The sequence below is a fragment of the Neisseria perflava genome, assembly GCF_019334725.1.
GTDB classification, from domain to species: Bacteria; Pseudomonadota; Gammaproteobacteria; order Burkholderiales; family Neisseriaceae; genus Neisseria; species Neisseria subflava_A.
Map to the genome: position 1 here is coordinate 2013275 of NZ_CP079818.1, position 57236 is coordinate 2070510.

Annotated in this window: 59 protein-coding genes (2 of these 59 running past the window's edge); 25 read left to right on the forward strand and 34 right to left on the reverse strand. The window is 47.7% G+C overall.

Annotated features, from left to right (window positions below):
- From LPB400_RS09625 to LPB400_RS09670, 10 genes are all read right to left on the reverse strand, one after another.
- On the reverse strand, positions 1–53 hold the beginning of the coding sequence (locus tag LPB400_RS09625) for an FAD:protein FMN transferase (RefSeq protein ID WP_107769544.1). The gene continues 973 nt to the left of window position 1, outside the view; 53 of the gene's 1026 nt are visible here — the first part of the coding sequence; its start codon is at positions 51–53; its stop codon lies off the left edge, out of view.
- 117 nt (positions 54–170) lie between these two features.
- Positions 171–665 (reverse strand): nitrous oxide reductase accessory protein NosL, encoded by a 495-nt coding sequence (locus tag LPB400_RS09630; protein ID WP_070459272.1) that lies wholly within the window; start codon positions 663–665, stop codon positions 171–173.
- Entirely contained in the window at positions 662–1492 is an 831-nt protein-coding gene (locus LPB400_RS09635) for an ABC transporter permease (RefSeq protein WP_070459269.1), read from the reverse strand. Before LPB400_RS09635 ends, LPB400_RS09630 begins: the two co-directional genes overlap by 4 nt.
- Positions 1489–2382 carry an ABC transporter ATP-binding protein gene (locus LPB400_RS09640; protein ID WP_070459265.1) on the reverse strand — a complete coding sequence of 298 codons (894 nt, stop codon included), beginning with the start codon at positions 2380–2382 and terminating at the stop codon, positions 1489–1491. Before LPB400_RS09640 ends, LPB400_RS09635 begins: the two co-directional genes overlap by 4 nt.
- A 59-nt stretch (positions 2383–2441) precedes the next feature.
- Positions 2442–3803 carry a nitrous oxide reductase family maturation protein NosD gene (locus LPB400_RS09645; RefSeq protein ID WP_070459262.1) on the reverse strand — a complete coding sequence of 454 codons (1362 nt, stop codon included), beginning with the start codon at positions 3801–3803 and terminating at the stop codon, positions 2442–2444.
- A gap of 198 nt (positions 3804–4001) precedes the next feature.
- Positions 4002–5969: a TAT-dependent nitrous-oxide reductase gene (gene nosZ / locus LPB400_RS09650; RefSeq protein ID WP_070459260.1), complete on the reverse strand. Its 1968-nt coding sequence runs from the start codon at positions 5967–5969 to the stop codon at positions 4002–4004.
- Positions 5970–6075: 106 nt separating this feature from the next.
- Positions 6076–8352: a NosR/NirI family protein gene (locus LPB400_RS09655; RefSeq protein WP_107792356.1), complete on the reverse strand. Its 2277-nt coding sequence runs from the start codon at positions 8350–8352 to the stop codon at positions 6076–6078.
- Between the two features lie 482 nt (positions 8353–8834).
- Positions 8835–9896: a trimeric porin PorB gene (porB, locus tag LPB400_RS09660; RefSeq protein ID WP_219088832.1), complete on the reverse strand. Its 1062-nt coding sequence runs from the start codon at positions 9894–9896 to the stop codon at positions 8835–8837.
- Positions 9897–10209: 313 nt separating this feature from the next.
- Positions 10210–11055 carry a tRNA pseudouridine(38-40) synthase TruA gene (truA, locus tag LPB400_RS09665; RefSeq protein ID WP_070824311.1) on the reverse strand — a complete coding sequence of 282 codons (846 nt, stop codon included), beginning with the start codon at positions 11053–11055 and terminating at the stop codon, positions 10210–10212.
- Positions 11056–11282: 227 nt separating this feature from the next.
- Complete coding sequence (locus LPB400_RS09670; RefSeq protein ID WP_107810942.1) at positions 11283–13268, reverse strand: FimV/HubP family polar landmark protein; 1986 nt, start codon at positions 13266–13268, stop codon at positions 11283–11285.
- Positions 13269–13621: 353 nt separating this feature from the next.
- On the opposite strand from LPB400_RS09670, the gene LPB400_RS09675 reads away from it, so the two are divergent.
- From LPB400_RS09675 to dtd, 6 genes are all read left to right on the forward strand, one after another.
- Positions 13622–14155 carry a septation protein A gene (locus tag LPB400_RS09675; protein WP_070585001.1) on the forward strand — a complete coding sequence of 178 codons (534 nt, stop codon included), beginning with the start codon at positions 13622–13624 and terminating at the stop codon, positions 14153–14155.
- Positions 14155–14445, forward strand: a complete 291-nt coding sequence (locus LPB400_RS09680) for a YciI family protein (RefSeq protein ID WP_107792352.1) — start codon at positions 14155–14157, stop codon at positions 14443–14445. The genes LPB400_RS09675 and LPB400_RS09680 overlap by 1 nt, the downstream gene beginning before the upstream one ends.
- Positions 14442–14714, forward strand: a complete 273-nt coding sequence (locus LPB400_RS09685) for a BolA family protein (RefSeq protein WP_070460214.1) — start codon at positions 14442–14444, stop codon at positions 14712–14714. The genes LPB400_RS09680 and LPB400_RS09685 overlap by 4 nt, the downstream gene beginning before the upstream one ends.
- A gap of 51 nt (positions 14715–14765) precedes the next feature.
- Positions 14766–15638 carry a peptidylprolyl isomerase gene (locus tag LPB400_RS09690; RefSeq protein ID WP_070460209.1) on the forward strand — a complete coding sequence of 291 codons (873 nt, stop codon included), beginning with the start codon at positions 14766–14768 and terminating at the stop codon, positions 15636–15638.
- Positions 15639–15682: 44 nt separating this feature from the next.
- A complete protein-coding gene (locus tag LPB400_RS09695; RefSeq protein WP_070460208.1) occupies positions 15683–16447 on the forward strand; it encodes a peptidyl-prolyl cis-trans isomerase in 765 nt (254 codons plus the stop codon).
- A gap of 96 nt (positions 16448–16543) precedes the next feature.
- A complete protein-coding gene (dtd, locus tag LPB400_RS09700) occupies positions 16544–17005 on the forward strand; it encodes a D-aminoacyl-tRNA deacylase (RefSeq protein WP_070460225.1) in 462 nt (153 codons plus the stop codon).
- A gap of 59 nt (positions 17006–17064) precedes the next feature.
- Here the strand turns inward: dtd and LPB400_RS09705 are convergent, their stop codons facing one another.
- The 14 genes from LPB400_RS09705 to hisC all read right to left on the reverse strand — a co-directional run bounded on the left by LPB400_RS09705 (position 17065) and on the right by hisC (position 27541).
- Positions 17065–17583 (reverse strand): gluconokinase, GntK/IdnK-type, encoded by a 519-nt coding sequence (locus LPB400_RS09705; protein ID WP_070460206.1) that lies wholly within the window; start codon positions 17581–17583, stop codon positions 17065–17067.
- Positions 17584–17673: 90 nt separating this feature from the next.
- The gene (locus LPB400_RS09710; protein WP_070460203.1) at positions 17674–19059 is read right to left on the reverse strand and encodes a GntP family permease; all 1386 of its coding nucleotides are present in this window, start codon (positions 19057–19059) and stop codon (positions 17674–17676) included.
- A gap of 557 nt (positions 19060–19616) precedes the next feature.
- Complete coding sequence (gene tatC, locus LPB400_RS09715) at positions 19617–20393, reverse strand: twin-arginine translocase subunit TatC (protein ID WP_070460201.1); 777 nt, start codon at positions 20391–20393, stop codon at positions 19617–19619.
- 15 nt (positions 20394–20408) lie between these two features.
- Positions 20409–21071 carry a Sec-independent protein translocase protein TatB gene (gene tatB, locus LPB400_RS09720; protein WP_070460199.1) on the reverse strand — a complete coding sequence of 221 codons (663 nt, stop codon included), beginning with the start codon at positions 21069–21071 and terminating at the stop codon, positions 20409–20411.
- Positions 21072–21074: 3 nt separating this feature from the next.
- Positions 21075–21278: a Sec-independent protein translocase subunit TatA gene (gene tatA, locus LPB400_RS09725; protein ID WP_003679438.1), complete on the reverse strand. Its 204-nt coding sequence runs from the start codon at positions 21276–21278 to the stop codon at positions 21075–21077.
- 41 nt (positions 21279–21319) lie between these two features.
- Entirely contained in the window at positions 21320–21643 is a 324-nt protein-coding gene (locus tag LPB400_RS09730; protein ID WP_003748648.1) for a histidine triad nucleotide-binding protein, read from the reverse strand.
- A 118-nt stretch (positions 21644–21761) separates the two neighbouring features.
- Positions 21762–22085, reverse strand: coding sequence for a phosphoribosyl-ATP diphosphatase (locus LPB400_RS09735; protein WP_070460197.1), 324 nt, complete (start codon positions 22083–22085; stop codon positions 21762–21764).
- A gap of 31 nt (positions 22086–22116) precedes the next feature.
- A complete protein-coding gene (hisI, locus tag LPB400_RS09740; protein ID WP_070460195.1) occupies positions 22117–22524 on the reverse strand; it encodes a phosphoribosyl-AMP cyclohydrolase in 408 nt (135 codons plus the stop codon).
- Positions 22525–22568: 44 nt separating this feature from the next.
- Positions 22569–23336: an imidazole glycerol phosphate synthase subunit HisF gene (hisF, locus tag LPB400_RS09745; RefSeq protein ID WP_070460193.1), complete on the reverse strand. Its 768-nt coding sequence runs from the start codon at positions 23334–23336 to the stop codon at positions 22569–22571.
- Between the two features lie 40 nt (positions 23337–23376).
- Positions 23377–23694, reverse strand: a complete 318-nt coding sequence (locus tag LPB400_RS09750; RefSeq protein WP_070460191.1) for a multidrug transporter MatE — start codon at positions 23692–23694, stop codon at positions 23377–23379.
- Between the two features lie 164 nt (positions 23695–23858).
- Positions 23859–24596: a 1-(5-phosphoribosyl)-5-[(5-phosphoribosylamino)methylideneamino]imidazole-4-carboxamide isomerase gene (gene hisA / locus LPB400_RS09755; RefSeq protein ID WP_070460189.1), complete on the reverse strand. Its 738-nt coding sequence runs from the start codon at positions 24594–24596 to the stop codon at positions 23859–23861.
- Between the two features lie 73 nt (positions 24597–24669).
- Complete coding sequence (hisH, locus tag LPB400_RS09760) at positions 24670–25314, reverse strand: imidazole glycerol phosphate synthase subunit HisH (RefSeq protein ID WP_070460187.1); 645 nt, start codon at positions 25312–25314, stop codon at positions 24670–24672.
- Positions 25315–25482: 168 nt separating this feature from the next.
- Complete coding sequence (gene hisB, locus LPB400_RS09765) at positions 25483–26436, reverse strand: imidazoleglycerol-phosphate dehydratase HisB (RefSeq protein ID WP_070460185.1); 954 nt, start codon at positions 26434–26436, stop codon at positions 25483–25485.
- A gap of 19 nt (positions 26437–26455) precedes the next feature.
- Complete coding sequence (gene hisC, locus LPB400_RS09770; protein ID WP_070460183.1) at positions 26456–27541, reverse strand: histidinol-phosphate transaminase; 1086 nt, start codon at positions 27539–27541, stop codon at positions 26456–26458.
- Positions 27542–27759: 218 nt separating this feature from the next.
- Between hisC and LPB400_RS09775 the strand changes: the two genes are divergently transcribed.
- The 9 genes from LPB400_RS09775 to rplS all read left to right on the forward strand — a co-directional run bounded on the left by LPB400_RS09775 (position 27760) and on the right by rplS (position 36667).
- Complete coding sequence (locus LPB400_RS09775) at positions 27760–28116, forward strand: DUF2069 domain-containing protein (protein WP_049336736.1); 357 nt, start codon at positions 27760–27762, stop codon at positions 28114–28116.
- Positions 28113–29945 carry a PglL family O-oligosaccharyltransferase gene (locus tag LPB400_RS09780; RefSeq protein WP_219088835.1) on the forward strand — a complete coding sequence of 611 codons (1833 nt, stop codon included), beginning with the start codon at positions 28113–28115 and terminating at the stop codon, positions 29943–29945. The genes LPB400_RS09775 and LPB400_RS09780 overlap by 4 nt, the downstream gene beginning before the upstream one ends.
- A gap of 207 nt (positions 29946–30152) precedes the next feature.
- On the forward strand, positions 30153–30830 hold the full coding sequence (gene misR, locus LPB400_RS09785) for a two-component system response regulator MisR (RefSeq protein ID WP_003748666.1): 678 nt from the start codon (positions 30153–30155) through the stop codon (positions 30828–30830).
- Between the two features lie 15 nt (positions 30831–30845).
- A complete protein-coding gene (locus LPB400_RS09790) occupies positions 30846–32243 on the forward strand; it encodes a HAMP domain-containing sensor histidine kinase (RefSeq protein WP_219088837.1) in 1398 nt (465 codons plus the stop codon).
- 55 nt (positions 32244–32298) lie between these two features.
- Positions 32299–34689: a bifunctional acetate--CoA ligase family protein/GNAT family N-acetyltransferase gene (locus LPB400_RS09795; RefSeq protein ID WP_219088839.1), complete on the forward strand. Its 2391-nt coding sequence runs from the start codon at positions 32299–32301 to the stop codon at positions 34687–34689.
- Positions 34690–34764: 75 nt separating this feature from the next.
- Positions 34765–35013, forward strand: coding sequence for a 30S ribosomal protein S16 (gene rpsP / locus LPB400_RS09800; RefSeq protein ID WP_003684452.1), 249 nt, complete (start codon positions 34765–34767; stop codon positions 35011–35013).
- Between the two features lie 15 nt (positions 35014–35028).
- The gene (rimM, locus tag LPB400_RS09805) at positions 35029–35538 is read left to right on the forward strand and encodes a ribosome maturation factor RimM (protein ID WP_107792345.1); all 510 of its coding nucleotides are present in this window, start codon (positions 35029–35031) and stop codon (positions 35536–35538) included.
- A complete protein-coding gene (trmD, locus tag LPB400_RS09810; protein ID WP_107769200.1) occupies positions 35538–36287 on the forward strand; it encodes a tRNA (guanosine(37)-N1)-methyltransferase TrmD in 750 nt (249 codons plus the stop codon). The genes rimM and trmD overlap by 1 nt, the downstream gene beginning before the upstream one ends.
- Before the next feature lie 14 nt (positions 36288–36301).
- Positions 36302–36667 (forward strand): 50S ribosomal protein L19, encoded by a 366-nt coding sequence (gene rplS / locus LPB400_RS09815; RefSeq protein WP_003679470.1) that lies wholly within the window; start codon positions 36302–36304, stop codon positions 36665–36667.
- Positions 36668–36874: 207 nt separating this feature from the next.
- Here the strand turns inward: rplS and LPB400_RS09820 are convergent, their stop codons facing one another.
- On the reverse strand, positions 36875–38284 hold the full coding sequence (locus tag LPB400_RS09820; RefSeq protein WP_219088841.1) for a PepSY-associated TM helix domain-containing protein: 1410 nt from the start codon (positions 38282–38284) through the stop codon (positions 36875–36877).
- A 344-nt stretch (positions 38285–38628) separates the two neighbouring features.
- On the opposite strand from LPB400_RS09820, the gene greA reads away from it, so the two are divergent.
- Positions 38629–39105, forward strand: coding sequence for a transcription elongation factor GreA (gene greA / locus LPB400_RS09825; protein ID WP_036493143.1), 477 nt, complete (start codon positions 38629–38631; stop codon positions 39103–39105).
- An 87-nt stretch (positions 39106–39192) separates the two neighbouring features.
- Positions 39193–39621, forward strand: a complete 429-nt coding sequence (locus LPB400_RS09830) for a DUF4149 domain-containing protein (RefSeq protein ID WP_108700050.1) — start codon at positions 39193–39195, stop codon at positions 39619–39621.
- 139 nt (positions 39622–39760) lie between these two features.
- Here LPB400_RS09830 and LPB400_RS09835 read toward each other — a convergent pair whose 3' ends face one another.
- Entirely contained in the window at positions 39761–40522 is a 762-nt protein-coding gene (locus LPB400_RS09835) for an OmpA family protein (protein WP_107769197.1), read from the reverse strand.
- Positions 40523–40964: 442 nt separating this feature from the next.
- Between LPB400_RS09835 and LPB400_RS09840 the strand changes: the two genes are divergently transcribed.
- A complete protein-coding gene (locus tag LPB400_RS09840; protein ID WP_070503716.1) occupies positions 40965–41915 on the forward strand; it encodes a CysB family HTH-type transcriptional regulator in 951 nt (316 codons plus the stop codon).
- Positions 41916–42001: 86 nt separating this feature from the next.
- On the opposite strand, the gene fnr is transcribed toward LPB400_RS09840, so the two are convergent.
- The gene (gene fnr, locus LPB400_RS09845; protein ID WP_039862092.1) at positions 42002–42736 is read right to left on the reverse strand and encodes a fumarate/nitrate reduction transcriptional regulator Fnr; all 735 of its coding nucleotides are present in this window, start codon (positions 42734–42736) and stop codon (positions 42002–42004) included.
- Between the two features lie 161 nt (positions 42737–42897).
- Between fnr and hemN the strand changes: the two genes are divergently transcribed.
- From hemN to LPB400_RS09860, 3 genes are all read left to right on the forward strand, one after another.
- Positions 42898–44319: an oxygen-independent coproporphyrinogen III oxidase gene (gene hemN, locus LPB400_RS09850; RefSeq protein WP_107792344.1), complete on the forward strand. Its 1422-nt coding sequence runs from the start codon at positions 42898–42900 to the stop codon at positions 44317–44319.
- Positions 44320–44388: 69 nt separating this feature from the next.
- Positions 44389–44634 (forward strand): DUF1289 domain-containing protein, encoded by a 246-nt coding sequence (locus LPB400_RS09855; RefSeq protein WP_107769216.1) that lies wholly within the window; start codon positions 44389–44391, stop codon positions 44632–44634.
- A 38-nt stretch (positions 44635–44672) separates the two neighbouring features.
- Positions 44673–45659: a TraB/GumN family protein gene (locus LPB400_RS09860; RefSeq protein WP_107769195.1), complete on the forward strand. Its 987-nt coding sequence runs from the start codon at positions 44673–44675 to the stop codon at positions 45657–45659.
- A 100-nt stretch (positions 45660–45759) separates the two neighbouring features.
- Here the strand turns inward: LPB400_RS09860 and argF are convergent, their stop codons facing one another.
- From argF to LPB400_RS09895, 7 genes are all read right to left on the reverse strand, one after another.
- On the reverse strand, positions 45760–46755 hold the full coding sequence (gene argF / locus LPB400_RS09865; RefSeq protein WP_107792343.1) for an ornithine carbamoyltransferase: 996 nt from the start codon (positions 46753–46755) through the stop codon (positions 45760–45762).
- 129 nt (positions 46756–46884) lie between these two features.
- A complete protein-coding gene (locus tag LPB400_RS09870) occupies positions 46885–47640 on the reverse strand; it encodes a methylated-DNA--[protein]-cysteine S-methyltransferase (RefSeq protein WP_219088843.1) in 756 nt (251 codons plus the stop codon).
- 96 nt (positions 47641–47736) lie between these two features.
- Positions 47737–48870: a succinyl-diaminopimelate desuccinylase gene (dapE, locus tag LPB400_RS09875; RefSeq protein WP_107769192.1), complete on the reverse strand. Its 1134-nt coding sequence runs from the start codon at positions 48868–48870 to the stop codon at positions 47737–47739.
- Positions 48871–48982: 112 nt separating this feature from the next.
- On the reverse strand, positions 48983–49603 hold the full coding sequence (locus LPB400_RS09880; RefSeq protein WP_070460149.1) for a glucose-6-phosphate 1-dehydrogenase family protein: 621 nt from the start codon (positions 49601–49603) through the stop codon (positions 48983–48985).
- 34 nt (positions 49604–49637) lie between these two features.
- Complete coding sequence (locus tag LPB400_RS09885; RefSeq protein ID WP_070460146.1) at positions 49638–50147, reverse strand: hemerythrin domain-containing protein; 510 nt, start codon at positions 50145–50147, stop codon at positions 49638–49640.
- Between the two features lie 85 nt (positions 50148–50232).
- Complete coding sequence (gene azu / locus LPB400_RS09890; RefSeq protein WP_070460143.1) at positions 50233–50802, reverse strand: azurin; 570 nt, start codon at positions 50800–50802, stop codon at positions 50233–50235.
- 291 nt (positions 50803–51093) lie between these two features.
- Complete coding sequence (locus tag LPB400_RS09895) at positions 51094–51516, reverse strand: DciA family protein (RefSeq protein ID WP_070460140.1); 423 nt, start codon at positions 51514–51516, stop codon at positions 51094–51096.
- 154 nt (positions 51517–51670) lie between these two features.
- Here LPB400_RS09895 and secA point away from each other — a divergent pair, with 154 nt between their 5' ends.
- From secA to LPB400_RS09915, 4 genes are all read left to right on the forward strand, one after another.
- Positions 51671–54424 (forward strand): preprotein translocase subunit SecA, encoded by a 2754-nt coding sequence (gene secA, locus LPB400_RS09900; protein WP_107810701.1) that lies wholly within the window; start codon positions 51671–51673, stop codon positions 54422–54424.
- Between the two features lie 132 nt (positions 54425–54556).
- Complete coding sequence (aroC, locus tag LPB400_RS09905; protein WP_070460134.1) at positions 54557–55657, forward strand: chorismate synthase; 1101 nt, start codon at positions 54557–54559, stop codon at positions 55655–55657.
- A 117-nt stretch (positions 55658–55774) separates the two neighbouring features.
- Entirely contained in the window at positions 55775–56212 is a 438-nt protein-coding gene (locus LPB400_RS09910; protein ID WP_070460131.1) for a ProQ/FINO family protein, read from the forward strand.
- A 375-nt stretch (positions 56213–56587) separates the two neighbouring features.
- Positions 56588–57236, forward strand: partial view of an IS30 family transposase gene (locus LPB400_RS09915; protein ID WP_219088846.1) — the 5' portion only. 317 nt of this gene lie beyond the right edge of the window; 649 of the gene's 966 nt are visible here — the first part of the coding sequence; it begins with the start codon at positions 56588–56590; the stop codon falls past the right edge of the window.

Here is a 57236-nt window from a genome sequence, read left to right on the forward strand (position 1 = left end):
GCAAGTGTGGCGGCGATGGCAAGGAAACGGCGGCGCGTTAAGGGGGTGGACATAAAGTATTCCTTGGATTTTTATCTTTACATTGAAAGCCGCATTCATTAAATCATCAATCGACAGCTTCCAACATAAAGGCCGTCTGAAACAGTTTCAGACGGCCTTTATTGGTTGTTTTATTTGAAAATGTATTCGTCGGGCATCTCTGCAAAACCGACTACTCTGCCGCCTTTCTCTTTGGCGAATTTTTCAGCCTGAGCCTTGTCGGCAAACGGAAGCGCGTCTTCCGCACCCATGCCGCCGATAAAGCTGCTTTCGATGACGTAATAGGCTTTTTTCGCATCTATCCATTCGGCGTCGGCATTGGGTTTTTCCCAATCTTTGACTTTGCCCATATCGGTAACATAGATAGCATGAATGCCTTTGGGCTCTTCAGGCAGTTTAGTGTAGCCGAACATCTGCTTGATGGTGGAAAACCAAACCGGTTTGTCAGGTTTGCCGTTCAAGAAGATTTGCGCTTTAGGGCCGTTGTGTTCGGTCAAGTTCATGCTGCAGTAATGACCGACTGCACTGTCGCTGATTCGTTGGGGCGTAGGCGGAGGAGTATTTTCCTCTTTGCTACAAGCAGATAAAGCAAGGATGGTGAATGCTGTAAATAATATTTTTCTCATATTTGTCTCTTTCCGAAAATCCAGGCGGCCAAGACCAAGGGAATGATAACCCATAATACCTGCGCCGTCAGCAAAACCGGCATAGTCAGGCTGATTTGATCGCTCAAACCGGCCATCCCTGCGTACATCGCGGTGTTTTCATAACCGGTCAGGTTGAGCAGACGGTAAATGTCGGAAGGATTGAACAAGAGAATGGTTTCTACAACAGGCGCGGTAATAACTTGTTCAGTATCGGCAACCAAAACACCCAAAAGCGCCATATCGAAAATCACCACAAAAAACAGCCATACGCCGATGGCGATACCGGCGGCAGTACCGCGTTCTTTGACTTTTGCGCTAATCAAATAACCCATAGACAAAAAGGCTGCACCAAGAATCACACTGGCAACAATCAGGAGGGCAAAAGGTTTCCATGCGGCAAGGTCAAAGCCGCCGTTGGCAAGCTGGAGGGTAATGCCCGCCAATCCGTAGCCTGCCGTGGTGGCAAGGGCAAGGATGATGAGATGGCCGATAAATTTGCCGGCAAGGATTTGGTTGCGCGAAATCGGATAGCTCAACAACAGCGCCATCGTGCCGCGTTCGATTTCGCCAATCAGCGCATCATAAGAGAGCAACATCGCAATCAGCGGAATCAGGAAAATCGACAGGCTGGAGAGGCTGACAACGGTAACGGTCAACGGATCGACTTTGACTGTACCGGTAGGCGAGCTGCCCAGGAAACCCAATGACAGGGCAAGCGCGGCAAGCAGGAGTGCGGCGGCGAGGACCCAACGGTTGCGCAGGCTGTCGCGGACTTCTTTGCCGGTAATAATCCAAACGGGGTTCATACGTCTTCCCTTTTTAAGAATTGTGCGTACATATCGTCAAGTGTCGGGGTATGGATATCGATATAGGCAAGGTTGCCCAAATCACCCAATTCACTCAAAAGCCCCATACGCTCTTCGGCTTTACATTGCGCTTTATACGACAGCCCGTCTGAAAGCGGCTGCCAACGCTCGCTCAACGGACGCGCTTCTTTCAAACGAACATTGACGGTCAACGGCAAACCACTTTGAACATGCAACTCATCCATGCTGCCATCGGCAACTTTCACACCGTTTTTCATGACGATAATGCGGTCGGCGTGGCCATCGAGTTCGGCAAGCGCGTGCGTGCTGAGCAATACGGTTGCACCGCGTCCATTCAGTTCGCGCACGACTTCGTAAAACATTTGGCGTGAAGCCGGGTCAAGGCCTGTGGTCGGTTCGTCAAACAATAAGACTTTAGGCTCGCCCAACAAGGCTTGTGCCAAAGCGAGACGTTGGCGCATACCTTTGGAGTAAGTGCCGACACGGCGGCGTGCCGCTTGAGAAATGCCGACGCGTTCCAACAACTCACGGTTTTTCCTCAAGGGCTGTTTTTTAAGTTTGGCATAGAAATCCATGGTTTCAATGCCGGTCAATGAAGGATGAAGCGCGACGGTTTCAGGCAGGTAGCCGATTTGGCTGCGAAGCAGTGCGCCTGCCTTACTGCCGGTACGCTCGCCCAGCAACATGACTTCGCCTTCGGTCGGCGTAATCAGGCCGAGTATCAGCTTCATGATGGTGGATTTGCCTGCACCGTTATGCCCTGCCATGCCGACGCTTTCGCCTGCTTTGAGGACTAAATCGACTTGGTTGACGGCTTTTTGACTACCGAATTGTTTGGTCACGTTTCTTAATTCGACGTGGTTGGTCATGAATAATTCCTTTGTGCCGTTTCAGACGGCCTCATGAAAAAGGCCGTCTGAAAACATGTTTAATTCAAAGATCCGTTTTCGGCATCGCTCCAATCGGATTGGCGCGTACTGGCTTCGTGCAACAGCTCATCCTTCATGGCTTCGTATTTGGTGCTTGTTTTGTTGCTGATCGGTTTCATCAATGGCTTACTGTCGATGACGCCGCCCGGCAAAATAGCGGGGAACTGAGATTGCGCCCATTTGACAATGCTGACGGCAGGACTGTTCATCAGCAGACGGGACACGGGGGCGCGCCAAATGATTTGGTCGATAATGCCGTTCGGTCGATAGGCGTTGTCGCCAAAACCATCGCCATCAAGATCGAATGTACTGTTGTCGCTCCAATAATTGCCTCGGCCGCCCTCTCCCCAATCAAGGAAACGGGTGCTGACGTATTTAACTTGGCTTTCGTTGTTGATAAACGAATTATTGGACAGACTTGTGCCTTCAATAGCCGCGGTAAAGTGAATGCCGATTTGACAGTTTTCAAAATGGTTGTCAAAAATTTTATTGAAGTTGGCGTTATAGGCGAATACGCATTTACCGGCTTTGTTGATAATGTTATCGTTAATATCGGAATGGTTGACGTAATTGAGCATAATGCCTTGGTCACGGCTGCCTACGGCGATATTGCCATACACTTTGAGACGCTCTGAGAACATCAACACATAGCCCATATTGTTGCCGACAGAGATGTTGTTGCTGACCTCGCTGTCGTTGGTGTACATATAATGCACTGCAAAACGCAAATCGCTGAAACGATTGCCTTTATAGGTATTGTTTGTACTGGTATTAGAAAAAATACCGTCACGGCCTTTGGAAATATCGTTGTCGACTACTTGCGCGCCCGGCGCATTCCAAACCGTTACGCCATTACCGCGCTCATTCACACGCAATGTGGCTTCCCCGACAATCTTATTTTCGCGCACCATCGATTCTGCCGCGCCATGGATGTATACGCCGACTGAGTTGTCCAAGACATTATTGTGTTCAACCAATGCTCGCGGAGCCGTTTCCTCAAGATAAATCCCTGCATCCATGGCCGGCAGGCTCAAGCCTGAATTGGAAACGGTCAGATTGCGCAGAGTTACGTCAGGCGCATGAACGGCAATGGTACGCCCGCTCCTGTCGCCGACAATCTTGGCGGAGCGATCGGCCGGACCTTCAATGGTAATCGGTTTGTCGATATAGAGTTTGGTCTTGTATGTACCGGAGGCAAGCTTGAGCGTATCGCCGGCTTGGGCGCGCGCTAAAGCATCATTGAGATTGTCTTGTGCGGATACGTTGATGACTGAGGCAAAGGCCGTCTGAACCATACTGCCCAATAGCAATACGAATGCGGCACGTTGCCATTTGGAACGATGGGATGGTGTATGCGTCATAATTATATCTCAATTTCAGACGGCCTGTTTTCTACATGGTAAACATATGCAGAAACAGGTATTTTGATGTTATAGCAAAGCTGTCTGATGATGGCTTATATCTCATTGCAATATCTGCAGACAAACAGCTTTGCTATAAAGGCCGTCTGAAAGAATGTCTTTTCAGACGGCCTGAAGGATTAAATCATCAAACCAAAATTATTTTGGTTTAACAATCATTTGACCTGACATTTCCATGTGCAATGCGTGGCAGAACCATTGGCAGTAATACCAGTGTACGCCTGGACGGACTGCTTTGAAGGTTACAGAAGATGTCGCTTGCGGGCCGATCTCCATAGCGATACCGTAGCCTTCCAAAGTGAAACCGTGAGTCAAGTCCTCAATGGTCTCAACGTTGGTTACGTATACGGTCACTTCGTCGCCTTGGTTCACTTCAAATTGAGGGATACTGAATGCAGGCGCAACGGCAGTCATGTACACGCGTACTTTGTTGCCTTCACGTACGACTTTAGCGGCTTTTTCCAGCTCAACACCGTCTTTTTGCGCTTGTTCCAAAGCATCTTTCCAGAACCATGGGTCTTTGCGGTCCCAAGTTTTGCTTGGGTTCACTTTGGAAGCGGAAACCAGACAGAAGTCATGTGGTTCTGCAAAAGTCGGGTTGTCGTGAACCAGACGCATTTCGTCGCCGGAGATGTCGATTAATTGGTCACACTCAGGTTTCAGAGGGCCTGCGTTCAGGAAGCGGTCTTTGGAGAATTTGTTCAAAGACACCAACCATTTACCGTCGGCTTCTTTAGTTTCACCCATGGTAGTGTGGTTGTGACCAGGTTGATAGTGAACGTCCAATTTTTGTTTAATCGGATCGATTTTCTCGCCTTTGTAGGCTTTAATCGCATCGTCGATGTTCCATTTCACCATTTGGCTGTCGATAAACAATGTAGTATAGGCATTGCCGCGACCGTCAAATGCAGTGTGTAATGGGCCAAGACCCAGTTGAGGTTCAGCTACGACAACATCGCGCTCTTTAATTTTGCCTGCAAACAAATCGTCCAGTTTGCTGACATCCAATACGGTAACGGTTGGAGACAGTTTACCGTTGAGCATGATGTATTTGCCGTCAGGGCTTGCGTTACAGCCGTGAGGAGAGTTAGGTACAGGGATGTAGCGGGTGTATGGAGAGTTGGCTTCTGCACGGCCGTCCAACATTTTCACGCCGTTAACTTCTTTGAAGTCGCCTTTTTTGATGCCTTCTTCGATAGCGGCCAGGTTAAATACTACACACCAGTCTTGCTCGTTAGAAGAAGCACCTTGTACAGTCAGAGCGCGTTCAGAGTTATAGCAGGTAGAGAAAGAGTATTTACCTTGGTAGTCGGCATCGCCGTTGTCCAAGTTACCGTCTACCAAAACTTGCCATGCGATTTCCATGGTTTCGCCGTCAATTGCGGTATAAACGGCATTCCAAGTTTTCGCATCATCCCATTTACCTACGCCGTCAACTGGAACAATGTGTTCGCCGTTGGCAAAAACGTAACCGGTTTTCGGATAACGTTGCGGACGCAGACCGTGGATACCTGAAGCATTAGGAATATCGATGATTTTATCGGTTTTCATTACATCCAAGCGGACGCGGCAAACACGGGTGTTTGCTTTATCGTTGGCGTAAGCATAACGGCCATCGTAAGTTTGGTCGGTGAAAGACAAGTGCGGGTGGTGCAAGTCGCCGTTAGGGTAGCAACGCAGACCGCTGTCTTGCAGGAATTTACGGGTTTCCGGCGTAATGTTTCCGTTTAAAACGCTCAGACTCTCGTTGGTACGACCCCAACCAGTAGCGCTGTCCATATTGAATACTGGGATACGCATCAGTTCGCGCATAGATGGCAAACCGATCAAGCGCATTTCGCCTGATTGACCGCCTGACAGGAAACCGTAGTATTGGTCAAGTTCGCCTGGACCGACTTCGGAAGTTTGTTTGCCCGGTTCGGCAGAATGAGCAGCGGCTTTTTCGGCAGGAGCTGCGCCAGAAACAGCAGCTTTGTCACCCTCACCGTTAGAGCAACCGGCCAAGCCCAACAAACCGGCACCGGCAATACCTGCGCCGGAAGCAGCGGCAGTACCTAAGAATGAACGACGGCTTAAGCCGTTTTGTTCTAATTTTTCGTCTGACATACGACACTCCTTGGATAAAATCCGGCGGCCGATTTTTTTCAGACGGCCTACCGATGAAAAAATTTCTAAGTTGGGCTGCCGATACAGCCCTCTTTTTTATAAATAACTACTTATCAACACTAATTGCCGATTCTTTTTTAACAAACTGAACAACTTGTTCTTGAGCATTTTTCGTTGCTGCCGCATCGTGCTGCTCAGATTTTGCTGCCGCTTGTTTTTGTTTTTTCTTATTCGTTGCCACTACTTGAGGACAACGCGTATCGTGGTGATACATTACCTGGCAATGCAGGCATTGGATACATTCGTTCGGATGGATATCGCCTTCTGGTGCAATGGCCTGTACCGGACATTCATGCGTACAAATCTGACAAGGATTGCCACACATTTTATAGCGGCGCAGCCAGTCAAACACACGGAATCGACCCGGCAATGCGATACCCGCACCCAAAGGACACAGATAACGACAGAAGAAACGTTCGATAAACAATCCGGCAATCAGCAAAGCTGCAGCAAACAATACAAACCACCATTCGCGCATAAACTTCAGAATAATTGCGGTTTTGAAAGGTTCAACTTCTGCAAATTTTTCAGCAGTACCCAAATCATACAGGGAAATAGCCAGCAAACCGAAGAAGATGACGTATTTAATGGCTGTCAGGCGCGTATGCAACAGATGTGGCACAGTAATTTGTTTTACGCCCAGTTTTTTAGCAATGCGATTGGTCAATTCTTGCAACGAACCGAAAGGACACAGCCAGCCGCAGAACGTACCCCTGTTCCACAACAGCATGGTCGCCGCTGTAAAGAGCCACAGAATGAACACCAGCGGATCCATCAGGAAGAATTCCCAGTGGAATTCAGTCAAAATTGCGGAGAACAAGGTCAATGTATTGACGACCGACAATTGCGCTTGCGCATACCAACCAATATAAACCAGGGTAAATGTCAGGAAGCAGAGGCGGAAACGGTCATACCATTTTTCGTAACGTACAATCCAGTCTTGGAACAGGAATACCAACAGGAGAATTGTCAAAGCAATACCGACAACAATAATTTGACCTTGTTTGGCTTTCCAAACCTGTTTCCAAAGTTGGTTGGAAACACCATCATCACCGGCAGTCGCATCTTCGGCAATACCCGTACTTTCAGGAGCTGAAGCTACAGCCGCAACTTGCTCAACCGGCGCGCTGATTTCAACAGGTGGTGCTTTTGGATCATCGACATAGTAGCCTTTTGGCAATTCGTAATCCAAATCTGCATTCACAAAAGCTTTATCGTTAACGCTCAACACACGTTGAATCATCAGTTGTAAACGCCATGGCTCGGCAGCATCAAATTCCACACCTTCCGGGATGGTAAACCAAGAGACCTCTTTAAATGCAGGTGCACCTTCCGCTGCCAAAGCAACTACACGCTCATGTTGTGCATCAGTAAAACGGAAGCTGGTATCGCCCTGAATCATTTCGATACGGTCGAATATACCGCCACGCACATAGCCTGAGCCCTTCCAAGAGTATCGGCCTTCACCGGCAACCATAATCGCCTGTTGACCTGGTTGCAAACGTTTTTGCAGATTATTCCAACCGGCCTCACCTAAAAGGCTTTTACCGATAGAAGGTTGGCTGACCAAAGCAACATATAAATCAACGAATGTATCGTTACCATCACCCTGCTCTGCATGCTCAGCAACACCTGCTTTACCACCTTTTTCAAACAATTTGTTGATATCGTCAACAGAAATATGCAGATGACCAACAGCTTTTTGTTCTAACAGTGCATTCCAAGACTGAATATCTTGTTTATCAGAATTCACAGCACGACGGGGACGGGTTTGAACCGCAGGCTCATTTGCAGCTTGTTCACCAGAAGCGGCAGCAGCACCGGCTTGAGTCGCTTTATCCGTACCCAAATGATATTGATGAATAACCGATTTGACAGAACGCTGAATACTGTCGTTAATCACCATTAACGTTACAGTCGCACCACTGATGATATCACCAGGAGCCACGCCAGGCTGCGGAGGATTTTTAATAAAATTTAAGCCAATATATTTATCAATGAATTTATCAACACGGGATTGCGGAATACCAATCAGCATAATTGGTTCATGATGTTCAACCAATTTTGCTCCGGCAATAGTGCCATCATTGGCCAATGCAACCATCGTATCAATCGGCTTACTCGAATAACCGCGCGTATTAACCACATCAGTCGTGATATAAACCAAGCCAAGTTGCTCTTCGCCTTTATATACACGAGCAACCAAAGGCTTACCTTCAGGTTTGCCGTAGCGATCAGCACCAGGAAAAATTTCAGAAGGCTGAATTTTTGCCAAGAAATCAGGCAAGCGCTCTGCGTAAGCAGGTAGGCTTACTATCATCATAGAAAATACAGCAAACAGCACAAGGATTCGTTTCCAAATGCCACTTAAGCACTTCATTTCAAGACAGGACATGGCTATTCCCGATATATCGATACTCTAAACACTTATATTATATGAATCATCTATCGGCAATAATTTGATTAAAATCAAATTTACAAATCTTAAAATCAAATTCCACATGCTAATAATACTTTAGAACTATAAAAATAAATCTTTTATTAGTAGACATGAAATATAGGAAAATCAACTTAATCAATGACCATCTTTATATTGTTAACTTATTTATAATAATACTCAAAACAATTTCTAATATTTTATTTAGCATATATTTAATAGAATATAATCTGACTTAGATTTTCATAAGCCGTCTGAAAATATCGAAAATACTTTAACCTACCCTTGCAATAATAAAATACAGTCCCTGCAAAAACAAAAAGAGCCTGTATAAAACAGGCTCTTTTTCAGGCTAATCTTAAGTCAGATTAGAATTTGTGACGCAGGCCAACAGTACCAGCAGTTTTCTCGTATTTGTTGTCGCCTTTGCCTTCTTTCAACCAGCCGGCAGAAACCAGAGCAGAAGTGCGTTTAGAGAAGTCGTAGTCAGCACCAACGATAACTTGGTTGTAAGCGCTGTTCTCTTGTTTCACGCCTTCTTCTTTAGCTTTAAAGCCGTGAGCGTAAGAAACACGAGGAGTTACATTACCGAAGCGGTAAGCAGCAGTTGCACCAACTTCAGTACGTTCGTTTTTCTTAGCACCAGCTACGTCAGCTTTGAAGCCTTCGTATTGACCTACAACAGCAACCATCAGGTTGTTAGCATCGTAACCAGCAGTCAGACGGTGAGCTTGGTGATCTTTATAAGTACCAGCAGTCAAAGTAGTGTTGCTGTTGAACGCATCCAGGTAACCAGAAGTCAAGTCAGCACGTTTAGCATAAGAACCAGCGTAGCGACCGAAGAAGCCAGAGTTTTCGTAGTTCAGACCCAAGTCGTAAGACTCACGGCTTTTCACAGTGTGAGTGTATTTGTCGCCAGGGTTAGCATTGTCACGAGGTTGGTATTGTACGCTTGCGCTGAAACCACCCAATACAGGAGTATCGTAACGTACAGATACTTTACGAGAATCTACACGTTTGATTTTACCCAATTGCAGAGCGTCTGCGTTAGCATCACTAGATTCCCAAGGGTCGAAGCTATCGCTGCTGTCGTTCAGAGCAGTATTCAAGTTACCGGCACGAACTTTACCGAAACCGCCTTCCAAGCCCAAGAAAGATTCACGGTTAGCGAAACCAGAGTCACCACCGGCGATAGAAGTTTTTTGTTCAACTTGCCAGATAGCATTCAGGTTGCTACCCAAGTGTTCGTGGCCTTTGAAACCGATGCGAGAGCCGAAGTCAGCAATCTCAGTAGCAGTTTTAGAAGAAGTCTTACCCTCTTTTACTTTAGAAATTTCTACGCCAGCTTTAATTTGACCGTACAGAGTTACGTCAGCCATAGCTGCAACAGGCAGGGCAGCCAGAGTCAGGGCAATCAGGGATTTTTTCATTGCTGTATTCCTTTTCTATTGTGAAGAAATAACTTAAGCAGACCGGACAATCCGCTTAGGCTTACTTTATCGCTGGAATCAGCGATTCCATGACTGTCACTATAATTGTTCCTTTCTAAAAAAACAAACTTTATTCAATTCCCCCCCACTACCGTAGAAACCAAATAAAGGTAGAGACAACCCAAATAATGGAAATTTATTATTTAAAATCAATGATAAATTTCTTCAAAACCCAAATTTGCATTTTTACAACACTTTATCAGTTTACACATCAATCACGCTATTTTGTTGCTTTTATACCAACAATCCGCAGTCAGGCCGTCTGAAAATCATTACCTAGAACGCTCATCCACTCGGGCAAAGATAGTTGTGTCACCCCAAACTCATCAGGATAGTCAACACCTGTTAAATATAGACCATCAGACATAAAAGTTGGCGGAGCCTTCAATCTGCTTTTTGCATGAAAGACCGACTCAAACTCATCTACACTGATTCTGCCACTACCTACGTACACCAATGCCCCCATAATATTGCGTACCATATGATGCAAGAATGCATTTCCATGCAAATCAAGGCACAGATAGCGAGAAGTTCCACTAATCTTTGTACTATATAGTGTCTTTATAGGGGACTTCGCCTGACATTCGGCCGCTCGAAAGCTGGAAAAGTCATGTTCCCCCTCCAACAAGGCAGCAGCCTGCCTCATCAGATTTAAATCTAATTTCAAATGCGTCCACCCTACTCTGCCAACTAATAATGGAGAACGAACCGGTGAAGATTCCAATAAATAGCGATAATGGCGGCCATAAGCATCAAATCGGGCATGGAAATGAGGTACAACTTTTTGCGCAACCAACACAGCAACACCATCAGGCAAATGTGCATTGACACCACGCACCCATGCTTGCTCCGGACGACTTACTGACGTATCAAAATGCACCACTTGAGCAGTTGCATGCACACCCGTATCCGTCCTTCCCGCAACAATAGTATTAATTTGCTCCCTTGCTATTGAAGACAACGCCTGCTCTAAGGCCGTCTGAACAGTCGGCAAATCTCCGGCCTGTTTTTGCCAACCATAAAAACGGCTTCCATCATAAGAGAGGGTCAAAGCCCAACGCTGCATCAGATGCCCTGTTGTATTTGCTTGTTCAGTCATTTCTTATACTTCTTGTAAATTGATATTGTTGCCTACGCTTAAGCAACAAATATTAAAAAGGCGTGATCAACACACGCCTCCATTATGTATTTCAGACGGCCTTCATCTTCAACCATCACATAAAGCTGAAATCTTACCCAACTGATAATAGACTCAGCCAAAATCTTGCTTTTTAATTTACCATAAAAAAGATGCCGTCTGAAACGGCATCTTCATTTTACTGGTACTTATACGCCAAGCTCTTTCATCAGTTTTTGGGCTTTATACAGAATATCTCCTTCAGCCTCTTCAATCAGCGCTTGCAATGTTTCTCGAGCCGCTTCAGGATCACCGATTTCGATATACATCTTAGCCAAATCATATTTGGCTTCAAGCGGTGCAGTCATACCGACTGATTCTGAAACAAAGCCTCTTTCACTATTGCTTTTATCGGCAGCCACTGAAACATCTTCAGCTCCCCATTCCAATGCACCTTCTTCAATCACAAACTCAGAAGCAGCTTCTTCTTTCTCTACTTCTTCTTTGGTTTCTTGAATTTGCAAGTCTTGATCTTGCTTGATATCGAATGGCAACACATGGCCGTCTGAATCTTCAGGGGTATCTACCGTAAACTCGAGTGGCTCTTCATTTCTTGACTCGAAGACTTTTGTTTCTGTCGCAAAATCAAACTCATCAAATGTATTTACCTGCTCTTCTTTACGTTCAGGCATAACAACGGATACCGGCTGATATGGATTTTCCGGTTCAGGCTCGTACACGCTTTCTGTTGATTCGATACTATCCCAATCAGCATAGCGACGTTGCTCTGTCTCTGCATCATGCGTTACTGCACCTGAAAGAATACCTGTCTGACTATTGTCAATCTTACCCAAATCAAGTTTAACATCATTAATAGTGGAAGATTCTTCTACTTCATTGATGACCACATCATCTTCGAAATCGTCTTCGATAAACAGACCGTCTTGAATTTTTTCAGACGGCGTTACTTTAGTTGTAGCAACCGCAGCAGCTGAAGCAGCAACATTTTTCTGTACAGCCTTTTCTTCATCCTTACGGCTTACAGGCGCTGCTTCCGGCTCATCTTTACGTTTACCGGCAGCTTTCAACAACAACCAAGCAGCAATAAGGGCTGCACCGCCTGCCAATAACCATTTCCATAAATTACCATCTGATTCGCTTTCTGTTTGCTCCGCGACAGAATCAGTGGTTGCAACAGGCTCAGAAGCCACTATATTCTCTTGAGCATCGGAAGCCATAGCTTCTTGAATATCGGACGCAGGAACAGTCGATGCGGCTTTTTCATTAACCGCTGCAGATGCTGCTTGTTCTGTTTGTTCAGCTGAAGCTTGTTTTACTTCTTCCTGTTGCTGTGTATTTACGCCAGCATCTTTAACCTGAGCTTCAGTTTGAGCATCAGGCTGAACAACAGGTTTTTCTGTTTTAGCCTCTGTTGTATTAGCGGTTTCATTAGCTTTTTCTGTTGCCGTATTAGTTTTAGCAGGAGCAGAAGCAGCCAAGCGTTGCAATTCGCTACGGTTTGGAATATTCAGTACTTTACCTGCCAACATACGGTTGGCATTATTATCAATAAACACATCCGGGTTGGCATTTACCAAAGCCTGGATGGTTTGATCCAAGGTCATACCTTGCGGACGGATGCTCGACGCAATGGCCATCAGGGTTTCACCCGTACGCACCAAATGCTGTCTGCCTAAACGTGAGGCAGTGTCGTTTTTAGCAGAGGCCGTCTGAACTTGTTTTTTCTCAGCCTTACGCTGCACATCCTTACGCACCTGAGTGGCCTGATTACCTGCTGCTTTATTATTTTTCGTTGCAGGCTGTTGGACATTACGTGTCGGCTCGGAGGATTGAGATTCAGTGGCCGGACGGGTACGAACAGATGCAGCATCTTTAGAATCATATCCGGCCGGATCGATAATGGCGGTGTATTCACGCGATTGCGCGCCGATACCTACTTGGAAAACCAAAACAGGATCTTTGATGGCTTGAGAAGAGCGGATAGTAACGACTGCCTTATCGCCTGATTTGCGTACCGCCGCGCGCAAATTGCCATTTGAAATAGTGGCCTTACCGCCATTGAGCAGAGCCTGAGCTTCCTCACCAGTCACAGTGATACTGCCTGTAAAAGGCTCACCCAAATGAGATTGAACATTCAAGCCCCCCAAACCCGCAGAGGCACTGAGCGATGTCATTAAAGCGATAGAAGCTGTAATTAATTTAATATTGTGATGTTTTTTCAAAACGGATCCCCTGTTCGAAAATTATGGTACTAACCAATGTGCGCGCATTCAACCATATATTTACTAGATATTACGTCATGATATATTTTTAACCTATTCCTGCCAAGCAATAGAGGCTATTCAGCCTAAAACTCCTTAGCAAATCTATTACTTTTGCATGCTTGTGTTTCTTTTTTACAAATTTCGCTAACCCAAAACAAATATTTTATATAAATATATGTGGTATTAAAGTCATGGGGAAAGGTGCAAAAAAACACATCTCCCTGTATGATTAGCATTTACTCAATTAGTTTCATCATTAATATATGAAGATTTTGAGCGACTTATTCGCCGTATTCTTATTTTTCATCACATATATCATCACCAAAGACATGATTGCCGCAACGGCTGTTGCGGTTATAGTCGGCATTGCCCAAGCTGCGCTGACCTTTTGGAAACACCGTAAACTGGATACCATGCAATGGGTCAGCCTGATTTTGATTGTCTTTTTTGGCGGCGCAACGATTCTGCTGAAAGACAACCGCTTTATCATGTGGAAACCGACCGTTCTGTTTTGGATCGGCGCCATCGTCATGCTGTTCAGCCACCTTGCCGGTAAAAACGGGCTTAAAGCCGTCATGGGCAAAGAAATGCAGCTCCCTGATTTTGTATGGACGCGCCTGACTTATGCATGGATTGGCTTCCTGATTTTTATGGGTGCGGCCAACCTCTTTGTCTTTACGTATTTTCCAGACCAATGGGTCAATTACAAACTGTTTGGCACATTGGGTTTTACAATCATTTTTTCCATCGCACAGGGTATGTATCTGATGCGTTTCCAGCCTAAGGAGGATCAATAATGGAATATTTCATGCTTTTGGCAACTGATGCCGAAGATGTCCACGAAGCACGCATGGCAGTACGCCCTGCTCATTTAGCACGCTTAGAAGAATTGAAAGCGCAAGGCCGTCTGCTGACTGCAGGCCCCAATCCTTTACCAGATAATCCAGAACGCGTTTCCGGCAGCCTGATTGTGGCTCAATTCGAATCTTTGGACGCTGCACAAGAATGGGCTGAACAAGACCCTTACGTCGATGCCGGCGTATACGCAGAAGTATTGATTAAACCCTTTAAAGCCGTATTCAAATGAGCAATATGCGTCAAATTATCGAGGAACGCCTGCAGGCGCTTGAGCCTGAGTTCTTCGATTTTGAAGATGAAAGCCACCTGCACGCCGGCCATGCCGGTAATAAAGGCGGCGGGCATTACGCCATAGTGGTGGTCAGCAACGCATTTGAAAACATTGGCCGCCTCCAGCGGCAACGTATGATTAAGCAGCTTTTACAGGACTTGTTTTCAGACGGCCTGATTCATGCACTCAGTATCAAAGCAGCCACGCCGGACGAATACTTCCATTAAGATTACTGCCCAAACTTTGATTTCCAATCATTAATTTAAAAGAGAAATACGATGAAAAAAACCTACTTTGCTTCAGCCTTGATGCTTGCTCTGACTTCCGGCACCCTGTTTGCCCAAACTTTGGTGACCGTCAACGGCCAAGCCATCGACAGCAGCGTTATCGATGACCAAATCGCTTCCGTACGCGCCAGCAACCCGAACGTTCAAGACACTCCTGAATTGCGTCAAATGCTGACTGAACGCCAAGTTATCAGCACTGTTGTTACCCAAGAAGCTAAAAAATTAAAACTGGATCAAAGCGCTGAATTCAAAACTGCATTGGAGCAAGCGCGTGCCGATGCCGCCAAACAAGGTGCAGATAAAAAAGCCACATTCAAAACCGAATGGGCAGTTTTCGAAAATGATTTGTTAGGCCAAGCTTTCGCGGCGCATATCGTCCGTCAATATCCTGTCCAAGAAAAAGATGTCAAAGCCGCTTACAACGACTTCAGCAACTTCTATAAAGGTACTCAGGAAGTCCAACTGGGCGAAATCGTGACCGACAGCAGCAGCAATGCCCAAAAAGCCATTGCCGATTTGGATGCGAAAAAAAGCTTTGTTTCGATATTGAACCAATACTCAATTGACGAAGCGGCCAAAAAAGCCGGCGGCATCCCTAAAGCTTATGTTCCGCTTAAAGATTTGCAAGAATCAGCGCCTCCGCTTTACGCTGCTGTCAAAGACCTGAAAAAAGGTGCACACACTAAAACTCCACTGCAAAACGGTAATTTGTACGCCGTTTTCTATGTCAATGACCGTCGTAACGTTACTGTACCTTCTTACGAAGCCGCTAAAAACGAGATTGGCAACGACTTACAGGCAGCCCGTGTTGATGCGGCCATTCAATCATTACTGAAAAAAGCCAGCATCAAAGTCAACAAATAATATAAGGTGCCCGCCGTGATAGCGGCGGGCAATAAGGAACTCACATGAACATCAAGCCCAAAACTGCCGTTTTGGCTATCCTCGCCTTGTCAACCGTGAGCTTAGCAACCGCCAAAGCGCCTGAAATCGATCCCGCCCGTATCGACAGCATGGTCGCCGAAGTATTGAGACAGGCCGATCAACATCCCAACCAGACTGCCAAACCCGATGGCCAGGCAATCCGCAAAGATGTGGTTACACGTTTGCAGACTTTGGAAATTTTGAAAAATGAAGCCATCAAGGCTGGTTTGGACAAAGATGCGGAAGTGCAGAATCAGCTTAAAAACGTTGAAGCTGAGTTTTATGCCAACCAATACGCTGCCTATCTAGAACGCCAAACCGCGGTTGACGATGCTGAGTTGCGCCGTTTCTACGACCAGCAAACACGCATTATCAAGCTGCAACAAGTCAGCTTTGCTTCAGCCGACGAAGTACGCGCCGCGCAAGAACTGCTGCTCAAAGGCTTGTCATTTGAAGAGCTGATGAAACGCTATCCCAACCCCGAACAAGAGTTCGACGGCTTCATCTCTCCGCAGCAGCTCTCTCCTCAACTGGCTACCGCTTTTGCTGACATGAACCGAGGCGATGTAACGCATGAGCCGATTCAGATGGAAAGCCGTTTTTATCTGTTTAAACTCAGTGCAGTAGAACGCGATCCCAATGCCGAACCTTTCGAACTGGTACGCAATCAGATTGCCCAAGCCGTTAAACGACAAAAAGTCGAGAATCAGATCGAACGTATCTTAAAAGAAAACGACATTAATCCGTAAATTAATTCAATGGTTTCAGGCCGTCTGAAACTATATTTAAACCCCAAGGGCGTATCTTACGCCCTTTTTTACAAACTTCTTTTATTCAAAAACATCATGCGCGCTGTTATCCAAAAAGTTACCCAAGCTAAAGTTGACGTTTTGTCCGAAAACTCCTGCGAAACCTGTGGCGAAATCAACAACGGATTTATGATATTGATCGGCGTTACCCACACCGATACAGAAGCGGACGCCAAATACATTGCGGATAAAACCGCCAACCTACGTATCTTTGAAGACGAAAACGGCAAATTAAATTTATCGCTCAAAGATGTCGGTGGCTCGATATTACTGGTTTCTCAGTTTACCCTTTACGCCGATGCGCGCAGCGGCCGCCGTCCGTCCTTCTCCAATGCTGCCCCTGCCGAACAAGCAGACAAGCTTTATCAATACACCGCGCAACTTTTGCGCGAACATGGATTGACTGTCGAAACCGGCAGATTCCAAACCCATATGCAGGTCTCCCTTTGCAATGACGGGCCGGTTACCTTATTGCTTGATTCGCAAAAAACATTCTAAATCCCATAGGAAAAGGCCGTCTGAAATATTTCAGACGGCCTTTCCATTTCTGATCATTACTAAATCAAGCCTTGCGCTTTCACCCAGTTCACAATATCTGCCTCAACGGCTTCAGGCGAACCCGGATTGTCAATTTTGACACCGTACTCATCAGCACCCAGCTCTTCCAAAATCTCCAGCTGAGAATCCAGCATTCCGGCTTTCATATAATGCCCCTGACGCGACAGCATACGCTCAAGATTGATTGCTTGAGGCGGAGTCAAATGGATAAAAGCCACCTTCCCTTCTGCACCACGCAGAATATCGCGGTATTGGCGTTTGAGTGCGGAACAAGTAACGATGGAATATGTTTCCCCATTTTTTGCCTGCTCCGTCATCCAGTCACGCAAATTGCCGAGCCATGGGTAGCGGTCTTCATCCGTTAACGGAATACCTGCACCCATTTTATCGCGGTTGGCTTGGGTATGAAAATCGTCGCCTTCAGCATACGGACATTGGTTGAGATGTTTTTGCAAAGACAGCGCGGCAGTGGTTTTACCGCAACCGCACACGCCCATCATGACAAAATGTGTCGTCATTTTTCTACTCCTTGTTTATCTAGATTTTAACGGTATTTAAAAACGGGCGGATTGTGTTATCTCAAAAACACTATCCGCCCGTTCTTCCGATTAAACCAAAACAAACAACACTGACGATAAAGCAAAACCGATGAGTGCGATAAGTGTTTGGTTGACCGTCCATGTCTTCAAGGTCGTCGGCACATCCATATTCAACAGACGGCCGACAAGCCAGAAACCGGAGTCGTTAAAGTGGCTGCAACCAACGGAACCTGCCGCCGTAGCCAATACCACGCAAGTAATCTGCCAATCGCTGAAACCTGCCGCCGCAACGGCCGGTGCCATCAACGCGGCAGCGGTAGTCAATGCAACGGTCGCAGAACCTTGCGCAATACGCAAAGCCAAAGCCACCAAGAAACAACCCAGCAAAACAGGGATACCCAAGTCCGCCATACTGTCGGCCAAAGCCTTACCGATACCGGAAGCACGCAACACTCCGCCGAACATACCGCCCGCACCGGTAATCAAAATGACCGAGCAAACCGGACCCAATGCGCCATCAATGGTTTTCTCCAAAGCGCTGGCTTTTTCGCCACGTTTGCCACCCAATACATACAGGGCTACCAAAACAGAAATCAGCAAAGCAATCGGTGTCGAACCGATCATGCGACCAAATTGCACCCAGCCTTCATCTGCACTGACAACTTTCTCACTGATTAAAGTGGACAAACCGGTATTTAAGAAAATCAACAGCATAGGAATCAGCATAATACCAACAACGGTAGATGCTTTTGCAGGCGCTTTCGGTTGGTCATTATCTTGCGTACCACCACTGATCAGATCAGGAACAGGTACATGAATGCTGCGACCCAAAACTTTACCCAATAAATAGCCGCTGAAATACCAAGTAATCAAGGCAACAGGCAAACCCAAAATCAGCAGTTGACCAATATTTGCGCCATAGAACTCAGAAGCAGCAATCGGGCCAGGATGAGGCGGCAGGAAGACGTGCATGACCGAAAATGCGCCAATAGACGCCATCGCGTATGGCAGAACGGTCTGCTTCATACGGCGTGCCGTTGCAAACACAATCGGCAACATCACCACCAAGCCGGCATCAAAGAAAATCGGGAAACCAAAAATCAAAGAAGCCACGCCTAAAGCAAATGGTGCACGATTCTCACCAAAAATCTGAATCAGCGCATCTGCCAAAGACTGAGCGCCACCGGAAGTTTCCACCAAACGGCCGAGCATTGCGCCCAAACCGACCAGCAACGCCACGCTGCCGAGCGTACCGCCGAAGTTTTTGACCAATACATCATTAACAATGCTGCCCATAGGCAGACCTGTTACGATGGCAGTCAGCAGGCTGACCAATACCAACGTCAGCAAGGCATGAACGCGCAGTTTTACAATCAAAATCAAGATTAGCAAAATCGCTGCCGCGGCGATACCGAGCAAGGTACCGGCACTCAGCGTTTGAGTCCATCCATCCATTTTGAAGCCTTTCTCTGTAAGAAAAATACAAACTTATTAATGTTTCTTAACACACTTAGATAAGATAACACATTTCACTATGGGTTCATATGGATGGATTTAGTCAAAATATAAATTTCTCTTTTTCAAAACCCTTTTTGCAAGATGCTTGATAACTAAGAATAGCAAAGAAAAAACAAAGGCAATAAAAAGGCCGTCTGAAACGTAGTTAATTTTCAGACGGCCTGACATCATTCTTCTCGATAAAATAGAAACGAATATTTTTTCAATTACCTAAAATCAAGTATTTTCGGCTTATGCCTTGGTAAAAATCACCCCATTTCCCAAACGTAATTCCGGCAGTTTGGTATTAAAATCCAGCCCATTGAGGCATGAGGGACTGTTACACATTACTGCTTCGATTTCGGCAAAATCCTCGGTCAAAAATTTTAGCCGAATCAAAAGAATCTGGGCAGTAATGTTTTACGACTCCCCAAACATCCATCATACTTTTTCTTAAAAACTGAAGTGCGATGATACAAAGGCCGTCTGAAAAATTCTTCAGACGGCCTTGATTCTTAAACTTCTGCCGGTGGTTGCGGTGTATCTTCATCTTCCTGCTGCGTTTTCGCTTTGATAAAGCGGCTGAACCAAATGCCTGCTTCGTAGAGCAGAATCAGCGGAACAGCAAGCAGGGTTTGAGAAATTACGTCAGGCGGCGTGATGATTGCAGCCACGACAAACGCACCGACAATCACATACGGACGCGCATTCTTAAGCTGTTCAGTCGAAACAATGCCCATTTTTGCAAGTAACACCACAACGACGGGAACTTCAAACGTCGTACCGAATGCAACAAACATGCCCAAAATAAAGGACAGGTATTTGTCGATATCGGTCGCCATATTGACGCCGACAGGGGTTACCCCGGCCAAGAATTTGAAAATAACGGGAAATACCAAAAAATAGGCAAACGCCATACCGACAAAGAAAAGCGTCACGCTGGACAACACCAGCGGCGTAATCAAGCGTTTTTCGTTTTGGTATAAGGCAGGAGCGACAAACGCCCAAACTTGATACAGCGTGTGCGGCAACGACAGCAGAAATGCCGCCATCAGAGTAACCTTGACCGGCACAAAAAACGGCGCGATCACATCGGTTGCAATCATGCTGGTATCTTTAGGCAGATTGGCCATCAATGGTTCGGCAACAAAGGTATAGAGCTGCTGGGCAAACGGCATCATACCCAAAAAGCAGACGACGATACCGATGACGATCCACATCATGCGGCGGCGCAGCTCGAGAAGATGCTCGATAAGCGGTTGGACGGGTTGTTCGTGTTGAGGTTCGGACACCGGTTGACTCACTTTTTACTTACGGACGCGCAGTTTGGGTTTGGCGTGGAATTTCGGACGCATATCGCGTTTGCGGCTCATCGCCTGCTTACGCAAAGAAGTCGTATGCAGCGAAGGAACATCGGCGACAGGGGCTTCGACATAGCTGACTTCGACCGCCGGAGTGGGTGAAACCGATGCGGTCAAATACTCACGCCAAGCGCGGTCTTGCTCGGACTCGGCATTTTCAGCCCCGACAGGCTCTTGAGTTTGCGCTGCTCCACCCTCTTCAGGAACTTGGGCCGCACTTTCATTTTCAGTGCTGCTTGAAGCCAAATCAGGCAGAGGATTACCGAACTCGTCCACGCCAAAATCGGCAGGCGTTTTCTGTTCGGGCAGGCGTTCCCACGGCTTGAGGCCGTCTGAAATATCGCTCAGATTTTTTTGTGCATCGTTGCCCAAGTCTTTGATACCGTCGCGAAACTCGGATGCGGCGGTTTCAAATTCCTGCTTCACCTTGCGCAATTCGTCCAACTCAGCCTGAGTGTTGAGTTCCTGCTTGACGTTATTGACGAATCCTTGCAATTTACCGACCAAACGCCCAGCCGTACGCGCGGCTTGCGGCAGACGTTCGGGGCCAAGCACTATCAGGGCAACAACGCCGACCAGCAGCAATTCGCCCAAACCGAAATCAAACATGGATTATGCTTTGTCTTCGTCTTTTTTGTGTTCGATGACTTCGTCTTTTTTGGCATCTTTGCCGTCTGTACCTTCGTTCAGGCCTTGTTTGAAGTCATGCACTGCGCCGCCGAGATCTTTGCCGACGTTGCGCAATTTTTTGGTACCGAATACCAAAACGACGATAATCAGTACGATAATCCAGTGCCAAAGAGAGAAGCTACCCATGATAAGTCCTTGAATTTGTTTAATTTAAAAAGAGATAATAATTATGCGGGCGTACCCATGATATGGATATGCAGGTGGAAGACTTCTTGTCCGCCGCCTTTGCCTGTGTTGATCAGGGTTTTGAAACCGTCGGTCAAACCTGCCTCTTGGGCGATTTGAGGGACTTTCAACATCATTTTACCCAACAGGGTTTGATGTTCGGCAGTGGCGTGTGCCAGTGAATCGAAGTGTACTTTCGGAATCAGCAGCAGATGTACCGGCGCGGCAGGACGGATGTCTTTGAAACAAAGCATCTCATCGTCTTCGTAAACGGTTTGTGCCGGAATATCTTTGGCGGCGATTTTGCAGAAAATACAATTATCCATAATGGCTCCAATGGCCGTCTGAAAACGGGTGCAACGGGTTTCGCCAAACAAAGTGAAATCGTTTTTGCCCCAAGAGACGGATTCTGAAACAGGTCAAATACGGGATTGTAATATAAATTCAAGATTCTTTGCGAGAAGCTTTTTCCACCAATCCCGACAAACCTTGACGGCGCGCAAGCTCGTTGACCACATTTTCGGCGCGCAATCCGTGATGCGCCAATAAAACCATGGTGTGAAACCACAAATCCGCCACTTCGTAAACCAAATGTTCGCCGCCGCCATCTTTAGAAGCCATCAAGGTTTCGCCCGCTTCCTCGATGACTTTTTTCAGAATCTTGTCTTCGCCTTTGTGCAACAGTTGGGCAACGTAAGAAGCATCGGGATCGCCGCCTTTGCGCGAATCGATGACGTTTTGGATTTGGGTAAGGATGGTATCGGTCATGGTCGGTTTCTCTTATTTCTTTCAGACGGCCTTAAGGATGTTTATATCCGTAAATTGCTTCTTCGTCTTTCAACACGGCATCCACTGTCTGCCATGCACCCTCTTGCCAAACTTTGTAAAAGCAGCTTTCACGCCCGGTATGACAGGCAATGCCGCCGTTTTGTTCAATCAACATAACCACAGCGTCGCCATCGCAATCCAGGCGCAATTCGTGTACTTTTTGCGTATGCCCCGACTCTTCGCCCTTCATCCATTGTTTTTGGCGGGAACGGCTGTAATAGTGGGCAAAACCGGTTTCTACGGTTTTTTGCAGGGCTTCTGCGTTCATCCAGGCGACCATCAGCACACGGTGTGTCTGCCAATCTTGGGCAATGGCGCAAACCAAACCTTTTTCATCAAATTTTACGGCATTCAGCAGCGTTTCGTTTATATTCGACATTCGCGTTTTTCTCCCATATTTTTCAGACGGCCTTTGGGTAGCAATCACAAACGCACTTCAATTCCTGCTTCACGCATGGCCAGTTTCGCTTCGCGGATACTCGCTTCGCCAAAGTGGAAAATACTGGCGGCCAATACCGCATCTGCCTTTCCGTCTTTAATGCCGTCCACCAAGTGTTGTACCGAACCGACGCCACCGGAAGCAATGACCGGAATATCGACCGCTTCACTGACCGCGCGTGTCAAAGGCAGGTTAAAACCTTGCTTGGTGCCGTCCCGATCCATACTGGTCAGCAAAATCTCGCCCGCACCGCGCCGCTGCATTTCGACAGCCCATTCCACCGCATCCAAACCGGTCGGATTACGTCCGCCGTGGGTAAAGATTTCCCAACGGGTATTTTCAGGGTTGACCGCTTTGGCATCCACGGCAACGACAATCGCTTGTGAACCAAAAAAACCGGCCGCTTCATTTACCAAATCAGGATTGGTTACAGCGGCCGTATTGATGCTGGCCTTATCGGCACCGGCATTAAGCAGGCGACGGATATCGGCAACCGTACGCACACCGCCGCCGACCGTCAATGGAATAAAAACTTGTGATGCGACTGCCTCAATAACGTGCAAAATAGTATCGCGATTGTCGCTGGAGGCAGTAATGTCCAAAAAGGTCAATTCATCCGCGCCTTCATCGTTGTAGCGTTTGGCAACGTCAACCGGATTGCCTGCATCGCGTAAACCCAAAAAGTTGACACCTTTTACCACGCGACCGTCTTTTACATCCAGACAAGGAATAATTCGTTTTGCCAATGTCATACTCAATACCTCTTATCCGTTCTCAGGCCGTCTGAAACCGTCAGGCCAAAAATTTGCTCAACCAATCCGGCAAATGTTGCAACAGCTGAAAATAACCAATCCCCGCCATCATCGCCAAAACGCAGGAAATAATGAAATTGCTGTCGATGCGACCGACGATGGAAAAAATCAAACCGGCAAATGCCCATATTATCCCGTTGAAAATCATCCAATAGGTATCGATAATCGGCAAATCAAACGCCGTCAGCTGCCGCAATATCACTGCAATCAGTGTAAACCACAAACTTTCACTTAGTGGATACACTTCGCGGTCGGATGACCAGATAATCCAAAAACCCAAAACAAACGCTTCAAGCATACTAATCCCTTAATAAAATATCGATTGGGTTGTTTTTATAATTATTTCAAACAGATATAAACCCATGACCTATACAGGCAATCCCTTTGAGTGCATTTTTGTGTGCTGCGTCAGCCGCTGCGTTTTAATGGCCTGCAAGGTCTTATCCGCATAATCTGACACACTTAAGCCAAAGAATCGGCCAGTTTTTGCGCCTGTGCAAAATCAATGCTTCCCTCATAAATTGCACGGCCGGTAATTGCACCGCTCACGCCTTCGTTTTCAACGGCACACAATGCACGGATATCATCCAAATTCGTCAAACCGCCGGAAGCGATAATCGGAATATTCACGGATTGGGCCAATTTGACGGTAGCTTCGATATTCACGCCGCTCATCATGCCGTCGCGGCCGATATCGGTATAAATAATGCTGTTGACGCCATCGTCTTCAAAACGCTTGGCCAAATCGACGACATGATGCTCCGTTACCGTTGCCCAACCGTCTATCGCCACCATACCGTCTTTGGCATCCAAGCCGACGATAATCTGACCCGGAAAGGCCTTACATGCTTCGCGCACAAATTCAGGATTTTTTACCGCGGCCGTACCGATAATCACATCGGTCAGACCCAAATCCAAATACTTTTCGATGGTGCCCAAATCACGGATACCGCCGCCAAGCTGTACCGGAATATCTTTGGCTACGGCGGCCAAAATTTCTTTAATCGCCGGAAAATTTTGAGGAACGCCTGCGAATGCGCCGTTCAAATCAACCAAATGCAAACGGCGTGCGCCTTGATTGCGCCAATGCAAAGCCATCTCTGCCGGTGAATCGGAAAACACCGTCGCCTGCTCCATCAAGCCTTGTTTTAAGCGAACACAGCGTCCTTCTTTCAAATCAATGGCAGGTATCAACAGCATTTTCTTCTCCTCTATTCAATTTCAGTATATTTTACACAAATTAGCGATTTTTAGCAGATTTATGTTAAAAGCCTCAAATCTGCCAATTTAAAAAATTACGCAGCAGCAGCAATCCTGCCTGATGGCTTTTCTCCGTGTGGAACTGTGTGGCAAACACATTGTCCTTACCGACAATGCAGGCAAATTCATTCGGATATTCGCTAACGCCTAAAACAATCTCTTCATTTTTCGGTGCAAAATAATAGCTGTGAACAAAATAGAAATACTCGTTTTGCCCAATGTCTTGAAATAAAGGATGCGGACGGGTTTGGCGCACTGTATTCCAACCCATATGCGGCACTTTCAGACGGCCTCCTTGCTCATCGGTTTGATTGGGCAAAAACCGTTTTACTTGACCTTCAAACCAACCCAAACCATCTGTATCGCCTTCTTCACTGTGTTCAAACAATAATTGCGCACCTACGCAAATTCCAAAAAACGGCTTGTTTTTCAGGCCGTCTGAAACCGCCTCACCCAAACCGCTTGCCTCCAGCGCCGACATGCAATCCGGCATGGCACCCTGCCCTGGAAAGATAACCTTATCCGCCGCCATCACCTCTTCAGGCCGCGAAGTCAGATAAACCTCGGCATTTTGATTAGACAAAACCTGCGCCGCCTGAACAGATTTCAATACTGAGTGCAGGTTTCCCATTCCATAATCAACAATCGCTACTTTCATTGCTTCTCCTCAGGCCGTCTGAAAACATTTAATGATTAATATAATAATAAGAATGATTGTAGCAAAAGATGGTTTAAAACAAAATATTGTCGATATACAAGACAAATAATAAAGGCCGTCTGAAATCCCGATCGGTTTCAGACGGCCTTTATTCATTCACACGATGCCTTATTCTTCAGATGCGGCTTCTGCTTCTTCCTGAACAGACTCTTCGCTCAGCGTACCTTTGGTAGAAGGCGTTTGACCCATCATGCGCGGATCGTATTCAACCGCCATGCGCAATGCGCGGCCGAAGGCTTTGAAAACAGTCTCGGCTTGATGATGTGCATTACGACCTCTAAAATTATCGATGTGCAAGGTCATCATGCTGTGATTCACAAGGCCGTGGAAAAATTCTTCAAACAAATCAACATCAAAACAGCCGATCAGGGCGCGGGTAAAGTCGATGTTGTACACCAAGCCAGGGCGGCCGGAAAGGTCGATGACTACACGGCTCAACGCTTCATCCAACGGAACATAGGCATGACCATAACGGGTAATGCCGGCTTTATTGCCAAGTGCTTGTTTCAAGGCCTGACCCAATACGATACCGATGTCTTCAACCGTGTGATGGTCGTCAATGTGCAAATCGCCTTTGCAGGTAATATCCAAGTCAATCAAACCATGACGCGCCACTTGAGCAAGCATGTGTTCAAGGAAAGGAACGCCGGTATCCAAGCGGTATTTGCCGGTACCGTCAAGGTTGAGGCTAACGGTAATTTGGGTTTCGCAGGTATTGCGGGTAACAGTAACAAAACGGCCTTCAGTTGAAACACCAGCTTCGGCTGTTTCGACAGTTTGTTTTTCCAAACGCGCCGCTTCAACTGCTGCTTTTTCTTGGTCTTTGCTGTGATCACGGTTCAGCCAGCCTTTGCGTTTGTGCATACCGGATTCCAACTTCGCAGCCAGGCTCGGACGAATGCCGCGTGCAGACTCATCGCCTGCTTGTTGTTCCAAACGGCGTTTGAGCTGAGACAAAGAGGCGGAGTTTTCATAACCGCATGCGCGTGCGAGTTTGGTCAATGAGCCGGCTTCTTCAACCAGTAACAGAAAATTGGTCAAATGCAGTTGAGCTTTGTTCATAATGGTAGTTTCCTTGAAATCAAAGATTGGGGTAAAGGTTTCTAATAACGGCCAAGACGGCATCATTTTGCGCTGCCGAGCCTATGGTTATGCGGACACACTGATCCAAAAGCGGATGGCTGCCATGCAGTTTTTTAATCAGTATGCGGTTTTGCTTCAATGTTTCAAACAGCTCGTTCGCATCAGGTACGCGAACGGTAATAAAGTTGGCTTCGCTCGGAAAAACTTCCAAACGGTTTAATTTCAACAATTCATTCATCACGCGCGAACGCTCGTTTTTTAATGTATCAATGTTTTGCTGAATGATTGGATGATGCTTCAATGAGAATTTCGCCGCCGCCAAGCTTAATTGATTCATATTGTAAGGCGGAAGGATTTTGGCCAGTTCACCCATAATGCTTGGGCTTGCCGCCGCATACCCCATCCGTAAGCCGGCAAAGCCGATTTTACTGATGGTGCGCATTACGACCAGGTTTTCGACTTCGCCCGCCCACGGAAGGAAACTGTCATGATGAAACGCACCATATGCCTCATCGACAACCACAATGCCGGTATCCGCACGAATGACCGCCTCTACTTCTTCTCGCTTAAAGCACACGCCGGTAGGATTATTGGGATAGGCAATAAAAATTAATGACGGCTGATGTTGCTCGATAGCGGTCAAAACGGCAGGGAGATTTAAAGAAAAATCTGGATTTAAGGGAACGCCGACATATTCCATGCCATAAAGCGCGGCATTATGACGATACATAACGAAACTTGGCTCAATACCCAATACACGCGCATTTGGTTTGGCAACCAGCATAGTCAAAAATTGGATAAGCTCATCGGAGCCGTTACCCAATGCGATTTCCGCTTTATCGGGAATACCGAAAACCTCCCTCAATTCTTCATAAATACCGCTCTTGGCAGCATGGGGATACAAATGAATCGGCGCCTGCTTTGCCAAGTCCGCCCATTCCGATAATAAAGATTCATACCCGGCGAAAGGATGATGCGGACACTCCATGGCGTCCAACTTAATAAAACCTTCCGGCAAATCAGCAACCTGATAGGCTGTCATTACTTTAATATCATCACGGATAACATCAGCAACGCGATTCATGGTTTTCTATCCTCCTGAGATAAAGTATTTAGAATAATAGCACAATCTTTATTAAATATATATATTAATAAGACTATAAAACAAGATAAAGTTTCATTCGTTTGAAGAAAAAACAATAAATCCTTTCTTCAGCATCTTTAAGCAATATTCTTGGCTTACCCCGCCTTTTTAGCGGTATAATTTTAAGTTTTCCAGTACGGCTTTACGCCCTCAATATTGTGAACAATACACGCTCCCCATTACCTTATCTTGCAACTTCCATAAGCCTTATCCTGCTGATTCTGCTTTCCTTGTCATGGGAATTGTGGATCGCGCCATTGCGCGAAGGCGGCTCATGGCTGGCACTGAAAGCCCTGCCGCTGTGCCTGCCGTTGACCGGCATTTTGAAAAAACGCATCTACACTTATCAATACAGCTCCATGCTGATTCTGATTTACTTTGCCGAAGCCTGTATGCGCCTGGCTGACACAGCCGTCGCCAGCCGGATTTGCGCCGCCGTTTCTGTATTATTGTGCATTGCCTTTTTCCTCGGCTGCCTTGCATTTATCAAACAACAAAAACACACATCAAAATGACCTACCACACTCTTTCAGACGGCCTGACTGAATCTTCAGTAAAAACCTTTTGGCCTTTATGGCTCAGTTTTCTTTGGATTTGCGCCGTCCCTTTTCTCTCGCTCTACCGAGTCGGTCCACTGCCCAGCTTTTATTTGGAAGCCATCTCTCTGAGCGGCTCATTGGTACTGACTTTGATTAGCGCACACAAAAGTCTGCTGAATATCCGCCTTCCTGCACTCAGTATCGGCTTGTTTGCCATGGCCGCATTTTGGTCGCTCCAAGCGCGCCTCATGTATTCCACCTACCCCGGCATGAGCGATATTACCGCCTGGACCTTTGTTATTTTGGCACTGGGCGCATGGTCGGTGCGGGGCTGGGTAGCAGCTTACGGACAGGAACGCGTCGTCAGCATCTTTGCTTGGTCTTTATTGATAGGTGCAACCATACAGGCCGTCATCGTCTGGCTGCAATTTAAAGGCTGGTCTAACGTAGAGTGGTTGAACGGCATCATTGCCCGAAGCAGCGGTACCGTAAACGGCCAACTCGGCCAGCGCAATCATTTGGGACATTATTTAATGTGGGGCATTTTGGCGGCATCCTATTTATGGACGGCGCGCAAAATGTCCAATACAGCAGGTTTTCTGTTTGTATTGGCATTGACTGCGACCCTCGGCCTTGTCAACTCGCGCACCATCTTAGGCTACATTGCCGCCCTATTCCTGATTACGCCGTTATGGTTTTGGCGTACCCGTTTCCAACACAAACGCGCACTGTGCATTTTCCTTCTGACCGCCATCCTGGCCGCCGCTTTCCAATTCGGCATGGGCAGCCTGTTGGATTTGTTTGGCAACATCAAATACGAAACCGCCGTCGAACGCGCAGGCACCAGCGGTTTTGAAGGCTCCATGCGCCAAATCGAATGGAGCAAGGCATGGATTGCCTTTCAATCCGCACCTTGGTTCGGTCACGGCTGGAACAGCTTTGCCCAGCAAACCTTTCTGATCAATGCCCAGCAACAATATTTCCCCAACAATATCCTCGGCGTACTGTTTACCCATTCGCACAATATCGTCATGCAGTTGCTGTCCGAAATGGGCATTGCCGGCACCTTGCTGGCAACCTTAACCCTGCTTGCAGCCGTATGGCGACTATCAGGCCGCAACCAAACACCGGCTTCCCTATTTTTGCTGACTGCCGCCGCCGTCAGCCTCTGCCACAGCATGCTCGAATATCCGCTTTGGTATATCTACTTCCTTACCGTATTCAGCCTGATTCTGTCGCTGACACCTTCTTATCCGAAAGATGTTTCAGACGGCCCTTTATCTACCCGAATCAGACAATGGACAGGCGGTATAGCTGCTTTATCGATTTTAATCGGCATGGCAAACCTCAGCTGGGAATATCAAAATCTGACCCAATATAGCCGTGTAGGGAAAACCGACGATCCGCAAACAGTTCAAAACAAAATTGACGGCTTGCAGCAGCTCTCCAAAGAAAGCCCCATGCTTGCCTATTACGCCGATTTAAGTTTGAGCAGACGTGCCGACCCGACCGATGCCTACATCCGCCCATGGGCGGAAGAAGCCGCACTCAAAGCCCTGACCTACCGCCCCTACTCCAGCGCCTACCAAGTCGGCCTTTACCTCTATCGACAAGGTAAAAAAGAAGAAGGTGCGCAATGGATGCAGGCAGTGCAATATTATTACCCCTATATGATGTATTTCTACGCCGACAAAATACGCAGCCATCCGGCATTCGCCCCACTACTGCCCAAACTTTTGTCTGATTGCAAAGATTTCATCAATGCACCGAAACACCAAACTGCCAAATCTTGTGATAAACCCTAAACAAAACACACTCAATTGTCAGTTTGTCCTTACAGGCCGTCTGAAAATGTAAAGAGCGACAAGTTTCTATGCAAAAAAGCGCAAAAGCACAGAAAATTACGCTATCAACAAAAGCAGATTGCATGTTAAGATTGAATACAACTCTATTTTAATCGCCGCACCGCCTATTTAGTGCTACGGCGCATACAATCACGAAAAGGAAATTCCATGAGTCGCGTATTACTCGTAGATGACGATGCCCTCTTGACCGAATTGCTGACCGAATACCTGACTGCCGAAGGCCTCAACGTTCACAGCGTTCCTGACGGCGAAGCCGGCGTTCAAGAAATTCTGACCGGACAATACGATGTCGTCGTATTAGACTCCATGATGCCTAAAATGAACGGTTTGGACGTATTGAAAAACGTACGTACCCAAAGCACTGTACCCATCATCATGCTGACTGCAAAAGGTGACGACATCGACCGCATTATTGGTTTGGAAATGGGTGCGGACGATTATGTTCCGAAACCATGTACACCGCGCGAACTCTTAGCCCGCATCAACGCCATCCTACGCCGTGCGCAACACAGCAACGAACAAAACAACGCGCCTAACAGCATTTCTGTCAGCGACGTCGTTTTGTACCCGGCCAAACGCCAAGCCAGCATCAAAGACACTCCGCTCGAGTTGACCAGCACCGAATTCAACCTGCTCGAAGTTTTGATGCGCCACGCCGGACAAGTCGTCAGCAAAGAGACCCTGTCTATCGAGGCACTCGACCGCAAACTGGCTAAATTTGACCGCAGCATCGACGTACACATCTCCAGCATCCGCCACAAATTGGGCGATGCTTCCCTGATTCAAACCGTACGCGGCTTAGGCTACCTGTTTGTTAAAAACTAAAGATTAAACAGATCAATGAAACTGTTTCAACGCATCTTCGCCACATTTTGCGCAGTTATCGTCTGCGCAATCTTTGTGGCGAGTTTTTCATTTTGGCTGGTACAAAACACCCTCGCCGAAAACCAATTCAACCAACGCCGCACCATCGAAACCACACTGATGAACAGCATCGTTTCCGCATTCAACTCACGCGGAGACAGCGGTGCGCGCGAAATTCTTTCTGAATGGAAAAACAATCCGGTTTCCAATGCCGTTTATGTGATTACCGGCGACGATAAAAAAGATATTTTAGGCCGCAATATCGACAGCCTATCCATCGAACGCGCCCGTATTTTTGCCATCAATAATCCTGAATCTGATTTGGCACACATCGAATACGACCGTTTCGGCGAAGAATACCTCTTCTTCATTAAAGGCTGGGACAACCATCAGGCCCAACGCCTCCCTAGCCCGCTCTTCATTCCCGGCCTGCCGCTTTCGCCTATTTGGCACGAATTTATTATTCTGTCTTTCATCATCATCGTCGGCCTGCTGATGGCATACATCCTTGCCAACAATATTACCAAGCCTATTAAAATTCTTGGCGGCGGCATGGACAGAGTAGCCAACGGCGAACTCGAAACCCGCATTTCCCAACAAGTTGACGACCGTGACGACGAATTGTCCCATCTTGCCGTGCAGTTCGACAAAATGGCCGAAAAGCTTGAAAAACTTGTTGCCAAAGAGCGCCACCTGCTTCACCACGTTTCTCATGAAATGCGCTCGCCGCTGGCGCGCATGCAGGCAATTGTCGGCCTGATTCAATCTCAGCCGCAAAAACAAGAGCAATACCTCAAGCGACTTGAAGGCGAACTGGTGCGCATGGATACTCTGGTCGGTGAATTGTTGACCCTCTCCCGCTTGGAAACTTCCAATATTCCTTTGGAAAAAGAAAACCTCAAACTCGTTCCTTTCCTAACTAATTTGATTGAGGACAACCAAAGCATTGCCCACCAAAACAACCAAAGCGTTACCCTGAGCATTGACCCAAAAATCCCTGAAAATGCCATAGTCAGCGCCAACGAAGGCTATCTATACCGCGCCTTTGACAACGTTATCCGCAATGCCATCAATTACAGTCCAGAAGGCAGCACCATTCAAACCCATATCGGACAAGACGGAAAAAACTGGATTATCGATGTTACCGACAACGGGCCTGGCGTGGACGAAATGCAGCTTCCGCATATTTTCACTGCCTTTTATCGCGCCGACTCCAGCGCGCACAAGCCCGGTACAGGTTTAGGGCTTGCCTTGACGCAGCACATTATGGAACAGCACTGCGGTAAAATCATTGCTGAAAATGTCAAACCCAACGGCCTGAGGATGCGTTTTATCCTTCCCAAAAAGAAAGCCGGAGACAAAAAAGAAGTCTAAAAATAAGGCCGTCTGAAACTTTTCAGACGGCCAAAAACACAAATAAGGAACCATCATGAGCGCAACAGCCCAAACCGGCTACTTCTTCATGCCTGAACACATCATCCTCGTCGGCGCCAGCGAACGTCCGCACAGCCTTGGCGAACGCATTTTCAGCCACCTGCTCGGTTCCTCATATCAAGGCAAAATCACTCCCGTCAATCTTCGACACAGCAGTGTCGCAGGCATTCCCTCCTACTCCAGCCTCAGCAAAATTCCGGGCCAAGCCGATTTGGTTGTTGCCGTTATCCCGCCCGATCATTACGACTCGCTGTTCAAGGCCTGCCGTAAAAAAAACCTGCGCCACATTATCCTGATTCAAGATTGGGAAAACCTGCCACCCGAATCCTGCAAAAACACCCGTTCCATTATTCAAAAATATCACGGCGACGAATTGAACATCACCGTATGCAACAGCGCAGGCATCCAACTTCCCTCGCTCAACCTCAACATCGGCACCCAAACCGACTATCCCGCCGGTCATATCGCATTACTGACCGGCCACAGCACCGTCAGCCGCAACATCAACCACCTGCTGAACACGCTGCACCAAGGCGCATCACGCCACATCAGCCTCAACTATGACCTAAGCCCCACTACATCCGCCGACTGGCTCAACCGCTTCGGCCACAACCGCCATACCAAAGTTGCCGTTATCCACTACAATCCGGCCGAAAACCAACGCGAGCTGTTCAGTGCCATCCGCCACTTCACACGCCACACTCCGCTTATCCTGTTGTCCACACACTACACCGACGACACAAACAAAGCCATCCTGCACAGCCTCAGCCGCCATTGCAATTTCCAACCGGTATTCAATAACGCCGAACTGGAAGCAGCCCTAAAAGCCCACCTTTCCGGCATTCCCGTCATTACCAACCCCACCATTCTGTCCGACACGCCGATAGAATGGCTGCGCACTACCGCCAACGCCTGCGAATTGACCCTCAACCTTCCAACCGATGCACCATCCATCCGACAAGGCTGCATCGGCAGCAACCCCACGCCTGCACGCATCCACCGTCTGGCGATCGAACAATTACAAAATCCGCATACTCAAGCCCTGCTCGGCATTATTTCGCCAGATACGCCGGATGCGTACAGCATTCATCAAACTCTAGATAATTTGGCACAAAAAACCAGTAAGCCCATTCTCGTCAGCTATCGTTTTTCAGACGGCCTGACTCGGTTTAACACACCGGAAGAAGCCTTGCTGACACTTTATTTCCGCAATCAAACAGCCTATTTGCAACAGGTGCAAAATACCCCTGCGCCAGCCAAAACAGGCCGTCTGAAAACACCTAAAAGCAAAAGTATCGATAAAGCCATTGCATCCGGCCAAACCGAACTGATGGCGGAAGCCCTATACCTGCCTCCGTGCCAAACCCAAAAACACAATACCGTCCAGTTCCGGTTCAGCCGCCATGCCATTTACGGCAATATCCTTTCCGCCCATTACAACGGCAAAACCGAAGCCGCATTACCTCCATTTACCACACTCGATATCCAACGTTTAAGCCAATTTGCAGAACTCTACAACACTTCCGTTCTCAATCAATTCCTGCATTCCCTAAACACGCTTATCCACAACAACCAGCATATCGGCGACATCATCCTCAACTACAACGGCAGCCAATACAGCAGCACCATCATTCCCGAAATCGTGGAAAAACCTGTTGCACCAACAACCAAAATCCCAAAAAAAGCCGTCCAAACCTTAGAACAGGCCGCCGCTAAAATGCAAAGTGCCGCCGCCTACCTCCAACAAAAAAATCCGGCCGCAGCCGAATTCCTACGCAACACCGGCGAAGCCGCGTCCGAGCTGCTGCACCCTAAAACCGAAACGCCCGAGATACAAAACGTACTCGCACCCTATCCGAGCCAAACCGATACATTTACCCTACCCGACGGCAACACACTGCACATCCGCGCACTAGAACCTGAAGATGCCGAAGCCAAACAAAAATTTGTCCGCCAATTACCCGCGGCCGACCGCTATACGCGCTTCATGACCCATACCAACGAGTTGCCGCTGCCCACACTCGCACGGCTGACCCGTCCCGATTTCCATACCGAATGCACGTGGGCAGCCTTCGCTTCAGACGGCCATATTGTTGCAGTCAGCCGCTACAGCCGCATCAATCGCAATGAGTGCGAGTTCGGCATTACTTTAGCGCCTGAAGCACGCAAAACCGGCTTGGCAGGCAAAATGATGAGCCTCATCATCCAAACTGCCACACAGCAAGGTTACCAAACTATGAATGCGGAAATCCTCAAAGAAAACACACCGATGCTCAAACTCGCTGAAAAATCAGGATTTACCGTCACCCCATCGGAAACCGACCGCGGTCTGTATCAAGCAAGCCTCGATTTGAACAAATGGCAAAACAGCAACAAAAACAAATAAAAACTTGCATAACCCGTGTGAAATATCCTAAAATTAGCGGTTTCTATATATCCGCATTTTTCAAAAGGACTCAAAATGGTAGTTATCCGTTTGGCTCGCGGCGGCTCAAAACACCGCCCTTTCTTCAACGTAGTTGTAACTGACTCTCGCAACCGTCGTGACGGCCGCTTCATCGAGCGCGTAGGTTTCTACAACCCCGTTGCCAACGAAAAACAAGAACGCGTACGTTTCGACGCAGACCGCATCAACCACTGGGTTGCTCAAGGCGCGAAAGTTAGCGACGCAGTTGCCAAACTGATTAAAGAGCAAAAAATCGCTGCTTAATCAGCTAAAACGACCATGACAGACACTCAAAAACGGGTAGCCATGGGCTACATCAAAGGCGTATTCGGCATTAAAGGCTGGCTTAAAATTGCCGCCAATACCGAATATACCGACAGCCTGCTGGACTACCCCGAGTGGCAGTTGTGCAAGGATGGTAAAGCCCTGAATGTTGTGCTTGAGGCAGGTAAAATTGCCAATGGCGAACTTCAGGTCAAATTTGAAGGTATAGACGATCGCGATCAAGCATTTACCTTGCGCGGCTATACCATCGAAATCCCCAGAGAGTCATTCTCCCCTACTGAGGAAGACGAATACTACTGGGCAGATTTAGTCGGCATGACCGTCATCAACAAAGAAAACATCGTCCTCGGCAAAGTCAACAACCTGATGGAAACCGGTGCCAATGATGTTTTGATGATTAAAGGCGAACACGGACAAATCCTGATTCCCTTTGTCTCCAACTATATCGAATCTGTCGATACCGACAGCAAAACCATTATTGCCGACTGGGGTTTGGACTACTGATGCTGATTCAAGCCATCACCATTTTCCCAGAGATGTTCGACAGTATTGTCGAATACGGCGTTACAGGCAGAGCAAGAAAACAAAATCTTTGGCAGTTTCAAGCCATCAATCCCCGAAAATTTGCCGACAACAAACTTGGCTATATTGATGATCGACCCTTCGGAGGTGGTCCGGGAATGATTATGATGGCTCCGCCGCTTCAAGCGGCAATTGAAGAAGCCAAAGCAAACTCGCAAAAACCTGCCAAAGTAATTTATCTCAGTCCGCAAGGTCAGCCGCTGACACATAAAAAAGCTGCAGAACTTGCCGAACTGCCCCATCTTATTCTTCTATGCGGACGCTATGAAGGCATAGATGAAAGACTGCTGCAAAGCAGTGTGGACGAAGAAATCAGCATTGGCGACTTTGTCGTCTCGGGTGGCGAATTACCCGCCATGATGTTGATGGATGCCGTCTTAAGATTGGTTCCGGACGTATTGGGCGATATACAGTCAGCTGAACAAGACTCGTTTTCAGACGACCTTTTAGACTGTCCTCATTACACCAAACCCGTAGAATTCCAAGGCATGATGGTTCCTGATGTCTTACGCTCAGGAAATCATGGCTTGATTGCCGAGTGGCGATTGAAACAATCCCTGCGACGCACTTTAGAGCGCCGACCTGATTTATTGGAAAAGCGCAGTTTAATCCCAAAGGAATCCCGCCTCTTAAAAGAAATCTTGCAAGAGCAACAGGAAATCCAATCATAACTTAGGAAAAACAAATGAACTTGATTCAACAATTAGAGCAAGAAGAAATCGCTCGCTTGAACAAAGAAATCCCTGAATTCGCTCCAGGCGACACCGTTGTCGTATCTGTACGCGTGGTTGAGGGTTCCCGCAGCCGTCTGCAAGCATACGAAGGTGTGGTTATCGCCCGCCGCAACCGTGGCCTGAACAGCAACTTCATCGTTCGCAAAATCTCTAGCGGCGAAGGTGTAGAACGTACTTTCCAACTGTACTCTCCTACCGTAGAAAAAATCGAAGTTAAACGCCGTGGTGACGTACGTCGCGCCAAACTGTACTACTTGCGTGGCCTGACCGGTAAAGCGGCCCGCATTAAAGAAAAATTGCCTGCTCGCAAAGGTTAATCGCTTTCTTCAAAAACCCACTTCAATGAAGTGGGTTTTTTGTTTTTATACAAGATCTCCTCGTCTTTCTTACACAATCCTGTAAGCCAATCACAATTCCCATCTCACGCATAAACTTAAACAGAATCATAACCCCCTACTTTTGACCTCTATAAAAAAGGCCGTCTGAAACAAAAGATTCAGACGGCCTTGAATTACATCGGGCGGTTATTTAAACCATCCTGCTAATGCTGGAATACGTGATAATAACAGTGTATCCAAAATCCAAATAACAGCGATTGCGGCAATAGCCGTCGGGAAAATCACAGCCAAAATAAGAAGTGGCACAGCCATTGCCCACCATACCGGCAATTTGATTTTCTGTGCAGGAGGAACCAAACCACGTGCTTCCGAAGGACGGCGCTTCCACCACATCACACAGCCGCTGACACAGATAAAGATAATCGCCAGACAGAACAAGACATTTGCCAATACGCTCCACCAGCCCAGTGTACCCATATGCAAAGCAATACTTGCTGCCATGAATTTACCAAACCAGTTGTAATCATCGAAATGAATATCAGCCAGGACTTTGCCGCTGTATTGATCGATGTGTACCGTACGATCCGCAGTCGGACTAATCATATCGTAGCTCATTGAGTCTTGCGACAGCGTCCATACGCCGGTTTCGCCTTTAGGTAGGTTCAACTGATAGCGGCCTTTGAAGCCAATTTCGCGCGCAAAGCGGTCAACCGTTTCCAACGTCATCGGTTCACTTGGATTAATGCCGTTTTCGCCCAGTGTCGTACCGGAAACCGGCATAGGCGTCAGCTCTAAAATCCACGGCACTTCTTTGGATTTGCCATCATTCAACACATCGCCATGAGTTGGCACGGAAGATACCGGATTAGGCTCCACACCCCATTTACCAGCTGGGAATTGGCTCCATGCCTGCACAGCCTTACCGCCCCAAATACCTGCCCAAGCAATACCAGACAAACAGAACAACAGCAAAATCAAAGAAACCCAAGAGCCAAATGCACCGTGTAGGTTACGCCACCAAGAACGGCCTTTGCCTGCTTTAGGCAAAAGGACGGCCTTCAGACTACGCTGTTTTACCCACCACAAATAAATACCGGTCACAATCATGATGATGGTCAGCGACGCAGCAGTTTCCAACAGGTAGTCACCAGTCGCACCCATCATCATATCGCCGTGGATTTCGTCCATCGTGTGATACCAGCCTTGACCGCGCGGCATCGTATTCACGACTTTTGCCGTATAAGGATCAACGGCAACCATAGTGGCTTTATCGTCGTTGTTCACGCGGAATACGGCCACCATATCATCTGCGCGCGGCGCAATATACTGCACCACAGAAGCAGTTTCCGGATTCACAAACTGTCTGGCGGCTTCAGCCTGAGCCGACAAAGGCTGCACCACTGCCTGCGGCGTAACATGTATGCGTTCGCCTTCTTTACCGGTGATATTGGCAAATAGCAGCATTCCCAACCCTGTAACAGCCAGCAGGGTTAAAAACGGCGCGACCAAAAGTCCGGCATAAAAATGCCATCGCCAAACAGTCAAATAACGGCGGTTAGCCTGTTGTTCATTTTGGGAAGTTGGTTTTGTTTCCATATATTCTCTTTATATAATTAAAGTAGACTAATCCTTAAGGATTATTAGAGAACATTTTAATCAAAACCATTCATTTACGAAACCGTTTTTCAAGTGCAGCTTTGAAATACTTCAATATTTAGTTTGCAGGCCGTCTGAAAAAACAAAATAGACAGAAAACAACACTTTACTGAAAACCCGTTTTAATCATTGCGGTTTCGGCAGAATTTGGTAGAATACAGGCATTACTTATTTATTCATCAAGCCGCCAAGCTTTGGCGGCTTGTATTTTTATTTCCAATCCGGCTCCCGCGCGTGGCCGGATAAAATTTTAAAAGCATCATCATGCTTTCATGGAGAACTCAATGCAAAAAATCCCTTTGACCGTCCGTGGTGCAGAATTGTTGAAACAAGAACTTCAACACCTCAAAAGCGTAGCACGCCCAGAAGTCATCGAAGCCATCGCCGAAGCACGCTCACACGGCGATTTGTCTGAAAATGCCGAATACGAAGCCGCCAAAGAGCGCCAAGGCTTTATCGAAGGCCGTATTGCCGAGCTGGAACACAAACTCTCTATGGCCCACATCATCAATCCTGCCGAAATCCATGCCGAAGGCAAAATCGTATTCGGCACAACAGTAACACTGGAAGATTTGGAAACCGAAGAACAAGTAACCTACCAAATTGTCGGCGAAGATGAAGCAGACATTAAAGAACGCAAAATCTACGTTGGCTCACCCATTGCCCGTGCCTTGATCGGAAAAGAAGAAGGCGACGTTGCAGAAGTTCAGGCCCCCGGCGGCGTGCGTGAATATGATATTATTTCCGTACAATACATCTAAATAAACTCAAGGCCGTCTGAAAAAGTTTTCAGACGGCCTTTTGTTACACCATCACAACTAAAACAGAATTTCCCAAAGAGAAACCAGATGAGCCTACCCTACAAAATCACTCAAACCGCTGCTGCCATTTGGCTAGGCATGCAACTGACAGCCGGCTACATTGTCGCTCCCATCCTATTCCATCTCCTGCCTAAGATGCTGGCAGGAGAAATCGCCGGCATTTTGTTTGCCATTACCGCAATATGCGGCTTAGTTATTTTTGGCTCAGCCTATGCCTTTTTCAGACGGCAACTTGCCTCCCTCTCTTGGTGGGTTTTGGTACTTTGGCTACTCTTAGCCTGTAATCATCTTTTGGTTACGCCGGTTATCGAGGCGCACAAGTACGGGCTGGATAACTGGCTCTTATCCCTAGTAGGCGGAACATTCGGCATTTGGCATGGTTTATCCAGTATTATTTTTTTAATCTGTACGATACTGGCAGCGATGTGCGTATGGAAATGGCCCGGGCCAAACTAAACTGTTTTAATAAAAGGCCGTCTGAAAATAAATCTTTCAGACGGCCCTTCTTATTTTGAAATCACGAATTATCTTGATTACTCAAATACAAGCCATAAAAAAATGCCCCGCATATCGCAGGGCATTTTTCACAAACCAATTAAGGTTTAGCGTAACCGTGAACGCCATTGTAAGGAGCTGGGATCCAACCTTCATCAGTAGCAGGCAATTCGCCTTGACCTTCGATAGTTTGGCCTGGAGCAACTTGACGAGTAACAACGCTGCGGATTTTAACATCAACGCGACGGTCAGGTTCGATACAAGCGATAAGAGCAGCACGTTTCTTAGCTTTAGAAACTTTTTTGCCCAGTTTAGCAACTTCAGCTTCACAAGTAGCAGTCATGCGAGCTTGAGATTCGCCCAGACCTACTGCAGAGATTTTGCTAGAAGCAACGCCATGACCTACCAAGTAGTTAGCAACTACGTTAGCACGACGCTCAGACAGAGCTTGGTTGTATTCTTCAGAACCCATGAAGTCAGTGTGACCTTCAACACGTACAGTTTCTACGTTTTTGTTGCTCAGGCGTTGAGCCAAAGCGTCCAGGTTTTCTTGAGCTTCAGGACGCAGGTTGTCTTTGTCGAAGCCGAACAGAGTTTTAGTAGACAGAGAAACAGTTTCATCAACATACTCAGGAGCTTGTTGTACAGGAGCAACTGCTTCACGATCACCACATTCAACACGGCCTTGGGTAGCTTTGTCGAAGTAGCTGTTTTTCCAGCATTCGCCGTAGTTGTTACGGACGATTTCTTGAGATTGGCTGCTTACGGTGTAACCGTGTTTGGTATGCGCTTCGCTGGCCATTGCGGTGCCAGAGGCAACCAAGGCAACGAACAATGCGCTTAATTTCAGCTGTTTGGTCATTTTATTCCCTCATCAAATTGTTATGCGGCGGACTAGGAAAGCAACCGCTGCAAAGTACCAATATACAGGCCGCAGTATCAAAACAGCGGCAAATCGGATATATCAGGTTGCACTATAAAGAAGCGCAAGGCAAACTGTCAATACTCGATGCCTTCAAACAATTATGAAGTGCCTGCTTCCTAGTAGTTAATCATGCCGAAAAATCAATCTTGTGTCATTAATTTAGGGCAAAATCAGCCAATTCACCCGCCCAAAGTTGTACAAAAACAACAAAACTTCATCCCCCTTTCATTCACAGATTTCCTGTTTTCATATCATTAAAAGATATTTTCATTAAAAACAACCATTTTCAAAACTCGGGGCAAAACTGGGCAAAATATGTTAAATTACATGCCGTTTGTCGCACAAAATCCACATTAACAACGTATCCGGTACTGCTACCATGAAACTGCAACAATTACGTTATGCCCTTGAGGTTTACCGACACAATCTGAATGTCTCCGAAGCCGCTGATGCGCTTTTCACATCCCAGCCCGGCATTTCCAAACAAATCCGCCTGCTTGAAGAAGAATTGGGTATCCAAATTTTTATCCGCAGCGGCAAACGTGTGGTTTCCGTTTCGCAACCGGGCAAAGCCGTATTAGAGATTTCGGAACGGATTTTGCGTGATGTACAAAACATTAAAAATATCGGCAGCGAGTTTACCGATCATGACAGCGGCTCCCTGACCATCGCGACAACGCATACCCAGGCGCGCTATGCTTTGCCCAAAATCGTTGCGGAATTTGTCAAAAACTACCCTAAAGTCAATTTGACCATCAAACAAGGTAGCCCTTCTGCCATTGCGCAAATGGTCAGCAGCGGCGAAGCTGATTTGGCAATTATTACTGAACGCATTGACGATCATCCTGAGTTGGGCAAACTGCCCTGCTATGAATGGAACCATGCCGTCATTGTTCCGCACGACCACCCTCTTTTGGACTGCCGCAATCCTTTAAGCCTTGAAGATTTAGCTTCTTTTCCGCTGGTCACTTACGAATTTGCTTTTAATTCCGGCAGCAGTATCGCGCGTACATTTAATAAAGCGCATATTGAGCAACCTGATGTTGCCTTATCGGCTGCCGATACGGATGTATTGAAGACGTATGTCCGCTTAGGCTTGGGCGTTGGTTTGATGGCTAAAATGGCGTACGATCCCGTTGTCGATCAAGATTTACAGCTGATTGATGCGGCACACTTATTTGAACCGTCGCCCACTTGGATAGCCTTACGCACTGATACCTACCTGCGTGGTTACGCGTATGACTTTATCCAGATGTTTGCACCGAAACTGACCAGAGAAGTGGTCGACCGCATTCTGTACACGCCGGTTGTTGAAGATTTTTCAATTTAATATCTGACTATCACTTTCGTAACTTAACAATTATTCTTTAATTCTTGTTAAAAAGGCCGTCTGAAATATTTCAGACGGCCTAAGATTCAGATAGCGTGCGAACAACCGGAAACCATTTTCTTCAAGGTTGTCGCATCTAAGATTTTGATGTGCTTGTGTTCAACCGAAATCAAGCCTTCATGATGGAATTTAGACAAGGTGCGGCTGACTGTTTCCAGTTTCAGCCCCAAATAGCTGCCGATTTCCTCACGCGACATCCGCAAGATAAAATCATTGGCGGCGAATCCTCGTGAATAGAGACGCTGAGACAGGTTAAGTAAGAATGCTGCCAATCGCTCTTCAGCGCGCATATTGCCCAAAAGCAGCATAACGCCCTGATCTCGGACAATTTCGCGGCTCATCAAGCGGAAAAAGTGGGAGCGGAGGCTGGGAATATCCTGACCGAGTTCTTCAATATGTGTAAACGGAAGCTCACATACCTCGCTGTCTTCCAAAGCCACAGCATCACAGCTGTGAATATGGGAACAAATCCCATCCATACCGATCAGCTCGCCCGACATAAAAAAGCCGGTTACCTGATCTCGTCCATCTTGGCTGGCGACTGTTGTCTTAAAGAAGCCCGCACGGATGGCAAACAAAGAGGTAAACGGCTCGCCGGCACGGAACAGGTATTCACCTTTTTTCAGACGGCGGCTTTGACGAATAACCGCGTCCAATTGTGAAAATTCGTTAGGCATCAGTCCGACAGGCAAACACAGCTCGCGTAAAGAACATGTGGAACACAAGGTTTTCATTTGATGTGTTGCATTGTGTGTGGCCATAACGCACCCTTAATCTGCATAGTTCTATAAATCCCTGATGAAGCCGAATAACTATTGACCCAAGTCAAAGTCGGCATATCATTATCAGGCATTCTACCAAACTATCGAAATTTTGACTAAAATTTTCCCTAATTTCCCTACTTTATACTACAAGCCCAACCATGAAAATCATCCCCATCTCAAATAACACCAACACAAACAACGAATTACCGGAATTCGATCGTGAATTAATTGCCAGTTTGCCATCAAGCGGTCCCCGTTATACATCCTATCCGACTGCCGACCGCTTCCATGAAGGCTTTAAAGAAGCCGAATATATCCAAGCTTTAAGCCTGCGCAACATGGGCGCGCTCAACAAACCCCTTTCACTCTACATCCACATTCCCTTCTGCAATACCATCTGCTACTACTGCGGCTGCAACAAAATCATTACCAAAGACAAAAGCCGTGCCGATGCCTATATCCAGTATCTGGAAAAAGAAATGGAATTGCTGGCACCGCATTTGGGTGGAAGACACCAGCTCGCGCAGCTGCACTTCGGTGGCGGCACGCCGACCTTCCTGAGCGACGACCAACTCGAACGCGTCTTCGACATGATCCGCAAATACTTCCAGCTGATTCCCAACGGCGAATACTCCATCGAAATCGACCCGCGTAAAGTCAGCCGTGAAACCGTCCTCAAATTGGGCAAACTCGGTTTCAACCGCATGAGTGTCGGCATTCAAGACTTCGACCCTAAAGTGCAGGCAGCCGTCAATCGTATCCAAAGTTACGAAGAAACCAAAGAAGTCATCGATGCCGCCCGCGAAGCAGGGTTCAAATCCGTCAGCGTTGATTTGATTTACGGCCTGCCGCACCAAAACACCGAAAGCATCAAAACCACCATCGACACGGTCTTGTCCCTCAGTCCCGACCGCCTCGCCCTCTACCACTACGCTCACTTGCCGCATATCTTCAAACCGCAACGCCGTATCGACACCAATGTCGTTCCCGACAGCGAAGAAAAACTCGATATGCTGCAATATTGCGTCCAAACCCTGACTGAGCGAGGCTACGTTTTCATCGGCATGGACCACTTTGCCAAACCTGACGACGAGCTCTCCATCGCCCTCAAAGAAGGTTTCCTGCAACGAAATTTCCAAGGTTATTCCACCTATGCCGACTGTGACTTGGTGGCGATCGGCGTATCCTCTATTGGCAAAATCGGCAGCACCTACTCCCAAAACGAGCGCGACATCGATACCTATTACGCCGCACTCGATGCCGGACATCTGCCGATTATGCGCGGCTACCAGCTCAATCAAGACGACATTTTGCGCCGCAACATCATTCAGGATTTGATGTGCCGCTTCTCGCTCGACTATCGGATTTACGAAAGCGTGTTCGGCATTCCGTTTAGCCGTTATTTTGCAGCCGAACTGGAAGATATGAAGCAACTGGAAACCCTCGGCCTGGTCCACCTCAAACCGCACGGCCTGACCGTTACGCCGAAGGGCCGTTTCCTGATCCGCAACATCGCCATGGTGTTCGACTACCATTTACGCCATAAAGAAACCAAAGCCAAATACTCGCAAACCGTATAAACACTTAGGCCGTCTGAACATATGTGCTATATTTCAGACGGCCTTTTTTCACATCAAAAGCAACACAAAATGGATCAACCCGATTTCTTCCCCATTCCCAGCCCCTGCATCGGCGTTTGCGAAGCCAATGCCAAAGGTTATTGCAAAGGCTGCCTGCGCAGCCGGGAAGAGCGCTTGTACTGGCTCCAGATGACCGACAGCCAAAAACATCAAGTCATGCACCTTCTATCCCTCAGGAAGGCCAAAATCCGCAACCGCAAACAGGAAAAAACCGAAACGGGCGAACATCCGGTTCAAAACCTGCTCGATTTCTAAATTGCCCTTGCCTACCGCACACCACAATAAGGAAAAACATGAAAAAACTGCTTGCCTGTCTGCTGATACCATTTACCGCCCTCGCCTTAGGTACCTGCAAACCCGCTGCAACTTTACCCGAAAGCAAACCTGCCGAACTCAATTGGCAGCAGCCTAAACTCACCAGCAATGTTTGGAAAATCAGCAAAGAAGGCCAACCCGATTCCTATCTGCTCGGCACCATCCACATGGGGAAAACCAATCAGACCTTGTCTTCCGATGCCCTCAAACTGTTGCAATCCACCAACCAACTGACCACAGAAGTTGACGCATTGCCGGACAGCAGTCCGGAAACAAAAAAAATGTATCAAAAATACTTCAAAGAGGTCATGAGTACCGAACCGCTCAGTCGCAAGCTTGGCAAAACAGATTTCCGTCTTTTACAAGAAATCTATTCAAAAAATGAAGAAAGCCGACCCATTGCCCAAATTGCCGACAAACTCCATCCGTGGGCAGCATTGGTTTTTGCCGGCAGCGCATTTCCCCAAGGATATAGCGCAGAAACCGGTGCAGATATGTTGCTGACCAATGCGGCCGCCGACATCAATAAGCCGCGTGGTTCATTGGAAAGTTTGGACGATGTTACCGCGATCTTCAAAGCCCAGCCTGAAGAGACCATGCTCAACTTTCTGAAAGCCAGCATTAAAACCAATAAAGAAGAAACCGAAGATATCAAAAAACTCCATCAAGCCTATTCAGACGGCCGCTTTGAAGAACTCATCCCACTTTTGGAAGAAACCGAACAGCGCACCCTCAAACTTGTTGATACCAAGTACGCCAAAGCCATGTCCGATTGGCTGAAAAACGACCTCCTGATCCGCCGCAACTTGGCATGGTTGCCTGAAATCCGCAAGCAATCGGCCAAACAAAGCACCCTCTTTGCTGTCGGCATTGCCCATTTACCCAGCGAAAAAGGCCTAATCGAACTATTGCGTCAAGAAGGCTATCAAGTAACCCCCGAACCCAAAGTCCTGATTTGGCAATAAACCCCCAATCCAACAACAAGACCGTCTGAAAGTCTTTCTTTCAGACGGCCTTTATTTAATCTCTATTAAATGAAGCAGTAAGCAGCGTTGAGCGCCAAACTCAATCGCCCAATGCCGCTACCATCACCGCTTTAATCGTGTGCATCCGGTTTTCTGCCTGATCAAACACGATGCTGGCTTCGCTTTCAAAGACTTCTTCCGTTACTTCCACGCCATTCAGGCCGAATGTCTCATAAATCCATTCGCCGACTTTGGTTTCGCGATTATGGAAAGCAGGCAGGCAATGCATAAACTTGACTTGCGGATTTTCAGCCGCGGCCATTAATTCGGGCGTAACGCGGTAATCTTTCAGCAAATCGATACGTTCCTGCCAAGCCTCTTTAGGCTCGCCCATGCTGACCCACACATCGGTATGGATAAAATCCACGCCTTTCACGGCTTCTTTCACATTCTCCGTCAACAGAATCCGTCCACCGATCTCTTTAGCAACAGCCTGCACCGTCTCGGTAATGTTTTCAGACGGCCACAAACTTTTCGGCGCACCGATACGCACGTCCATGCCCAGTTTTGCAGCCAACACCAGCAACGAATTAGCCATGTTGTAACGCGCATCGCCGACATAGGCAAACGCAATTTGGTTCAAAGGCTTATTGCTATGCTCGCGCATCGTCAGCGCATCAGCGAGCATTTGAGTCGGGTGGAACTCGTTGGTCAAACCATTGAACACAGGCACGCCTGCATACTTGGCCAGCTCTTCCACCACATCCTGTCCAAAACCGCGATATTCGATACCGTCAAACATCCGCCCTAAAACACGCGCCGTATCCTTAATGCTTTCCTTATGCCCGATTTGGCTGGCAGAAGGCTCTAGATAAGTTACCCCGGCCCCTTGGTCGCGTGCAGCCACTTCAAACGCGCAACGGGTGCGAGTCGATGTTTTCTCGAAAATCAGGGCAATGTTTTTCCCCTTCATCCGCTGCACTTCGCGCCCTGCTTTTTTAGCAGCCTTCAATTCGGCGGCAAGGTCGAGATAGGTGGTAATTTCTTCCGGCGTAAAATCCAAAAGTTTTAAAAAATGGCGGTTTTTCAGGCTCATGTCTTATTTCTCTTTTTTCTAGCGTGGGCGTTGCCCAACATTTTTCTCCATGCAGATTTTTCCGGGCTTCCCCGACCTTCTGCTACTCAATTTTTCAGCGCGCGAAGCCTGCCCCTAATGCAGATCCTCTCAAAACAAGGCCGTCTGAACCTCGCCTCTCTCCAAGGCAAGCAACGATTGTTTGCGGTTCAAACCGCCTGCGTAGCCGGTCAGTTTGCCATCACTGCCGATAACGCGGTGACAGGGAATCAGGATAGACACCTTGTTCTGCCCGTTTGCAGCGGCAACGGCGCGGACGGCTTTAGGATTACCCAACTGTTGCGCCTGCTCCTTGTAGCTGCGCGTTTCGCCGTAAGGAATGGTCAGCAGCGCATTCCACACCTGCTGCTGAAAGGCCGTGCCTATCGTTTCCAAAGGCGTCGCAAAAACTTTCAGACGGCCTTGAAAGTATAAATCCAATTCTTGGCATAAAAGTTGCGTTTGCTCATTTTCTTGGAAAATAAACTGCCCACGCAAAGCTTTTTGGACAACCATGATTTCCTGCTCCATATGTTTCTGCCCGACAAATTCCAGCAGACACAAACCCTTACTGCCGAACACCGCCAACATCTCGCCCAACGGCGTGGCAACCGCAGCCGCAGTCAGTTCGTGCGGACTATCAGGATAACGCGTTTCCAACAGTAGGATAGCTCGGCGGATACGGACATATTCTTCAGGCGTACAACCGATACAGTCAATAAAATCCTGCTCGAACTGCTTGGCTTCGTGTTCTATAAACCGCTCGTGCAGCAAGGCTTCGAGAGTAGCGGGAAAGTCAGTTTCCAATTGCTCTCGGATATCATTCCACTTTGATGGAAGGTCGTTTAAAGAAGGCAGAGTAATCATATTTTGCCTTGTCTAATTATCGATAACTTAAACGAAAACAAAAAGAGCAAAAGAATCATATCGCCCTATCGTTTTTCAAAGCCTATACGGCCTTTTTCACTTAAACAAACGTTTCAACATACCTTCATATACTGCCGACAGCTTCGGAATATCTTCCAAACGTACGTTTTCATTGATTTGGTGGATGGTCGCGTTAGACGGGCCTAATTCGATGAGTTCTTTGGCAATGGCTTTGATGAAGCGTCCATCCGAAGTACCGCCGGTAGTGGACAATTCGGCCTCAACGCCACAAATCTCGGCAATGGCTTCGCGCGCCACATCGGTCAGTTTTCCGGCCTGAGTTAAAAACGGTTGGCCGGAACAAGACCACTGCAAATCATATTGCACGCAGTGTTTGTCCAAAATGGCGTGGACGCGTTGTTTCAGCCCTTCTTCGGTGGACTCGGTAGAAAAGCGGAAATTGAATTTGACGTTCAGCTCGCCCGGAATGACGTTGGTCGCGCCTGTGCCGCCGTTGATATTGGAAATTTGGAAACTGGTCGGTGGAAAGTATTCATTGCCCTCGTCCCAGACTTCTTGTGTCAGCTCCAGCAAGGCTGGGGCAAAAGTATGCACGGGATTGATTGCCAAATGCGGATAGGCAATATGGCCTTGCTTGCCTTTGACGGTCAGATTGCCCGACAACGAGCCGCGGCGGCCGTTTTTCAACATATCGCCTAATTTATCCACAGCAGTCGGTTCGCCGACGATACAGTAATCAATCAACTCGCCGCGCGCTTTCAACACATCGACGACTTTGGTCGTACCGTCCAGCGCATCACCCTCTTCGTCCGAAGTAATCAGGAGCGCGATGCTGCCTTGATGATTGGGATTTTCGGCAACGAATCGCTCGCAGGCGGTAACAAAACAGGCAATGCTGGTTTTCATATCCGCCGCGCCGCGGCCATACAGACGGCCTTCACGCTCGGTCGGTTCAAACGGTGGCGAATCCCATTTTTCAACAGGGCCTGTCGGCACGACGTCGGTATGTCCGGCAAAGCAGAACACCGGAGCCTGTGTACCGCGGCGCAACCAAACATTTTTGGTGTCGCCAAAATGAAGCTCTTCTACGGCAAAACCGATTTTTTGCAGGCGTTCGGCCAGCAGTTGTTGGCAGTTTTGGTCATCCGGTGTAACGGACGGGCGGGAAATCAGCGCTTTGGCAAGCTCTAGGGATTGCGTTTCGGTCATATTTGTTCACTTTGAGAAACAGGCCGTCTGAAACGTTCTGAATATAATTTTCAGACGGCCTTGAGTTTATTTGAAGATACTGAATGGGCAGTCTGCCTTTCGGTATTCTGAGTTATTTTCCATGACAAGCTTCATACAGCGGCAGTAAGTCTTCCACTGTTTCCACTATCCATTTCGCGACATCCTGCTTGCCTAAATCATCGCGTTCGATGTGTTTCCCGATGCAGAAGAAATCTTTGTCGTCTCGAAGCTTTCTATCGCCGTCGCTTTGTTGGGAGACGGTACGATAATCATCATATTCGCTTTCCGCACCGTGCCACATATCGAATGAAGCGTATTTTTCAGTATCAAAATTATCCAGCCAGCGGTTGTAATCAGGCAGCGCAATTGGGGAAACATCGGCTTTATAGCAATGCCAATCCAAGCTGACGCTCAGGCGGCGACGGTTGAGCAAAATCGATAAAATCGCTGCGGAATTTTTATATTGTTCGTATTTGAAATAGGCAAAGAAATGAGCGCGGACCTGCCAGCCGTTACACCAGCGTTCGATATGCGGCGGCGCGAACGGCGCACCCAATTCAGCGGCAACCTGCTGGATCAGCTGCTGCCATACCTGCCAGTTTTCTTTATAGTCTGCCTTGATTTGCGGAATGCTTTCAGGCTGGTATTTTTTAAGCTGGGAAAACTGGAAAAAAGGGATATTGAACAAATTGCAACTTTTTGGGGTCAGCATAGTGTATTCCTTGAGACGATTGTTTCAGACGGCCTTATTTGCGGCGGCGTGCGGCCATAATTTCGCCGATTTCGGTCAATTTTTCTTTGGGGATAAAGGTTTTGCCCATATCAAACAGCGGCTCTTCAATCGCCAGATGGATATCATATCCTGCGACAAAACGCGTGAATGCTTCGGCATCAGGGATATAGGCGTTGTCTGCTTCAAGCTTGGCAAATTCAGCCGCTACGCCGTCCCAGTTGCTATGCAGGCTGACATGTTGGCGCAACAGCTCGTCAACGCTTTCTTGTGCTTGCGGCGCGTATTGCAACAAAAGCGGAAAGAAGTTTTCTTCTTCATCTTCATGGTGCAACGGTGCGGCAATATTGAAATACTGGGCAATTTGGCGGATGGTTTGCAAAACGACTTGATTGCAGCCGTTTTCGGCAATATAGTCCGACAACATGGCAACCTGATTGCAGAAACGGCGCACTTTGCCGTGGCAGGCGTACAGCATTTCAATGGGTTCGGCAAAAGTAACGCTTTTGGTTTCAAACGGATTCATAGGATTTATTCTTAAATTAATGTTTCCAGATTATAACAAAACAGCCTGCGCAAGGCAGGCTGTCTGTTTTCGAACTTGAGGCGGATTAGTCAACCAAAGTAACTTTACCGTTCATCAAAGCACCGTGACCTGGGAAGGTACAAGCGAATTTGTATTCGCCGTCAGCCAGTTTGGCAGGATCCAGAGTCAAAGAAGATTCTTCGCCGCCACCGATCAGTTTGGTGTGGGCAACAACGCGTGCATCATCAGGTTTAACGTAGTCAGTGTCAGCTGCGCCAACGCCATCTTTGAAAATACCGTCCATGTCTTCAGTTTTACCGATAACAATGTTGTGACCCATGCTGGCTTTAGGTTGGGTACCGGTGTGTTTCAGGGTGATGGTGAATTCTTTACAAGCTTTGCTTACTTGGATTTCTTTAGTGTTGAACTGCATAGCGTCGTTGGCTTCAACAGTAGTCGCGCAGTTGCCGGCAGCAGGAGCAGCGGCAGCGTCGGCTGGAGCGGCTTCAGAAGCAGGAGCTGCATCAGCAGGTGCAGTAGTTTCTGCAGGGGCAGCTTCGGAAGCAGCAGGGGCTTCAGCAGGTTTTGCAGCTTCTTGAGAGCATGCAGCCAAGCCGATAACGGCAGCGGAAATCAGAGCCAGATAAGCTTTCATTGATGTATCTCCTAATGATGAGAGTTTTGTTAAGTTCTATTAATAGCACCACACGAATATATTAATAAAAGGCAAACGCCAAACTAAAATTTATCCGCATAGCGTGATGTGAAATTCAGGCGTTATTTTGCTACAAACTTCACACGAAATCAAAGTTTCAAGCCAAGTTTACATCAGTTTACCTAAAAGAAAACAGATACTTTCTAGGTCGTATTTCTTTAGTATTAGATGCTATCATCCGAATGAAATAAGTTTTAACATTTATTAACAATAATCTCATCTGACATAATTTTAACGGCTGTGCTTGCGTACCAATTCTGCCAATGCCGCCGCCAATTCGGGATGTTTGCCTTCCAATTTGGCTGCCGCCTCGTCAAAACTGTCTAAAGCTGCCTCGCTCAATCGCAAACTATTGGTTTTCGGCTGAGTCGGAGGCTTGGGGACTACCCTGACCACCACTTCCCTTACCCCTGCATGCAATGCTTGCAACTTGGGCAACATGGCAGGCAGGATCATTTTCAAACGCGAAGCAGCCATATTATTGGCGGCAAGCAAAACCAATCTTCCGTCTTCTACGCAGGCCGTCTGAAAATGCAGATGCAGGTTGGCCGGCAAAACCGTTTTGATTTTTGCATCCAATTTCCGCCATTGTTGCGATTGTTGCAACAAGCCCGCCAATAAATGATCGCGCTTGCCTAATTGTGCTAAATCCATATATTTCAGACGGCCTCTCAGTAAATTAACCAAACAATTACAATTGAAATACAGCAAAACCGCCTTTATTTCAAACAGCATTACCGCGTTATACAAGCGCTTGTGTTAAAATCCCAATTTCGCCCACTATTATATCAAGGCGCAGGAATTATTCATGCTGACAAACATTGCTAAGAAAATCTTCGGCAGCCGCAACGACCGCCTGCTGAAACAATATCGTAAATCCGTTGCCAAAATCAACGCGCTTGAGAAACAAATGCAGGCCTTGAGCGATGCAGAACTGCAAGCTAAAACAGCCGAATTCAAACAACGTCTCGCCGATGGACAAAGCCTGGACGACATCTTGGTCGAAGCCTTTGCCGTCTGCCGCGAAGCATCGAGCCGTGTATTGGGCATGCGCCACTTTGATGTACAGCTGATCGGCGGTATGGTCCTGCACAACGGCAAAATCGCCGAAATGCGTACCGGTGAAGGTAAAACTCTGGTGGCCACCCTTGCCGTTTATCTGAATGCATTGTCAGGAAAAGGCGTACACGTCGTTACCGTAAACGACTACCTCGCCTCCCGTGACGCGAGCATTATGGAGCCGTTGTACAACTTCTTAGGCTTGAGCGTCGGCGTGATCGTCGCCGATTTGCAACCTTTTGAACGCCAAACTGCTTATGGTGCCGACATTACTTACGGTACAAACAACGAGTTCGGTTTCGACTACCTGCGCGACAATATGGTGACCGACCAATACGACAAAGTTCAACGTGAATTGAACTTTGCCGTTGTCGACGAAGTGGACTCCATTCTGATTGACGAAGCGCGTACGCCGCTGATTATTTCCGGCCAGGCGGATGACAACATCCAGCTCTACCGTGTAATGAACGCTGTTCCTGCCCACCTTATCCGCCAAGAAACCGAAGAAGGCGAAGGCGATTACTGGGTAGATGAAAAAGCACACCAAGTCATCCTGAGCGAAGCCGGTCACGAACACGCCGAGCAAATCCTGACACAAATGGGCTTATTACAGGAAAACGACTCGCTCTACTCTGCCGCCAATATTTCCCTGATGCACCACCTCATGGCGGCATTACGTGCGCACACCCTGTTCCACAAAGACCAACACTACGTCATTCAAGACGGTGAAATCGTGATTGTGGACGAATTCACAGGCCGTCTGATGGCCGGCCGCCGTTGGTCCGAAGGCTTGCACCAAGCTGTTGAAGCCAAAGAAGGCGTAGAAATCAAACGCGAAAACCAAACGCTTGCATCTATTACCTTCCAAAACTACTTCCGCCTGTACAGCAAACTATCCGGTATGACCGGTACGGCCGACACCGAAGCCTTCGAGTTCCAAAGCATTTACAACCTCGAAACCGTCATCATCCCGACCAACCGTCCTGTACAACGTAAAGACTTCAACGACCAAATCTTCCGCTCAGCTGAAGAAAAATTTGAAGCCGTTGTCAAAGACATTGCCGAATGCCACAAAAACGGTCAACCGGTTTTGGTCGGCACCACCAGCATCGAAAACTCCGAACTGGTTTCTGACTTGTTACACAAAGCCGGTCTGCCGCATAACGTTCTGAACGCCAAAGAACACGAGCGCGAGGCATTGATTGTAGCTCAAGCCGGTAAAGTCGGCGCAATTACCGTTGCCACCAACATGGCAGGCCGCGGTACCGATATTGTTTTGGGCGGCAACCTCAAACATCAAATCGAAGCCATCCATGCCGATGAAACCTTGAGCGAACAGCAAAAACAAGCGCAAATTTCAGCCCTTGAAAGCGGTTGGCAAGCTGAACACGACCAAGTTGTGGCCGCAGGCGGTTTGCACATTATCGGTACAGAACGCCATGAAAGCCGCCGTATCGACAACCAGTTGCGCGGTCGTGCGGGCCGTCAGGGCGACCCCGGCTCCAGCCGTTTCTATCTGTCGTTTGAAGACCCATTATTGCGCCTGTTTGCACTCGACCGTGCCGCTGCCATCCTCAACCGTCTGGCACCTGAACGCGGCGTTGCCATCGAACACGGCCTGCTGACCCGTCAAATCGAAGGCGCGCAACGTAAAGTCGAAGGCCGCAACTTCGATATGCGTAAACAGGTTTTGGAATACGATGACGTTGCCAACGACCAACGTAAAGTGATTTACCATCAACGTAACGAAATCCTGACCAGCAAAGACGTCAGCGATTTGACCCGCGAAATCCGCGCCGACGTTATCAGCGACTTGGTTGATTACCACATCCCGCCTGACAGCATGGAAGAGCAATGGGACATTCCGGCACTGGAGCACCAACTTGCCGCCGATTTCCGCCTGCATGTCGATATTAAAGGCTGGCTGAAAGAAGACAGCACTTTGGACAACCAAGACATTAAAGAGCGCCTCATCAAACGCATCGAAGACGAATATGCCGAGAAAGTCGAATTGGTCGGCAAACAGGCCATGTCTGACTTCGAACGCAATGTTATGCTGCAAGTTATCGACAACCAATGGCGCGAACACCTCGCCGCTATGGACTACCTGCGCCAAGGCATCCACCTGCGCAGCTATGCTCAGAAAAATCCGAAACAGGAATACAAACGCGAAGCTTTCGCCATGTTTGAAAATCTGTGGCGCGGTATCAAACAAAACATTGCCGCTTTGCTGACCGCCGTTCAAATCGAGCGCAACAGCGAATACGACCATACTGCCGCACAAAGCGTCAGCGATGTTCAAACCGTCCACTCCGATGCGCCTGATATGGAAGAATTGCTAGGTCAATCGCAAACCGATTTGGTTACCGAAGCATTCGATCCTGACGGCACAGACTTCAGCCCTGAAGCGCTTGCACAAAATGGCCTGATTGTTCACCGCAACGATCCTTGCCCTTGCGGCAGCGGCCTGAAATACAAACAGTGCCACGGTAAATTAAACTAAGCAGTCATCTCAAAAGGCCGTCTGAATAAGTGTAAAAACGAAATCAAAGATTCTCGTTTCACCGTTCAGACGGCCTGAGAATTATCCAAATAAGCAAAAAATTTCCAAACCCAATTTCAAAAGAGTATCCCTATGGCAGGCAATACCTTCGGACAAATCTTTACCGTTACCACTTTCGGCGAAAGCCACGGCGCAGGCTTGGGCTGCATCATTGACGGCTGCCCGCCCGGATTAGAATTGAGCGAAGCGGATATCCAATTTGACCTTGACCGTCGCAAACCCGGCACCAGCCGCCACGTTACCCAACGCCGCGAAGCCGACCAAGTCGAAATCCTCTCCGGCGTATTCGAAGGCAAAACCACCGGTACCCCCATCGCCCTCCTGATCCGCAATACCGACCAACGCAGCAAAGACTATGGCAATATCGCCACCAGTTTTCGTCCCGGACACGCCGATTACACCTACTGGCACAAATACGGTACACGCGACTATCGCGGCGGCGGTAGAAGTTCCGCCCGCGAAACCGCTGCCCGCGTTGCAGCCGGAGCAGTTGCAAAAAAATGGCTGAAAGAAAAATTCGGCACGGAAATTACCGCTTACGTTACCCAAGTCGGTGAAAAAGAAATCCAGTTTGAAGGTTACAAATATATTTCCCAAAATCCTTTTTTTGCAGCAAACCAAAGCCAAATTGAAGACTTGGAAAACTATATGGACAGCGTGCGCAAATCATTGGATTCTGTCGGCGCAAAACTTCATATCGAAGCAGCCAACGTCCCTGTTGGCTTGGGCGAACCGGTTTTTGACCGCCTCGATGCAGAAATTGCCTATGCCATGATGGGCATCAATGCTGTCAAAGGCGTGGAAATCGGTGCAGGTTTTAATAGCGTAACGCAACGTGGCAGCGAACACGGTGACGAGCTCACGCCACAAGGCTTTCTATCCAACCACTCAGGCGGCATCTTGGGCGGCATCAGCACCGGACAAGACATTCATGTAAATATTGCCATCAAACCCACCAGCTCCATCGCCACACCGCGCCGGAGCATTGATATAGAGGGCAACCCTGTCGAGCTTGCCACACACGGCCGCCACGACCCCTGCGTCGGATTACGCGCTGCTCCGATTGCAGAAGCCATGCTGGCATTGGTATTGATTGACCACGCCTTACGCCATCGTGCGCAAAATGCCGATGTTCAGGTTAATACACCAGACATTGCCAAATTGGAAAAATAACCGTTTATTTCTGAATATTCTCAGAAAAATTTAGCCAAATCCCAGTCTTTATACTACAATAGCACCTTATTGCCGTATGACGAAAATACGGATTTATATTAGAGGAATACAACCGCAATGGCACAAGAAACCGCTTTGGGCGCTGCGCTGAAATCTGCCGTCCAAACTATGAGCAAGAAAAAACAGACAGACATGATTGCCGACCACATTTACGGCAAATATGATGTATTCAAACGATTCAAACCGTTGGCCGTCGGTATCGACCAAGACTTGGTTGCCGCCCTGCCCCAATACGACCCAGCACTGATTGCACGCGTACTGGCCAACCACTGCCGCCGTCCGCGCTATCTGAAAGCCCTGGCTCGCGGCGGCAAACGTTTTGACTTGAACAACCGCTTCAAAGGCGAAGTCAGTACAGAAGAACAAACCATTGCCCAACAGCACCCAGCCGTTCAACAGGCATTGGCTGCACAAGCCGAACGTCAAGCCGCTAAGGCTACTACAGAAGCAGAAGTAGCTCCTACTCAAGCCGAGACCAACGAAGCTGCTGAATAATGTTCAGACGGCCGTAAAGGCTTACACTAAATAGAAAAACCCCAATTCAATACGACACTTAAACGTCGATGAATTGGGGCTTTTTTATTACCTTAACCTTATAGCAGACTAATTAAAAATAGCTTTGTTTATCCTCACTAAACCCCAAAATCTTTTCCAAGATATTCCTAATAAGGTATTTCTCTATTACCTTGATTATTCTTGTATCAGTTCAAACATTGAAAAGCATGATTTGTGCATCGTTAAAACAAACTAAAATCTATCCTTTACAAAAATAAGTAAAGGCCAGCGGATTCGGATTTGAAGTGCAACTTTCCCTAACAGAAAAAGGCCAGTATGCGGTAGCATACGGCCTTTCCTGCAAGAAAGATTGCCATGAGCTACACACAACTGACCCAAGACGAACGATACCACATCCAATACCTATCCCGCCACTGCACCCTCACCGAAATCGCCAAACAGCTTAACCGCCACAAAAGCACCATCAGCCGAGAAATCAAGCGGCACTGCTTACAAGGGCAACAATACAGCGCCGAAAAAGCCCAGCGGCAAAGCCAGACTATCAAGCAGCGTAAGCGACAACCCTATAAGCTCGATTCGCAGCTGATTCAACACATAGACACCCTTATCCGCCGCAAACTTAGTCCCGAACAAATATGCGGCTACCTGCACAAACACCACCAAATCACGCTCCACCATAGCACCATTTACCGCTACCTTCACCAAGACAAAAGCAACGGCGGCACTTTGTGGCAACATCTCAGAATATGCAGCAAACCCTACCGAAAACGCTACGGCAGCACATGGACCAGAGGCAAAGTACCCAACCGTGTCGGCATAGAAAACCGACCCGCCGTCGTCGACCAAAAATCCCGTATCGGCGATTGGGAGGCCGACACCATCGTCGGCAAAGGCCAGAAAAGCGCATTATTGACCTTGGTCGAACGCGTTACCCGCTACACCATCATCTGCAAATTGAAGAACTTAAAAGCCGAAGACACTGCCCGGGCAGCCGTTAGGGCAT

Excerpts from the sequence above, each read along its gene's own strand:
- LPB400_RS09630 (WP_070459272.1), bottom strand. The coding sequence starts at position 665 with ATGAGAAAAATATTATTTACAGCATTCACCATCCTTGCTTTATCTGCT.
- LPB400_RS09635 (WP_070459269.1), bottom strand. The coding sequence starts at position 1,492 with ATGAACCCCGTTTGGATTATTACCGGCAAAGAAGTCCGCGACAGCCTG.
- LPB400_RS09640 (WP_070459265.1), bottom strand. The coding sequence starts at position 2,382 with ATGACCAACCACGTCGAATTAAGAAACGTGACCAAACAATTCGGTAGT.
- LPB400_RS09645 (WP_070459262.1), bottom strand. The coding sequence starts at position 3,803 with ATGACGCATACACCATCCCATCGTTCCAAATGGCAACGTGCCGCATTC.
- nosZ (WP_070459260.1), bottom strand. The coding sequence starts at position 5,969 with ATGTCAGACGAAAAATTAGAACAAAACGGCTTAAGCCGTCGTTCATTC.
- LPB400_RS09655 (WP_107792356.1), bottom strand. The coding sequence starts at position 8,352 with ATGATGATAGTAAGCCTACCTGCTTACGCAGAGCGCTTGCCTGATTTC.
- porB (WP_219088832.1), bottom strand. The coding sequence starts at position 9,896 with ATGAAAAAATCCCTGATTGCCCTGACTCTGGCTGCCCTGCCTGTTGCA.
- truA (WP_070824311.1), bottom strand. The coding sequence starts at position 11,055 with ATGACTGAACAAGCAAATACAACAGGGCATCTGATGCAGCGTTGGGCT.
- LPB400_RS09670 (WP_107810942.1), bottom strand. The coding sequence starts at position 13,268 with ATGACATCGCTCAGTGCCTCTGCGGGTTTGGGGGGCTTGAATGTTCAA.
- LPB400_RS09675 (WP_070585001.1), top strand. The coding sequence starts at position 13,622 with ATGAAGATTTTGAGCGACTTATTCGCCGTATTCTTATTTTTCATCACA.
- LPB400_RS09680 (WP_107792352.1), top strand. The coding sequence starts at position 14,155 with ATGGAATATTTCATGCTTTTGGCAACTGATGCCGAAGATGTCCACGAA.
- LPB400_RS09685 (WP_070460214.1), top strand. The coding sequence starts at position 14,442 with ATGAGCAATATGCGTCAAATTATCGAGGAACGCCTGCAGGCGCTTGAG.
- LPB400_RS09690 (WP_070460209.1), top strand. The coding sequence starts at position 14,766 with ATGAAAAAAACCTACTTTGCTTCAGCCTTGATGCTTGCTCTGACTTCC.
- LPB400_RS09695 (WP_070460208.1), top strand. The coding sequence starts at position 15,683 with ATGAACATCAAGCCCAAAACTGCCGTTTTGGCTATCCTCGCCTTGTCA.
- dtd (WP_070460225.1), top strand. The coding sequence starts at position 16,544 with ATGCGCGCTGTTATCCAAAAAGTTACCCAAGCTAAAGTTGACGTTTTG.
- LPB400_RS09705 (WP_070460206.1), bottom strand. The coding sequence starts at position 17,583 with ATGACGACACATTTTGTCATGATGGGCGTGTGCGGTTGCGGTAAAACC.
- LPB400_RS09710 (WP_070460203.1), bottom strand. The coding sequence starts at position 19,059 with ATGGATGGATGGACTCAAACGCTGAGTGCCGGTACCTTGCTCGGTATC.
- tatB (WP_070460199.1), bottom strand. The coding sequence starts at position 21,071 with ATGTTTGATTTCGGTTTGGGCGAATTGCTGCTGGTCGGCGTTGTTGCC.
- tatA (WP_003679438.1), bottom strand. The coding sequence starts at position 21,278 with ATGGGTAGCTTCTCTCTTTGGCACTGGATTATCGTACTGATTATCGTC.
- LPB400_RS09730 (WP_003748648.1), bottom strand. The coding sequence starts at position 21,643 with ATGGATAATTGTATTTTCTGCAAAATCGCCGCCAAAGATATTCCGGCA.
- LPB400_RS09735 (WP_070460197.1), bottom strand. The coding sequence starts at position 22,085 with ATGACCGATACCATCCTTACCCAAATCCAAAACGTCATCGATTCGCGC.
- hisI (WP_070460195.1), bottom strand. The coding sequence starts at position 22,524 with ATGTCGAATATAAACGAAACGCTGCTGAATGCCGTAAAATTTGATGAA.
- hisF (WP_070460193.1), bottom strand. The coding sequence starts at position 23,336 with ATGACATTGGCAAAACGAATTATTCCTTGTCTGGATGTAAAAGACGGT.
- LPB400_RS09750 (WP_070460191.1), bottom strand. The coding sequence starts at position 23,694 with ATGCTTGAAGCGTTTGTTTTGGGTTTTTGGATTATCTGGTCATCCGAC.
- hisA (WP_070460189.1), bottom strand. The coding sequence starts at position 24,596 with ATGCTGTTGATACCTGCCATTGATTTGAAAGAAGGACGCTGTGTTCGC.
- hisH (WP_070460187.1), bottom strand. The coding sequence starts at position 25,314 with ATGAAAGTAGCGATTGTTGATTATGGAATGGGAAACCTGCACTCAGTA.
- hisB (WP_070460185.1), bottom strand. The coding sequence starts at position 26,436 with ATGAACAAAGCTCAACTGCATTTGACCAATTTTCTGTTACTGGTTGAA.
- hisC (WP_070460183.1), bottom strand. The coding sequence starts at position 27,541 with ATGAATCGCGTTGCTGATGTTATCCGTGATGATATTAAAGTAATGACA.
- LPB400_RS09780 (WP_219088835.1), top strand. The coding sequence starts at position 28,113 with ATGACCTACCACACTCTTTCAGACGGCCTGACTGAATCTTCAGTAAAA.
- misR (WP_003748666.1), top strand. The coding sequence starts at position 30,153 with ATGAGTCGCGTATTACTCGTAGATGACGATGCCCTCTTGACCGAATTG.
- LPB400_RS09790 (WP_219088837.1), top strand. The coding sequence starts at position 30,846 with ATGAAACTGTTTCAACGCATCTTCGCCACATTTTGCGCAGTTATCGTC.
- LPB400_RS09795 (WP_219088839.1), top strand. The coding sequence starts at position 32,299 with ATGAGCGCAACAGCCCAAACCGGCTACTTCTTCATGCCTGAACACATC.
- rpsP (WP_003684452.1), top strand. The coding sequence starts at position 34,765 with ATGGTAGTTATCCGTTTGGCTCGCGGCGGCTCAAAACACCGCCCTTTC.
- rimM (WP_107792345.1), top strand. The coding sequence starts at position 35,029 with ATGACAGACACTCAAAAACGGGTAGCCATGGGCTACATCAAAGGCGTA.
- trmD (WP_107769200.1), top strand. The coding sequence starts at position 35,538 with ATGCTGATTCAAGCCATCACCATTTTCCCAGAGATGTTCGACAGTATT.
- rplS (WP_003679470.1), top strand. The coding sequence starts at position 36,302 with ATGAACTTGATTCAACAATTAGAGCAAGAAGAAATCGCTCGCTTGAAC.
- LPB400_RS09820 (WP_219088841.1), bottom strand. The coding sequence starts at position 38,284 with ATGGAAACAAAACCAACTTCCCAAAATGAACAACAGGCTAACCGCCGT.
- greA (WP_036493143.1), top strand. The coding sequence starts at position 38,629 with ATGCAAAAAATCCCTTTGACCGTCCGTGGTGCAGAATTGTTGAAACAA.
- LPB400_RS09830 (WP_108700050.1), top strand. The coding sequence starts at position 39,193 with ATGAGCCTACCCTACAAAATCACTCAAACCGCTGCTGCCATTTGGCTA.
- LPB400_RS09835 (WP_107769197.1), bottom strand. The coding sequence starts at position 40,522 with ATGACCAAACAGCTGAAATTAAGCGCATTGTTCGTTGCCTTGGTTGCC.
- LPB400_RS09840 (WP_070503716.1), top strand. The coding sequence starts at position 40,965 with ATGAAACTGCAACAATTACGTTATGCCCTTGAGGTTTACCGACACAAT.
- fnr (WP_039862092.1), bottom strand. The coding sequence starts at position 42,736 with ATGGCCACACACAATGCAACACATCAAATGAAAACCTTGTGTTCCACA.
- hemN (WP_107792344.1), top strand. The coding sequence starts at position 42,898 with ATGAAAATCATCCCCATCTCAAATAACACCAACACAAACAACGAATTA.
- LPB400_RS09855 (WP_107769216.1), top strand. The coding sequence starts at position 44,389 with ATGGATCAACCCGATTTCTTCCCCATTCCCAGCCCCTGCATCGGCGTT.
- LPB400_RS09860 (WP_107769195.1), top strand. The coding sequence starts at position 44,673 with ATGAAAAAACTGCTTGCCTGTCTGCTGATACCATTTACCGCCCTCGCC.
- argF (WP_107792343.1), bottom strand. The coding sequence starts at position 46,755 with ATGAGCCTGAAAAACCGCCATTTTTTAAAACTTTTGGATTTTACGCCG.
- LPB400_RS09870 (WP_219088843.1), bottom strand. The coding sequence starts at position 47,640 with ATGATTACTCTGCCTTCTTTAAACGACCTTCCATCAAAGTGGAATGAT.
- dapE (WP_107769192.1), bottom strand. The coding sequence starts at position 48,870 with ATGACCGAAACGCAATCCCTAGAGCTTGCCAAAGCGCTGATTTCCCGC.
- LPB400_RS09880 (WP_070460149.1), bottom strand. The coding sequence starts at position 49,603 with ATGCTGACCCCAAAAAGTTGCAATTTGTTCAATATCCCTTTTTTCCAG.
- LPB400_RS09885 (WP_070460146.1), bottom strand. The coding sequence starts at position 50,147 with ATGAATCCGTTTGAAACCAAAAGCGTTACTTTTGCCGAACCCATTGAA.
- azu (WP_070460143.1), bottom strand. The coding sequence starts at position 50,802 with ATGAAAGCTTATCTGGCTCTGATTTCCGCTGCCGTTATCGGCTTGGCT.
- LPB400_RS09895 (WP_070460140.1), bottom strand. The coding sequence starts at position 51,516 with ATGGATTTAGCACAATTAGGCAAGCGCGATCATTTATTGGCGGGCTTG.
- secA (WP_107810701.1), top strand. The coding sequence starts at position 51,671 with ATGCTGACAAACATTGCTAAGAAAATCTTCGGCAGCCGCAACGACCGC.
- aroC (WP_070460134.1), top strand. The coding sequence starts at position 54,557 with ATGGCAGGCAATACCTTCGGACAAATCTTTACCGTTACCACTTTCGGC.
- LPB400_RS09910 (WP_070460131.1), top strand. The coding sequence starts at position 55,775 with ATGGCACAAGAAACCGCTTTGGGCGCTGCGCTGAAATCTGCCGTCCAA.